The organism is Legionella quinlivanii (genome assembly GCF_003265995.1).
Lineage (GTDB): Bacteria > Pseudomonadota > Gammaproteobacteria > Legionellales > Legionellaceae > Legionella_C > Legionella_C quinlivanii_A.
Genome location: NZ_MVJN01000011.1, coordinates 57,672 through 102,161, shown reverse-complemented (window position 1 = coordinate 102,161; position 44,490 = coordinate 57,672). Strand labels below are relative to the sequence as shown.

The following is a 44,490-nucleotide window of genomic DNA, read 5'->3' as shown; positions in this document are numbered from 1 at the left end:
TTTTCCTGGCGACTATAGCGGTCTGGAACCACCTGATCCCATCTCGAACTCAGAAGTGAAACAGACTTGCGCCGATGATAGTGTGGAGTTTCTCCATGTGAAAGTAGGTCATCGCCAGGGCTTTATTAAATAGTCACGAAAGTGACGAAACACTTTCAAGTGAAAGTGAAAATTGATAATGCTGGCGTAGCTCAGTTGGTAGAGCAACTGACTTGTAATCAGTAGGTCCTGGGTTCGATTCCTAGTGCCAGCACCATCTTAAATGAAGTCAGGTACAGTAATGTACTTGACTTTAATAAATTCCTGAAAGAAAATGGCATTCTTTTTGGAGGGGTTCCCGAGCGGTCAAAGGGATCAGACTGTAAATCTGACGGCTCAGCCTTCGAAGGTTCGAATCCTTCCCCCTCCACCATTTTTAAAAAAAGAAAAAAGCGGGTGTAGTTCAATGGTAGAACTTCAGCCTTCCAAGCTGATAGCGTGGGTTCGATTCCCATCACCCGCTCCAAATGAGCTAATAGATTAGAGGATCAAATCAGTCTGTAGCTTAAAGCCCACATAGCTCAGGCGGTAGAGCACTTCCTTGGTAAGGAAGAGGTCGTTGGTTCGAGTCCAGTTGTGGGCACCATACAATTATCAACTTTCTATAGGGGAGATTTTCCGATGGCAAAGGAAAAGTTTGAGCGAAAAAAGCCGCACGTAAACGTAGGCACGATTGGTCACGTTGACCACGGTAAAACCACACTGACTGCAGCTATAACAACGATTATGGCGAAAAAATTTGGTGGTACAGCGAAAGCGTATGATCAGATTGACGCAGCCCCTGAAGAACGTGAGCGTGGAATTACAATTTCTACAGCGCATGTTGAGTACGAATCAGCAAACCGCCACTATGCACACGTAGATTGCCCAGGACACGCGGACTATGTGAAGAACATGATTACCGGTGCTGCGCAGATGGACGGAGCGATTCTGGTAGTATCAGCAGCTGATGGTCCAATGCCTCAAACTCGCGAACATATTCTGTTATCCCGCCAGGTTGGTGTACCATACATTGTAGTATTCCTGAATAAAGCGGATATGGTTGATGATGCGGAGTTGTTAGAACTGGTCGAGATGGAAGTTCGTGACCTGCTGAGCAGCTATGAATTTCCTGGTGATGACATTCCAATTGTTGTTGGTTCAGCGCTGAAAGCTCTGGAAGGCGACACAAGTGATATCGGAGTGGCAGCGATTGAGAAACTGGTTGAGACAATGGACTCCTATATTCCAGAACCAGTTCGTAACATTGATAAAGCATTCTTATTACCGATTGAAGACGTATTCTCAATTTCTGGCCGTGGAACAGTAGTAACAGGCCGTGTTGAAAGCGGAATTGTTAAAGTAGGTGAGGAAGTTGAGATTGTTGGTATTCGCGATACTCAAAAGACCACATGTACTGGTGTTGAAATGTTCCGTAAACTGCTTGACGAAGGTCGTGCAGGAGATAACGTAGGGGTGTTGTTACGAGGAACGAAACGAGACGACGTAGAAAGAGGACAAGTACTGGCAAAACCTGGTACAATCAAGCCTCACACCAAATTTGAAGCCGAAGTATACGTGCTTTCAAAAGATGAAGGTGGCCGTCACACTCCATTTTTCAATGGTTACCGTCCTCAGTTTTACTTCAGAACGACAGACGTAACAGGTTCTTGTGAACTGCCACAAGGAATTGAAATGGTAATGCCAGGCGACAACGTTCAAATGACTGTCAGTCTGCATTCACCGATTGCAATGGATGAAGGTCTGCGCTTTGCTATTCGCGAAGGCGGTCGTACTGTTGGTGCCGGTGTCGTAGCAAAAATTATCGAGTAAAGAGTAAAATGGTGTGAGAACAATAGTTCTCACGCCAAGAAGTAAGGAGTTAGGCCAGTAGCTCAATTGGCAGAGCGGCGGTCTCCAAAACCGCAGGTTGGGGGTTCGATTCCCTCCTGGCCTGCCAACTACCAAAAGCGTGATTGTGATGAAAACAAACCTAAGCGTTAAAGAAATTGTTTTATGGACAGGAATGCTGTTAGTAACTATAGCAGCCTTTTTTTGTACTTATTACTATACTGTTTCATCTCCAATCAAAGTTATGATTTGGATTGGTTGGCTAGTTAGCATATTCGTAATAGGTTTTTTTACCAATAAAGGACAGCAAGTTTTTGCATTCGCACAGGAAGCAAAAATTGAACTTCAAAAAGTAGTTTGGCCTACACGTCAAGAAACTGTGCAAACTACCTCAATAGTTATGATCATGGTTGCAGCAACTGGATTTATTCTCTGGGGAATTGATTCAATAATGATGTGGGCAATCGCAAAAATAACACATTTGGGCTGACAATAGTGGAAGAACAGAAATCAAAACAGTGGTATGTAGTTCATGCCTATTCAGGCTATGAAAATTTCGTTATGCGTGAGATAAAAGCACGCGCACTTCATCAAAATCTTGAAGAAAAAATTGGCGAAGTAGTTGTTCCTTCCGAAGAAGTCGTAGAAATGCGCGCCGGACAGAAGCGTAAGAGCACAAGAAAGTTTTTTCCAGGTTATGTTTTAGTTAACATGGTTATGGATGATTCCACGTGGCATATGATTCGAGCAATACCTCGAGTCCTTGGTTTCCTTGGTGGCACTGCAAAAGGGGATGCCAACCAAAAGCCGACACCAATTTCAGATAAAGAAGCAAGAGCTATCTTGCAAAGGGTTGAAGATGGCGTGACCAAGCCGAAACCCAAAATCCTGTTCGAACCAGGTGAAGTAGTTCGCGTCAAAGAAGGTCCGTTTGTTGATTTCAATGGTGTGGTTGAAGAAGTTAACTATGAGAAAAACAAATTGAGAGTGGCCGTTCTGATCTTTGGACGTTCTACACCTGTCGAGCTTGAGTTTAGCCAGGTCGAAAAAACCTGATAACACCAACCGGGGAGCTAATGCCGAATTAGTGTTAGCGTTGACCCACATAGGAGTAAATAATGGCAAAAAAAGTCGAAGCTTATGTAAAGCTACAAATACCCGCTGGTAAAGCAAATCCAAGTCCACCAGTCGGCCCTGCATTAGGTCAGCGCGGTGTGAACATCATGGAATTCTGTAAGGCATTTAATGCGGCTACACAGAATATGGAACCAGGCTTGCCAACTCCAGTTGTCATTACTGTATATAGTGATCGCAGTTTTACGTTTATTACCAAAACGCCTCCTGCTTCTGTACTAATCAAGAAGAAAGCTGGTATTGCCAGTGGTAGCGGAAAACCAAACACCAATAAAGTTGGCCGCCTGAATCGTGAACAACTTGAAGAAATTGCCAAAACTAAAGAACCTGATCTGACTGCTGCCAGTTTGGATGCTGCTGTTCGTACTATCGCAGGTACAGCAAGAAGCATGGGCGTAGAAGTTGAAGGCGTGGAATAAGGGGACAGATCATGGCAAAGTTAAGCAAAAAAATACAACAAATTCGTGAAAATGTTAAACCTAACCACTACTATAACGCTCACGAAGCAATTGAACTCTTAAAGAAATTTGCAAGTAAAAATTTCAGAGAAAGCATTGATATCAGTGTTAACCTGGGTGTAGATCCCAGAAAATCAGACCAGGTAGTCAGAACCTCAACCAACCTGCCCAAGGGAACTGGCAAAACAGTTCGAGTAGCTGTATTTGCGCAGGGCGACAATGCAACTAAAGCTAAGAATGCTGGTGCGGATATTGTTGGTTTTGAAGATCTGGCTGAAAAAGTTAAAGCTGGAGAGATGGATTTTGATGTCGTAATTGCAACTCCAGATGCAATGCGAATCGTTGGTCAGTTAGGCCAAATCCTCGGTCCGCGTGGACTTATGCCAAATCCAAAAGTTGGCACAGTAACCACTAACGTAGAAGCGGCTGTTTCCGATGCGAAGTCAGGTCAGGTTCGTTACCGTACTGATAAAAATGGAATTATTCATTGTACAGTTGGTAAGTTAGATTTCAGCGCTGACGATATAATCGAAAACATAAGCGCGCTGATTGTTGATCTTAAGAAAGCGAAACCCGCTTCTTCAAAAGGCGTATATCTGAAAAAGATTACACTGTCATCTACAATGGGACCTGGATTGCCTATTGATATTGCATCATTACCCGTGTAATATAAACGCCCTTTTAAAAGCTTTCACGGCATAGACTTGGTTCAATGCCGTCGAAGACCGCAGGTGCGAAAGCTTAATACCCTGCGCAGACGGTGAACCGGCTCCGGGATCTCTCTGAGACGGCCACCATAACTGTCAAATCGATTTATTGATTTGATCAACTTAGGAGGTCATTAACGTGACGATAACATTAGCTGCAAAAAAAGCGGTAGTCGACGAAGTGAGTGAAGTTGCTTCCAAGGCTATATCTGCTGTTGTTGCGGATTATCGTGGTTTGACTGTTAATCAAATGACCCAATTGCGTTCTGAAGCACGCAAATCCAATGTTTACTTACGAGTAGTAAGAAACACATTAACTCGACGTGCTTTCGAGAAAACGGAGTTTGCCTGTCTGAACGACAAATTGGTTGGTCCTTTATTTATTGCTTTATCACTTGAAGCACCAAGTGATGCAGCTAGATTGCTAAAGGAATTTGCCAAAACATTTGATAAGCTTGAAATCAAAGCATTATCTGTAGGTGGAAAAGTATACGGTGCAGAACATCTGGAAGCCGTAGCAAGTCTGCCGACACGTGATGAAGCATTAGCTAAGCTGATGTATGTGATGAAAGCGCCAGTCGAAAAATTTGTACGTACACTTGCAGAACCTCATGCCAAATTGGTTAGGACTATTGCTGCAATTAAAGATACAAAATAACCACATTTATTAATTTTAAACTTAGGAGCTAGTAATGGCTGTTTCAAAAAATGAGATCTTAGAAACTATCTCTAACATGACCGTGATGGAAATTGTAGATTTAATCGAAGAAATGGAGAAAAAATTCAACGTTTCTGCTGCCGCTGCTGCTGTCGCTGTGGCTGCTCCAGCTGCCGCTGCTGCCGCTGTTGAAGAAAAAACTGAATTCGATGTTGTTATGACAAGCTTCGGTTCTAACAAAGTAGGCGTTATTAAAGTTATCCGTGGTATCACTGGTCTGGGTCTGAAAGAAGCAAAAGACCTCGTTGAAGGCGCTCCTTCTACTGTTAAAGAAGGTGTTTCTAAAGACGAAGCTGCTACTATCAAGAAAGAGCTTGAAGAAGCTGGTGCTTCAATCGAAGTTAAGTAATACCATTGATTTGGTTTTAGATAACCCGGCCATGTTTACATGGCTGGGTTTGTGCGTTTGATTATCTCAATAATTTTACAGAGGAACTACCATGGCAATTGCAGAAGCTCAACACTATTCACATGCTGAGAAAAAAAGATTTCGCAAAAGCTTTGGGAGGCAGTCTGACAAGATGGAAATCCCCAACCTTCTTGATATTCAGCTAAAGTCATACACCGATTTTCTTGATGCCAATTCAAAGGCCAATATACAACAGAAAACTGGCCTGCATGCTGCATTTGCATCTGTATTCCCCATCGTTAGTTTTTCAGGAAATGCGCGTCTTGAGTATGTAAGTTATAAGTTGGGTGAGCCGGCATTTGATGTTAAAGAATGTAAAATGCGAGGATTAACTTATTCTGCTCCTCTACGAGTAAAGATTCGACTTGTAGTACTCGACAAAGATGCAGCTGGCGAACCAAAACCAATTAAAGACATTCGCGAACAAGACGTATTCATGGGTGAAATTCCCTTAATGACCGATGTCGGTACATTTGTGGTAAACGGAACCGAACGGGTTGTCGTTTCCCAGTTACATCGTTCACCTGGCGTTATATTTGAGCACGATCGTGGCAAAACGCACTCATCAGGTAAACTTTTATACTCTGCGCGAATTATACCATACCGTGGTTCCTGGCTTGATTTTGAATTTGATCCTAAGGACTGTGTATTTGTCCGTATTGATCGCCGCCGCAAGCTGCCAGTTACAATTCTATTGCGTGCGCTAGGTTTTGAAATAGAAGAAATATTATCTGAATTTTTTGAATCCACCATCTGCCAATTACGAAACGGAGAGTTTCATATCAATCTGGTACCGTCCAGATTAAGAGGTGAAATCGCTTCCTTTGATATTAAACTGCCTGATAGTGGTGAAATAATTGTTGAACAAGGTCGCCGCATAACAGCTCGTCACATCAAGTTGATGGAAAAGAGCAACATGCAGGACCTGGTTGTTCCAAGAGATTATCTGATTGGCAAAACCCTGGCAAAAAATGTCATTGATACGAGTACAGGTGAAATGCTTGCTCAGGCAAACGATGAAGTCACTGATCAACTGCTTGATCAATTAGCAGATCAGGGCATTTTAAGCTTTGAATTAATTTATACAAATGACCTCGATCATGGCTCGTATATATCAGATACACTAAAAGTTGATCCAACTACGAGTCAACTGGAAGCGCTGGTTGAAATTTATCGCATGATGCGCCCAGGCGAGCCGCCAACTAAAGAAGCCGCCGAAGCATTATTTAAGAACTTATTCTTCGCAGAGGACCGTTATGATCTGTCTGCTGTTGGTCGAATGAAGTTTAACCGTCGAGTTGGAAGAAAAGAAGATACTGGATTAGGTATTCTGACTAAAGAAGATATTCTGGCGGTAATCAAAACACTGATTGACATACGTAATGGCATTGGCATGGTTGACGATATCGACCATTTGGGCAATCGTCGCGTACGAAGTGTAGGTGAAATGGCAGAGAATCAATTCCGTGTGGGTCTGGTTCGTGTCGAGCGCGCTGTCAAGGAGCGCTTAAGTCTTGTTGAGTCTGAAAATCTTATGCCTCAGGACTTAATCAATGCCAAGCCTGTATCTGCTGCTATTAAAGAATTTTTCGGATCCAGTCAGTTATCGCAATTTATGGATCAGGTTAACCCCTTATCGGGAGTGACCCATAAACGCCGTGTTTCAGCACTTGGCCCAGGTGGACTTACCCGTGAGCGAGCAGGCTTTGAAGTCCGTGACGTTCACACTACTCATTATGGCCGCGTCTGTCCGATTGAAACACCTGAAGGTCCAAACATTGGTTTGATTAACTCATTGTCAGTTTACGCAAGAACAAATGATTATGGGTTTATTGAGACACCTTGCAGAAAAGTTATTGACGGTCGAGTTACCGATGATATTGAATATCTTTCTGCAATCGAAGAAGTGGATCAGTACATTGCACAGTCCAGTGTACCAGTAGATGAAAACGGAACCATTCTGGCTGATCTCGTTCCATGCAGACATCAGAATGAGTTTTCACTGACTACACCTGATAAAATTAATTATATGGATGTGTCACCAAAGCAAATCGTTTCTGTTGCGGCCTCATTGATTCCTTTCCTTGAACATGACGATGCGAACCGTGCATTGATGGGTTCCAACATGCAACGTCAGGCGGTTCCTACTCTTCGTTCCGAAAAGCCGCTGGTAGGTACCGGAATGGAAAGAACGGTAGCTTCTGACTCTGGAGTGTCTGTAGTTGCCAAACGAGGCGGTATAATTGATTTGGTTGATGCCTCACGTATTGTGGTGAGAGTTAACGATGATGAAACAACGGCTGGTGAAGCGGGTGTAGACATTTATAACCTGACTAAATATTTCCGTTCTAATCAGGATACCTGTATCAATCAGAGGCCAATCGTTTCTAAAGGCGATCTGATTCAGCGAGGAGATATACTTGCTGATGGTCCATGTACCGATATGGGAGAGCTGGCCCTGGGACAAAATCTGCTTGTCGCATTTATGCCCTGGAACGGCTACAACTTTGAAGACTCTATTCTGATTTCAGAAAGAATTGTACAGGAAGATCGATTCACAACCATTCATATCGAGGAATTAACTTGTATCGCTCGTGACACCAAGCTTGGCACAGAAGAGATAACGGCTGATATTCCTAACGTAGGTGAATCTGCTTTAGCAAATCTGGATCAATCTGGAATTGTGTATATCGGAGCTGAAGTAGGAGCGGGTGATATTCTTGTTGGTAAAGTGACACCAAAAGGCGAAACACAATTAACACCAGAAGAAAAACTGCTTAGAGCGATATTTGGTGAAAAGGCCTCAGATGTAAAAGACTCTTCCTTACGAGTTCCCTCAGGAATGAACGGTACTGTTATTGACGTTCAGGTGTTCACCCGTGATGGTCTGGAAAAAGATGACAGAGCTAAAAGCATTGAAGATGAGCATTTGGCAAGGGTTCGTAAAGACCTTATCGATGAAAGACGGATTCGTGAAGAAGATATTTATCATCGTATGTATAATCTGCTCATTGATAAAAATGCAACTGGCGGCCCAGGAAGTGTTAAGCCGGGTAGCGCGATTACCGCTGACTATTTAAATTCTATTCCAAGAGAAAAATGGTTTGATATCCGTATCGATGAAGATGTTGCGTCGCAGCAACTTGAGCAGTTATCCAAGCAGCTTGAGATGCTCGGTAAAGAGATGGAAAAGCGTTTTAATGATAACCGTAAGAAAATTATTCAGGGCGATGATTTAGCACCTGGAGTATTAAAGATTGTTAAGGTCTATCTTGCTGTCAAACGCCGTATTCAACCTGGTGACAAGATGGCAGGACGTCACGGGAATAAAGGGGTAATCTCGATTGTGGTGCCCGTTGAAGACATGCCTTACATGGCCGATGGTACTGCGGTTGATATCGTATTGAACCCATTGGGTGTTCCTTCACGTATGAACATTGGACAGGTACTGGAAACGCATCTTGGCCTGGCCGCTAAGGGTTTAGGCGACCGAATCGCCAATATGCTGGAAGCCAATCAGCAAGTTGCCGAGTTACGCACATTCCTGAACAAAATTTACAATCATGACAGCATGGAGAGAGTCAATCTCGATGCTTTGAATGATGATGAGATTCGTATTCTGGCTGATAATCTGCGCGCAGGAGTACCTATGGCTACTCCGGTATTTGATGGAGCAACAGAAAAAGAAATCAAGTCTATGCTGGAGCTGGCTGGTTTGCGGCCCGATGGCAAAACCATCCTGATTGATGGACGAACTGGTAAGGAATTCGACAATCCAGTAACTGTAGGCTATATGTATATGTTGAAGTTGAACCATCTTGTTGACGACAAGATGCATGCGCGTTCTACAGGTTCCTACAGTCTGGTTACACAACAACCATTAGGTGGTAAAGCTCAATTCGGTGGTCAGCGTTTTGGAGAGATGGAGGTATGGGCGCTTGAGGCTTATGGTGCCGCGTACACACTTCAGGAAATGTTGACTGTTAAATCGGATGATGTTGGCGGACGAACCAAGATTTATAAGAATATTGTTGATGGGGATCATCGCATGGATCCTGGAATGCCTGAATCATTCAATGTTTTACTAAAAGAAATTCGTGCATTAGGTATAGATATAGAATTGAACCACGATTAATAATTAATCGTATAAATTCTCACTAATAATTTTTTTGGAGACATAGACTTGGCTGATCTAAGCAACAACCCGATAAGAAAACCACCAGTAATGAGTGATCTGCTTGGTATTCTCAAACAACAGGGTCAAAGTGAAGAATTTGATGCAATTAAAATCGCATTAGCATCGCCTGACCTGATTCGTTCATGGTCCTACGGAGAGGTGAAAAAGCCGGAGACAATTAACTACCGGACTTTCAAGCCTGAGCGTGATGGATTATTTTGTGCCAAAACGTTTGGCCCAGTAAAAGATTACGAATGTCTCTGTGGCAAATATAAACGTTTGAAACACCGTGGTGTTATTTGCGAAAAATGCGGTGTCGAGTTAGCGCTTGCAAAAGTACGTCGTGAGCGAATGGGTCATATTGAACTGGCTAGTCCGGTTGCCCATATCTGGTTTCTTAAATCCTTACCTTCCCGTATTGGATTACTGCTTGATATGACGCTGCGTGATATTGAAAGAGTTCTTTATTTTGAAGCGTTTGTTGTAGTCGAGCCAGGCATGACCGAGCTTGAGCGTGGTCAACTGCTGAATGATGAAACCTATCTTGAGGCGATGGAAGAGTATGGTGATGAGTTTGACGCTCGAATGGGTGCTGAAGCGATTCGTGACCTGCTTCGTCAAATCGACCTTGAAGAAGAGATCAGAAACCTTCGAGAAGAATTGCCGACAACCAATTCCGAAACCAAGATCAAGAAAATTACCAAACGGTTGAAATTACTTGAAGCATTTTATGAGTCAGGAAATAAACCCGAATGGATGATCATGGATGTACTTCCTGTATTACCTCCAGACCTGCGCCCCTTGGTTCCTCTCGATGGCGGCCGTTTTGCTACTTCAGACTTAAACGATCTGTACCGACGCGTTATTAACAGAAACAATCGCCTGAAGCGCCTTCTCGATCTTAATGCTCCTGACATCATTGTGCGCAATGAAAAGCGTATGCTTCAGGAGTCTGTAGATGCATTGCTTGATAATGGCAGACGCGGACGTGCAATTACAGGAACTAACAAACGACCATTAAAATCACTTGCCGATATGATTAAAGGCAAGCAAGGCCGTTTCCGTCAGAATCTGCTTGGTAAGCGTGTTGACTACTCTGGTCGTTCAGTAATTGTTGTGGGTCCTACACTCAGACTCCATCAATGCGGATTGCCAAAGAAAATGGCCTTGGAGTTATTCAAGCCGTTTATCTTCAGTAAATTAGAATTCCGTGGCCTGGCAACCACGATTAAAGCCGCTAAGAAGATGGTAGAGCGGGAAGAGCCGATTGTATGGGATATTCTGGATGATGTCATTCGCGAGCATCCTATTCTTCTTAATCGCGCACCGACCTTACACCGTTTAGGTATCCAGGCCTTTGAACCTGTATTAATCGAAGGTAAGGCAATTCAGCTTCACCCATTAGTCTGTACAGCATACAACGCTGACTTTGACGGTGACCAGATGGCGGTTCACGTACCTCTTACTCTTGAGGCACAGCTGGAAGCTCGTTCGTTGATGATGTCTACGAATAATATTCTTTCTCCTGCGAGTGGTGAGCCAATCATTGTTCCCAGTCAGGACGTGGTACTTGGGCTTTACTATTTAACACGTGAGCGGCTCAATGCCAAAGGCGAAGGCAAAGTGTTCGCCAGCCCGCAAGATGCACAAAACTTTTATGAAGCTGGATATGTTGATATTCATGCCAAAGTTAAAATTCGTATGCCTTCGGAAGATAAAGAAGGGCAATATCAATTGGTCGATACAACGGTTGGTCGCGCCATTCTTTCAGATATATTGCCGAAAGGAATGTCGTTCACTGTCATTAACAGACCGATGACAAAAAAGGCTATTTCAAGAGTAGTGGATACCTGCTACCGAAAATTCGGTTTAAAAGAAACCGTCATTTTTGCTGACCAGTTGATGTATACCGGCTTTAAATATGCAACACGTGCAGGTGCGTCCATTGGTATTGAAGATATGGAAATCCCTGAAGATAAGGCAGATATTATCGCACAGGCAGACAATGAGGTTCGTGAAATTGAATCACAGTTCCGTTCCGGTCTGGTAACCAATGGTGAGCGTTATAATAAGGTTATCGATATTTGGTCAAGAACCAATGAAATGGTAGCCAAGTCGATGATGGCGAGAATCGCAACAGAAGAAGTAACCGATAGAACCGGTAAGAAAGTGAGACAAGAGTCATTTAATCCAATCTTTATGATGGCTGACTCTGGTGCACGGGGTTCTGCGGCACAGATAAGACAGCTTGCTGGTATGCGGGGTCTGATGGCGGCGCCAGATGGCTCAATTATTGAAACGCCTATTACTGCAAATTTCCGGGAAGGCTTAAACGTATTCCAGTACTTTATTTCGACTCACGGAGCTCGTAAAGGTCTTGCTGATACCGCGTTAAAAACAGCAAACTCTGGTTATTTAACACGTCGATTAGTGGATGTTGCGCAGGACGTTGTTATTACTGAAATTGATTGCGGAACTGAAAACGGCATTTTGATGCAGCCTTTAATTGAAGGTGGTGACATTGTAGAGCCATTGCACGAACGTGTATTAGGTCGTGTTGTTGCTAAAGATGTATTTATTCCCAATCAGAATGATGCAATTGTTACAGCGGGAACTTTACTTGATGAAGATTGGGTTGAGAAGCTGGAACGTTATGGTATTGACCAGGTTCTGGTACGTTCACCGATTACCTGTGAAACTCGCTTTGGTTTATGTGCCAAATGTTATGGCCGTGATTTAGCCAGAGGACATCTTGTTAACACCGGAGAAGCTGTTGGTATCATTGCAGCTCAATCAATTGGTGAGCCGGGTACGCAGTTGACGATGAGAACCTTCCATATCGGGGGAGCTGCATCCAGAGCAACCGCTGCCAATAATATTCAAATTAAGAATAAAGGGGTTATTCGACTCCATAATATCAAAACGGTAACGCACGAAAATAAAAATCTGGTTGCTGTTTCACGTTCAGGTGAAGTGTCAATTGTTGATGATTTCGGACGGGAACGTGAGCGTTATAAGCTGCCTTACGGTGCGGTACTGACTGTTCATGATAATATGGCAGCAGAGGCTGGCGAAATTATTGCTACCTGGGACCCGCATACCCATCCAGTAATTTCCGAAGTTAGCGGCCGTTTGAAGTTCATCGATCTTATTGAAGGTTTGACTATGAACCGTCAGACTGACGAGTTAACTGGCTTAAGTAACATTGTGGTCATTGACGCTAAACAAAGAAGCGCTGCAGGCCGCGATTTAAGGCCGATGGTCAAATTGGTTTCTGATGACGGTGATGAGATTTATCTGGCTGGTACTAATGTGCCTGCTCAATACTACTTACCGGTTGATGCCATTATTAATTTTGAAGATGGCAGTCTGGTAGGTGTAGGGGATGTTATCGCTCGTATACCACAGGAACGATCTAAAACCCGCGACATCACCGGGGGTTTACCGCGTGTTGCTGACTTGTTTGAAGCCAGAAAACCAAAAGACGCAGCTGTCATGGCAGAAACGTCCGGATTGGTCAATTTTGGTAAGGAAACTAAAGGTAAGCGTCGCTTGATCATCACAGCTTCTGAAAGTAATTTCCATGAAGAATTGATACCTAAATGGCGTCATATCTCCGTGTTTGAAGGGGAGCATGTCGAGCGAGGTGAAGTAATTGCAGAGGGACCATTGAATCCGCATGACATACTTCGTTTACTGGGTGTTGGCGCCCTTGCAAATTATATCGTTAATGAAGTACAGGATGTATACCGTTTACAGGGTGTGAAAATTAACGATAAACATATCGAGACAATTGTTAGACAAATGCTTCGTAAGCGAGTGATAACATTTTCTGGTGATTCCAAATTCCTGGTGGGTGAACAGGTAGAAGAAAGCATCATGTTGCAGGAAAATGACAAATTGCAAGCAGACGGGAAACAAGTTGCTATGGGAATACCTATTTTATTAGGTATCACCAAAGCCTCTCTTGCAACTGAATCATTTATTTCAGCTGCGTCCTTCCAAGAGACAACGCGTGTGTTGACGGAAGCGGCTGTTAGCGGAAAAGTAGATGATTTAAGAGGCTTGAAAGAAAACGTGATGGTTGGTCGACTGATTCCTGCGGGAACAGGTTATGCCTATCATCAAGGCCGCAAGGCAAAACGTGCAAAGACAGCTGGTTCTGAGCACATCTCGCATACGGTAACTGCCAGTGACGTGGAGCATGCATTGAGTGAAGCACTTAATGCAGATAACCATGATCATTGATCCGGGCTTGGAGTTTCAGTGGATAAGTCTTGACAAATCCGCTGAAACTATAATAGAATCCGGCCTCCTTATGCATACGAAATCACTATAAAAGAGATAGTTCGGAGTTAATAATAAATGGCTACTATTAATCAGTTAGTAAGAAAGCCTCGAGTGGACGCTAAAAAGAAAAGTAACGTCCCTGCTTTGGAATCATGTCCACAGCGCCGAGGTGTTTGTACACGTGTATACACAACCACACCTAAAAAGCCTAACTCAGCTATGCGTAAGGTGGCTCGTGTTCGATTGACTAACGGCTTTGAAGTGACCTCCTACATTGGTGGGGAAGGGCACAACTTACAGGAACACTCCGTGGTTCTGATTCGTGGCGGCCGGGTTAAAGACTTACCTGGTGTTCGTTATCACACAGTGCGTGGCAGCCTTGATACATCAGGTGTTAATGATCGTAAACAAGGTCGTTCTAAATACGGAACTAAAAAGCCGAAAGATAAAAAATAATCTGATTGTAGGAATTTGACATGCCAAGAAGAAGAGAAGTCCCCAAACGTGAAATTCTGCCTGATCCTAAGCATCATAGTGAGCTGTTGGCAAAATTCATCAACGTATTAATGATCAGTGGAAAAAAATCCATTGCTGAGAAAATTGTTTATGATGCCCTGGACGTACTCCATGAGCGCGTCAAGAAAAATCGTAAGAGCGAAGACGAGTCTGGTGAGGCCGGAAGCGTAGGCGGCTCAACGACTGTACTGCAATACTTTGAGCAAGCGCTTGATAATGTTCGTCCAAGTGTTGAAGTACGATCAAGACGTGTCGGTGGCGCTACTTATCAGGTTCCGGTTGAAGTGCGTACTGATAGAAGCATTGCATTAGGAATGCGCTGGATTGTCCAGGCTGCCAGATCTCGTGGCGAAAAGGGAATGATGCTGCGTTTGGCAGGCGAGTTGTTAGATGCTTTTGAAAGTAAAGGCTCTGCAGTTAAAAAACGTGAAGATACTCATAGGATGGCTAAAGCTAACCAGGCCTTTGCGCATTTTCGCTGGAATTAACAGAGAGAGAAAACTCCGTGTCTACTCCATTAGAACTTTACAGAAATATCGGCATTGCTGCCCATGTCGATGCAGGGAAAACGACCACGACCGAACGTGTTCTTTTCTACACTGGAATGTCGCATAAAATGGGTGAAGTACATGATGGCGCTGCTACAATGGACTGGATGGTTCAGGAGCAGGAGCGCGGTATTACAATTACCTCTGCTGCTACGACTTGCTACTGGGAAGGAATGGATAAGCAATTTCCACGACACCGTATCAATATTATTGATACCCCAGGGCACGTTGACTTCATGATCGAAGTAGAGCGTTCATTGCGAGTTCTTGATGGTGCTATCGTTGTGTTCGATGCGGTTTCAGGAGTTGAGCCTCAATCCGAGACAGTGTGGAGGCAGTCTGATAAGTACGGTGTTCCACGCATTGTTTTTGTAAACAAAATGGACAGGATGGGAGCAAATTTTCTCCGGGTTGTAGCTCAGATTAAACAACGTCTTGGGTCCAATCCTGTAGTAGTCCAAATGCCTATTGGCGCGGAAGATGCTTTCATTGGGGTTGTTGACCTTGTCAAAATGAAAGCAATTCACTGGGATGAAGAAAGTAAAGGTATGTCTTTTGTTTATCAGAATATCCCAGCAGAGATGATGAAGCAATGTGAAGAGTATCGAGCTTTAATTATTGAAGCGGCAGCTGAAGCGTCTGAAGAGCTAATGGAAAAATATCTGGAAGGCGAAGAGCTTACAGAAGATGAAATTAAGCATGCCATTCGTAAACGAACGGTGAGTAATGAAGTTGTACCCGTGTTCTGCGGTTCAGCCTTTAAAAACAAGGGTGTTCAAGCAGTTCTGGATGGTGTGGTTGATTATTTACCTTCTCCTATTGATATCCCTGATATTAAAGGCGTTGATGAGTACGGAAATGAGCTGCATCGTAAAACATCTTATGATGAGCCATTTTCAGCTTTAGCATTTAAAATTGCCACCGATCCTTTTGTGGGCACACTGACCTATTTTCGTACCTACTCAGGGGTATTAAAAAGTGGCGATACCATTTATAATCCCGTGAAAGGGAAAAAAGAGCGGATAGGCCGCCTTTTGCAAATGCATGCCAACTCAAGAGAAGAGATAAAAGAAGTTAAAGCTGGCGATATTGCTGCTGCTGTTGGTTTAAAGACAGTTACAACTGGCGATACACTTTGCGACATAGATCATGTTGTTACGTTGGAAAGAATGGATTTCCCAGATCCCGTAATAGCTGTAGCAGTGGAGCCTAGAACCAAAGCTGACCAGGAAAAAATGTCAATAGCTTTAGGTAAACTAGCACAGGAAGATCCTTCCTTCCGTGTTCATACTGATGAAGAATCAGGTCAAACAATTATCGAGGGGATGGGTGAGTTACACCTCGAGATTATCGTGGACCGTATGAAGCGGGAGTTCAATGTCGAAGCCAATGTGGGTAAACCGCAGGTTGCTTATCGTGAAACGATCAAAGCAGTGGTGGAGCAGGAAGGTAAATTTGTTCGTCAGTCTGGTGGCCGTGGACAATATGGTCACGTATGGTTGAAGATCGAGCCGCAACAACCAGGTTCAGGCTATGAGTTCGTCAATGCTATTGTTGGGGGTGTTATTCCAAAAGAATACATTCCTGCTGTAGATAAGGGAATTCAGGAGCAGATGCAAAATGGTGTTATTGCTGGTTACCCTGTAGTAGATGTCAAAGTCACACTTTTCGATGGTTCATTCCACGAAGTGGATTCAAGTGAAATGGCGTTCAAAATTGCTGGCTCACTGGGCTTTAGACAAGGTGCTCAAAAAGCAAAACCCGTGCTTCTTGAGCCAATAATGAGTGTGGAAGTTGTAACCCCTGAAGAGTATATGGGGGATGTCATGGGAGACTTGAACCGCCGGAGAGGCATGGTTCAGGGTATGGAAGATTCTCCTGCAGGAAAGGTAATTCGTGCGGAAGTTCCATTAGCAGAAATGTTTGGGTATGCCACAGATGTGCGTTCCGCGACACAAGGTCGAGCTACCTATTCAATGGAGTTCGCTAAGTATGCGGAAGCACCAATGAATATTGCTGAAGCGATTATTAAGAAACAATAAAAGTTAATGAGGTTATTTGAAAATGGCGAAGGAAAAGTTTGAGCGAAAGAAGCCGCACGTAAATGTAGGCACGATTGGTCACGTTGACCACGGTAAAACCACACTGACTGCAGCTATAACAACGATTATGGCGAAAAAATTTGGTGGTACAGCGAAAGCGTATGATCAGATTGACGCAGCCCCTGAAGAACGTGAGCGTGGAATTACAATTTCTACAGCGCATGTTGAGTACGAATCAGCAAACCGCCACTATGCACACGTAGATTGCCCAGGACACGCGGACTATGTCAAGAACATGATTACCGGTGCTGCGCAGATGGACGGAGCGATTCTGGTAGTATCAGCAGCTGATGGTCCAATGCCTCAAACTCGCGAACATATTCTGTTATCCCGCCAGGTTGGTGTACCATACATTGTAGTATTCCTGAATAAAGCGGATATGGTTGATGATGCGGAGTTGTTAGAACTGGTCGAGATGGAAGTTCGTGACCTGCTGAGCAGCTATGAATTTCCTGGTGATGACATTCCAATTGTTGTTGGTTCAGCGCTGAAAGCTCTGGAAGGCGACACAAGTGATATCGGAGTGGCAGCGATTGAGAAACTGGTTGAGACAATGGACTCCTATATTCCAGAACCAGTTCGTAACATTGATAAAGCATTCTTATTACCAATTGAAGACGTATTCTCAATTTCTGGCCGTGGAACAGTAGTCACAGGCCGTGTTGAAAGCGGAATTGTTAAAGTAGGTGAAGAAGTCGAGATTGTTGGTATTCGCGATACTCAAAAGACCACATGTACTGGTGTTGAAATGTTCCGTAAGCTGCTTGACGAAGGTCGTGCAGGAGATAACGTAGGGGTGTTGTTACGAGGAACGAAACGAGACGACGTAGAAAGAGGACAAGTACTGGCAAAACCTGGTACAATCAAGCCTCACACCAAATTTGAAGCCGAAGTATACGTGCTTTCAAAAGATGAAGGTGGCCGTCACACTCCATTTTTCAATGGTTACCGTCCTCAGTTTTACTTCAGAACGACAGACGTAACAGGTTCTTGTGAACTGCCACAAGGAATTGAAATGGTAATGCCAGGCGACAACGTTCAAATGACTGTCAGTCTGCATTCACCGATTGCAATGGATGAAGGTCTGCGCTTTGCTATTCGCGAAGGCGGTCGTACTGTTGGTGCCGGTGTCGTGGCTAAAATCATCGAGTGAGTAAAATGAGTAATCAAAATATTAAAATTCGTTTAAAATCGTTTGACCATCGTTTGATTGATTCGTCAACACGTGAAATAGTTGAAACGGCAAAACGTACTGGCGCACAAATCCGTGGGCCAATACCACTGCCAATTAAAAAAGAGAAATTTACTGTACTGATTTCTCCTCATGTTAATAAAGATGCTAGAGATCAGTATGAGTTACGCACCCATAAACGCCTGGTTGTGATAGTGCACCCCACTGAAAAAACAGTAGATGCATTAATGAAGCTGGACTTGGCTGCTGGTGTCGATGTTCAGATAAGTCTGGATGACGAATAACGTTCCAGATAGGAATACTAACGAGGTATTACAATGATAGGGTTAATTGGCAGAAAAGTTGGTATGACACGTATCTTTACTGAAGAAGGGCAGTCAATTCCTGTTTCAGTAATAGAAATTGCGCCAAATCGTGTATCTCAACTTAAAACGCTTGAATCTGACGGCTATATGGCTGTACAAATAACAGGCGGTGAAAAAAAGGCAAGCCGTGTAAACAAAGCGCTTACTGGTCATTTTGCAAAAGCTCAGATAGAAGCTGGAGATATGATCGGAGAATTCCGAGTCACTTCTCTTGATGGCTTTTCTGCTGGGCAGAGTATTTCAGTAGCCGAAATTTTTACTCCCGGTCAATATGTCGATGTGACAGGTACATCAAAGGGTAAAGGCTTTGCTGGTACCGTAAAACGACATAATTTTAGAACGCAAGATGCAACACACGGTAACTCTGTTTCGCATCGTGTTCCTGGATCAATTGGTCAGAACCAAACGCCAGGACGAGTGTTCAAAGGTAAGAAAATGGCCGGCCATATGGGTAATGTCAGATGTACTACTCAAAACCTTGAGTTGGTTAGAGTTGATGCTGAACGAAATCTACTGTTGATAAAGGGTGCTATTCCTGGATTCCCTGGAGCCAGAGTCGAAGTACGACCCGCAGTTAAGATCAAAGCAGGGGATCAATAATGGAACTTATTACTAAAGATACCAACACTTCATTAAGTGTAAATGAGCAAGTGTTCGATTATAACTACAACGAAGGCTTAATTCATCAAGCTGTAGTCACTTTTATGAATAATGCTCGCAGTGGAAACAGTGCCCAGAAAACCCGTTCTGAAGTAAGTGGCGGCGGTAGAAAGCCCTGGAGACAAAAAGGTACTGGCCGTGCACGCGCTGGTACAATCCGCAGCCCAATTTGGCGTTCGGGTGGGGTTACGTTTGCATCAAAAAAACGTGATTATAGCCAAAAGCTAAACAAAAAAATGTATAAGCGCGCTATAAGAAGCATCTTATCTGAGCTTATCCGTAATGAGAATCTGATTGTCGTTAGTGACTTTCAATGCAGTTCTAACAAGACCAAAGACTTTATTGTCAAGATGAAAGAGTATGATTTGACAAATGCTTTAATCATTATGCATGAAGTTGGCGAAAACGAGTACCTGGGTTCACGCAATCTGATTGATTTCGACATTTGCGACGTTGCTTCAGTTGACCCCGTGAGTTTACTGCGCTTTGAAAAAGTACTAATCACAGGTGAAGCACTTAAAAGCATTGAGGAGTTGCTACAATGAACGCAGAACGTTTACTAATGGTATTAAGAGAGCCACACACATCTGAAAAAGCAACTGTGATGGCTGAAAAATACAAGCAATTTACTTTCAAAGTTCTCAAAACTGCCACCAAAAACGAGATTAAAAGAGCAGTAGAGGAATTGTTTAATGTTAAAGTCAAAAATGTTTCTGTAATGAATGTCAAAGGCAAGTCCAAGCGTTTTCGCCAGTTAGCTGGTAAAAGAAGCGACTGGAAAAAAGCGTTTGTTTCTTTACACGAAAACTATGATATCGACTTTAGCGTAAAAGAATAAGGTAGACGACGATGGCATTATTAAAATCAAAACCAACGTCACCCGGAAAGCGCGGTGAATTAAAGGTTGTACACCATCATATCCATAAAGGACAACCTCACGCTGCTCTGGTTGAAAAGTTAAACAAGACTGGTGGAAGAAACAACCAGGGACGTATTACTGTTCGACACATTGGTGGTGGTGTTCGCAGTAAATATCGTATAATTGACTTCAAACGCAATAAAGATGGTATCGAAGCTCGAGTTGAGCGCATCGAATATGATCCCAATCGATCTGCTTTAATTGCATTACTTGTTTACAAAGATGGCGAACGGCGGTACATTATTGCACCTGCTCAATTAGAAGCTGGAGCAACTGTTGTTAGTGGTGAAGATTCTCCTATCAGTGTGGGCAATGCTTTACCATTAAGAAATATTCCGGTTGGTACAACTATCCACTGTGTTGAATTAAAACCTGGAAAAGGTGCTCAGTTCTTACGTAGTGCTGGATGTGGCGGACAAATTGTTGCTAAAGAAGGCGCTTATGCTACTTTAAAACTGCGCTCTGGTGAAATGCGAAAAGTATTGGCCACTTGCAGAGCAGTTATTGGTGAAGTTAGCAATAGCGAACATAGTCTTCGTGCTTTAGGTAAGGCAGGAGCCAAGCGTTGGCGAGGAATCCGACCCACTGTACGTGGTGTTGCGATGAACCCTGTTGATCACCCACATGGTGGTGGTGAAGGCCGTACTTCTGGCGGAAGACATCCAGTGACTCCTTGGGGCGTGCCGACAAAAGGTTATAAGACACGCAGTAATAAACGAACTGACAGATTCATTGTCAGATCTCGTAAAAAGAAATAATTAGCTAAGAGGATATTAACGTGCCACGCTCGATAAGAAAGGGTCCACACATTGATCCACATCTGCTTGTCAAAGTTAAAGCAGCAATTGATGCAAAGTCTAAAAAACCAATTAAAACCTGGTCACGACGCTCAACCATTACCCCTGACATGATAGATTTAACTATCGCTGTCCATAACGGGAAAGATCATGTTCCAGTGTTTATCACTGATAACATGGTTGGCCATAAATTGGGCGAATTCGCTATGACCCGCACATTCAAAGGCCATTCTGGTGACAGAAAGGCTAAAGGTAAGTAGAGGCAATGATGGAAGTTACTGCAAAATTAAAAAATGCGCCCCTTTCTGCACAGAAAGCCCGGTTAGTCGCAGACATGATTCGTAAAGTGAGCGTATCAAAAGCGCTCGATATTTTACGTTTTACACCAAAAAAAGGAGCATTTCTGATGCTCAAAGTTTTGGAATCAGCCATTGCAAACGCAGAAAATAATAATGGTGCAGATATCGATGAGCTGCATGTAGGCGTTGTCTGTGTTGATGAAGCATCTACACTGAAGCGTATCAGAGCTCGTGCCAAAGGACGTGCGAATCGTATATCCAAACGTACTTGCCACATTACAATTAAAGTATCTGACGAGGTATAATAGAATGGGACAAAAAGTAAATCCTATTGGTATCCGTTTGGGCATAGTAAAAAGCTGGAATTCAAAATGGTATGCCAGCAAAAATTACGCACAACTCCTGAATGAAGATATTAATTTAAGAAAAGATCTGAAAAAGAAGTTGTATGCCGCAGCGATTAGCCGTATCCAGATCGAAAGACCTGCAAATAATGCAGTAGTCACGATTCATACAGCTAGACCAGGTATCCTTATCGGAAAGAAAGGTGGCGGTATAGAAGGTCTGCGAAGCGAGATTTCTTCCAAGTTAGGCGTGCCAGTACACCTTAATATCGAAGAAGTTAAAAAACCGGAACTTGATTCTACTCTGGTGGCTGAAGGTATTGCACAGCAGCTCGAGCAACGTGTTATGTTCAGAAGAGCAATGAAGCGTGCAGTTACTTCTGCAATGAAATCAGGCGCTAAAGGGATCAAAATTTGTGTCAGCGGTCGACTAGGTGGCGCTGAAATTGCTCGAAGTGAATGGTACCGTGAAGGACGTGTTCCTCTACATACATTCCGTGCTGACATTGATTATGGTACTGCTGAAGCCAAAACAACTTACGGTATCATCGGTGTTAAGGTTTGGATCTTTAAGGGAGAAGTTCTTCCGCAAAAGAATCGTAACGCTGACAGCAGTAAATGAGTGAGGATTTATAATCATGCTACAGCCAAAACGTACTAAATATCGTAAACAAATGAAAGGCCGTAACCGTGGTCTTGCCCAACGCGGCTCCAATGTTAGCTTCGGAGAGTTTGGTCTAAAAGCGGTTGAACGTGGTCGCTTGACTGCCCGACAAATTGAAGCGGCTCGTCGTGCCATGACACGCCACATTAAACGGGGCGGAAAAATTTGGATTCGTGTATTCCCAGATAAACCAATCACACAAAAACCTCTTGAAGTTCGTCAAGGTAAAGGTAAAGGTAGTGTTGAATATTGGGTGGCTCAAATCCAACCAGGTAAGATCCTGTTTGAGATGGAAGGGGTATCCAGAGAGCTGGCATTAGAAGCTTTCAATTTGGCAAAAGCCAAATTACCTTTTAAGGTAATGTTTGAAGAACGTAAGGTGATGTAATGAAAACTTTAAATGAATTGAGAAACTTGTCTATCAAGGAATTAAGTGAGGAATTACTCCAGTTACGAAAAGAGCAATTCAATTTGCGTATGAAAAGAGCAAGTGGTTCTCTTGAAAAAACACACCTGGTTAGTCTGGTTAGAAAGACTATTGCTAGAGTAAAAACAGTTATGACTGAAAAGGTTGGAAAGAGTCATGTCGAATAGTGAATCAAATGCAAGAATAATGGTTGGACGAGTTGTTAGTGACAAAATGCAAAAAACCATTGTTGTATTAGTAGAGAGAACAGTTAAGCATCCTAAATATGGTAAAATCATGAAGCGCAGAACTAAGCTCCATGCTCATGATGAACAGCAGGTTTGCAAAATTGGCGATACAGTCAGAATTAGAGAGACGAGACCTCTTTCTAAGACAAAATGCTGGGAATTGGTTGAAGTTATTTCCTGATTCGTTTGCAATGACTTTTAAAATTCCAATTAGGCTGGTATAATCAGCAGCCTTTTTCTGGTCGAAATTAGAGCTGGAGAGTAGAATGATACAAATGCAGACAGTGCTCGATGTAGCTGATAATAGCGGAGCGCGCAAGGTAATGTGTATCAAGGTGCTAGGTGGATCTCATCGTCGCTATGCGAGGGTAGGAGATGTCATCAAAGTGAGCATTAAAGATGCAATACCTCGAAGTAAAGTTAAGAAAGGTGCGGTGATGAAGGCTGTTGTCGTTAGAACCAGCCAAGGTGTCCGCCGTGATGATGGTTCGTTGATTCGTTTTGATGGCAATGCTGCAGTGCTATTAAATAATCAAAACGAGCCTATTGGGACTCGTATCTTTGGTCCAGTAACACGCGAATTGAGAGAGCGATTCATGAAAATCATCTCTCTTGCAGCAGAAGTATTGTAAGAGGGATTAATTATGAAGCGCATCCGATCAGGCGATACAGTAATTGTTATCACTGGTAAGAGTAAAGGCCATATTGGCAAAGTAAAAAAGGTTTTAGGTGTGGCCGTTGTGGTTGAAGGGGCAAACATGATTAAAAAGCATGTAAAGCCGAACCCGCAGATTAATCAGCCAGGCGGCATAGTATCAACAGAGGCACCCTTTAATATCTCTAATGTAGCTATGTACAATCCTCAAACCAAAAAGGCTGACAAAGTTGGTTTCAAGCTCATTGATAAGAATGGCAAGAATCAGAAAGTCAGATATTTTAAATCAAACAATGAATTAGTTGATATTGTTTAGTCAGGGTGATTGAAATGGCAAGACTTAAAGAGCACTACAAATCGAATGTAGTCGAATCATTGATGAAGAAATTCGGCTATAAAAGCGTAATGGAAGTTCCCAGGATCCTTAAAATAACAGTAAATATGGGTGTTGGCGAAGCGGTTGGCGATAAGAAAATTATGAATCATGCAGTCGATGACATGACTCTGATTACAGGCCAGAAGCCAGTTATCACTAAAGCAAAAAAATCTATTGCAGGCTTCAAGATCCGCGAAGGATGGCCTATTGGATGCAAAGTGACGTTAAGAAAACAAAAAATGTATGAGTTTCTTGATCGTTTAATCACCATTACCTTGCCACGTGTAAGAGACTTCCGCGGTCTTAACCCCAAATCTTTCGATGGAACAGGCAATTATAGCTTGGGAATTCATGAACAGATCGTTTTCCCCGAGATTGATTTTGATAAAACTGATGGGATCCGTGGCTTAGATATTTGTATTACTACAAGTGCTAAAACGAATGAGGAAGCAAGGGCTTTGCTAGAAGCATTCAACTTGCCATTAAAAGACAGAGACAAACATTAAGAAGGGTATTTACTGTGGCCAAAACATCAATGCTCGAACGAGAAAGAAAGCGTTCAAAGCTTGTAAATAAATATAGAGAAAAGCGTAGTGAGCTTAAAGTTCTGATCAAATCATCTAATGATTTTGATGTTATTATGGACGCTCAGGCTCAACTTGCTAAATTACCTGTTAATTCAAATCCAGTTAGACAGAACAAGCGTTGCCAGCAGTGTGGGCGCCCTCATGCAGTCTATCGGAAATTTGGCTTGTGCAGAATTTGTCTGCGTCAACAATTAGTTGCTGGAAACGTCACCGGTGGTAGAAAGTCCAGCTGGTAAACAAAGGTTCTATGGAGAATAAGTGTGAGTATGCATGATCCTATTGCTGACATGTTGACGAGAATTAGAAATGGTCAACTGGCTAAGCATCAGAGCGTAACCCTCAACTCATCAAAGTTGAAGGAAGAAATCGCTCGCGTATTGAAAGAGGAAGGTTACATTCTCGATTACTCAGTACAAGCTGAAGAGAATAATCACAAGACTCTTACAGTCAAATTAAAATATTATCACGGCCGTCCTGTTATCGAGCGTATTTTACGCATTAGCAGACCTGGCTTACGTGTTTACAAACCTTTTAATGAGTTGTCATCAATTCCTGGTTTTGGTATTGCCATTTTATCAACTTCAAAAGGTGTAATGACTCACATCGCTGCCAAAAATAATCGTGTTGGCGGTGAAGTGCTTTGTGAAGTAGCTTAATTTTTGCGAGGAATAATATGTCAAGAGTAGCAAAAGCTCCGATACAGTTACCTGCAAATGTGGAGCTAACTTTATCAAAAAATGAAATGACTGTTAAAGGTCCAAAAGGTGAATTGACACAACATGTCAATAAGCTTGTATCTATTACAAGAGATGATGCTAAAATCACTTTTAGCCCAGCCTCTAATGACCCTAATGCCTGGGCGCAGGCAGGTACAGTCCGTGCGCTTCTAAACAATATGGTTAAAGGTGTAACTGATGGTTTTTCCGTTACCCTGGAACTCGTTGGTGTTGGTTACAGAGCGCAAGCTAGCGGAAAGTCTGTCAGCTTATCATTGGGATATTCACATCCCATAGAATATGAATTGCCTACTGGTGTGACTGTTGAATGTCCAAACAACACTACGATCATCATTAAGGGCATTGATAGACAATTATTAGGTCAGGTTGCTTCTGAAATTCGTGCATTCAGACCACCAGAGCCCTACAAAGGAAAAGGTGTGAAATATGCTGGTGAACAAATTGCGCGTAAAGAAGCCAAGAAAAAATAGGGTTTAAATTATGAGTAAGATTAATGCACGTGTAAGACGCGGAGCCAAAACAAAAGCAAGACAAAAGTATTGCGGTCGTCCACGCCTTGTGGTTTATCGTAGTACTACACATATCTATGCTCAGATTATAGTACCCGGTGAAAATGGTGACCGTGTAGTGGCTTCCTGTTCCACAGTTGATAAAGAAGCAAGAGGTTCTATTAAAGGTACTAAAGTTGAGCAGGCGACAATGGTAGGAAAACTACTTGGCGAACGAGCTAAGGCACATCAAATTACCGATGTTGCATTTGACCGCTCTGGGTACAAATATCATGGCCGCGTTAAGGCACTTGCTGATGGTGCCCGTGAAGCTGGTTTGAATTTTTAAGGAACAGTGATGGCATTTGAAGAATCCAAAATGACTGAAGGGTATCAAGAGAAACTAGTCTCTGTGACCCGAACAGCGAAAGTAGTAAAAGGTGGACGAGTATTCGGTTTTGCTGTACTTGTCGTCATTGGCGACGGTAAGGGCAAAGTTGGTTACGGACGCGGTAAAGCCCGTGAAGTGCCGATTGCTATTCAGAAAGCGATGGAACAAGCACGTAAGAATATGACTTATATTCCATTGGCTGGAAATACAATTCATCACGAAATTACCTGGAGCTATGGTGCATCCAAGGTATTCATGAAACCTGCCAGTGAAGGTACCGGAATTATTGCTGGTGGTGCAATGAGAGCTGTTCTCGAAGTACTGGGTGTCCAAAACATTCTTGCTAAAAGTATTGGTTCAACTAACCCAAGCAACATCGTCAGAGCAACTATCGGTGCTTTGTCAAATATTGGAACTCCAGATTATGTCGCTGCTAAACGCGGTAAAACTGTTGAAGAAGTGATGGCAGGCTAATCATGAGCAAAAAAATTAAAATTACTTTGGTAAAAAGTACAATAGGTAGAAAGCCCAAGCATATTCTGATTGTAAAACAATTAGGTCTGGGTAAATTAAATAGTTCTGTTATTCATCAGGATATTCCAGCGATCCGCGGTCTTGTGAATACTGTTCACTACTTGTTACGTGTAGAGGAGTGTGCCTAATGAAATTAAATACACTTTCGCCTGATCCAGGTTCAAAACGTCCAAAGCAACGCTTAGGTCGTGGTATTGGTTCTGGTCTGGGTAAGACAAGCGGAAAAGGCCATAAAGGGCAGAAGGCCCGTGCTGGTGGTTATCACAAGATCAACTTTGAAGGCGGTCAGATGCCTATTCAAAGACGTTTGCCAAAAATGGGCTTCAAATCTCGTATAGGCAAGTACAATGATCAAATCACACTTAGTGAACTTGCTTCCATTGAAGAAGAAATCATTGATATGGATACTTTGCGTCGGCACCGACTGATTAATACAGCGGTTAAAAACGTTAAAGTAATTCTTTCTGGTGAGATCAGTGTTGCTGTCAAACTGAAAGGGATTCCTGTGACCAAAGGAGCCCGTGCAATGATTGAACAGGCTGGTGGAAGTATAGAAGACTAATTATGAAAAACCGGAAGCAAATAGCAGGTCAACCCAAAAGTGGGTTGACTGAATTAAAGACCAGAATATTTTTTGTCATTCTTGGGATCCTTGTTTACCGTTTAGGTGCGCATATACCTGTACCTGGACTTGATCCACAGAAACTGGCCAATTTTTTCGGCGAACAACAAAATACTATTTTTGGCCTTTTTAATATGTTTTCTGGTGGGGCATTATCCCGAGTTACTGTATTTGCTATTGGTATAATGCCTTATATTTCCGCATCGATTATTATTCAGCTTTTTTCAGTCGTTTCTCCCAAGTTGGAGCAGTTGAAGAAAGAAGGTGAACAAGGGCGTCGTAAAATTAACCAATACACGCGCTACCTGACATTGTTATTATCAGTTTTTCAATCATTAGGTATGGCTCGATGGTTAGCTGGACAGCACATTGCTTTGCATGCTGATTTTACATTTTATTTTACGGCTGTTGTCACATTGGTTACTGGTACAATGTTTTTGATGTGGCTAGGTGAACAAATAACTGAAAAGGGCGTCGGGAATGGTATATCTCTTATCATTTTCTCTGGAATAGTCTCCAGTATGCCCAATGCAATTGCATCTGTGTTCCAGCAGGTCAAAGAGGGACAAATGCAGGCCTTGAGTCTGATTTTGATTGCATTAATCGTAGTTTGTGTAACCGGGTTTGTTGTATTCATGGAGCGAGCTCAAAGGCGTATCAGAGTTAACTATGCTCAACGTACTCAGGGTCGCAAAGTATATGCCGCACAGACCAGTCATTTGCCGTTAAAAATAAATATGTCTGGAGTCATTCCGCCTATTTTTGCTTCCAGCATTATTCTGCTGCCTGCGACACTTGCACAGTTTTTTGCTAAAGGAAAAGGAATGGACTGGTTAGCTGATATTGGAATGGCTTTATCGCCCGGTCAGCCTTTATATCTGATTGTCTATGCGGTAGCGATTCTGTTTTTTGCCTTTTTCTATGCTGCTTTGGTGTTCAATCCTAAAGATACAGCTGATAATTTGAAAAAGTCAGGTGCTTATATTCCAGGCATTAGACCTGGTGAGCAAACGACAAAATATATTGATTCGGTAATGACCCGGCTAACATTAATTGGCGCTATTTACCTGGTACTGGTATGCTTGCTGCCACAGATATTAATGTACACCTGGCATGTACCCTTCTATTTTGGCGGAACTTCACTTTTAATCATCGTTGTTGTGATTATGGACTTTGTCGCACAGGTTCAGGCGCACTTAATGACTCAACAATATGATTCACTGATGAAAAAGGCCAATTTTAAAGGTACTAAATTACCTGGTCTTTTATGATTATTACTCGGAGTTATGAATGAAAGTTAGAGCATCAGTTAAGCGTATTTGCCGTAACTGCAAAATTATTAAGCGTCATGGAAATGTCAAAGTTATATGTAAAGATGCTAGACATAAACAAAAGCAAGGTTAATCTTGCTTGATTTTAATCCAATAAAATAGTATTCTTCTGTCCCTTTCCGGCAGAGCAAAGTAAACATACGGAGAAATTAATGGCTCGTATTGCAGGTGTAAATATACCAGATAACAAACATATAGTGATTGCACTGACATCAATCTTTGGTATAGGTAAAACAACTTCTAAACATTTGTGTAAAACAGTGGGTATTGAAGAGTCCACTAAAGTATTTCAGGTTCCTGAAGAGAAGCTTGAAGCTTTGCGTACCGAAATTGCTAAAATGACTGTGGAAGGTGACCTGCGTCGAGTTGTTTCCATGAATATCAAGCGATTGATGGATCTCGGATGTTATCGAGGACTCAGACATCGACGTGGACTCCCTCTGCGTGGACAACGAACTAAAACCAATGCTAGAACCCGTAAAGGTCGACGCAAAGGCACAAGTAATTAATAATTCAGGATAGTAAGATGGCTACAAATAAAGCTAAGCAGCAAAAGACAAGAAAAAAAGTAAAACGTGTGGTTTCCGATGGCATTGTGCACGTTCATGCTTCTTTTAATAACACAATTGTTACTTTTACTGACAGACAGGGTAACGCTCTATGCTGGGCAACGTCAGGCGGTTCTGGTTTCCGTGGATCGCGTAAAAGCACTCCTTATGCTGCACAGGTTGCTACTGAACGTGCCTCTGCTGTTGCAAAAGAATATGGTATGAAATCTGTTGCAGTATTCGTTCATGGCCCTGGCCCAGGACGTGAGTCAACGATTCGAGAGCTGATCTCTCAGGATTTCAAGATTGTTGAAATTACTGATGTTACAGGGATACCCCATAATGGGTGTAAACCTCCCAAGAAACGTCGCGTATAAGATTCAGGAGTAACTAATGGCAAGAAAATTAGGCCCAAAGTGCAAATTGTCAAGACGAAGAGGCACTGATCTATTATTAAAAAGTGGCGTTCGTGATTTTAAATCCAAATGCCGTTCTGAAAAGAAACCTGGCCAGCATGGTGACAAAAAAGGTCGCTTGAGTGACTATGGTCTGCAGTTAGACGAAAAACAAAAAATCAGAACTTATTATGGTATTCTCGAACGTCAGTTTAGAAACTACTATAAAAAAGCCGCTCGCATGAAAGGCTCTACCGGTGAAAATCTGATGGTTCTTCTTGAGAGCCGATTGGATAATGTTGTTTACAGATTAGGTTTTGCCAGCACTAGAGCTGAAGCCAGACAACTTGTTACTCATAAAGCTATTCTGGTGAATGGCCAGCTGGTAAATATTCCATCATTCATTTTGAGTGCTGGTGATAAAGTTGAAGTTAGACAAAAAGCAAGGGAACAAGGTCGTATCAAAGCAGCTATCGCTTTATCCGAACAACGTGCTCCTTGTGATTGGTTAACTGCTGACTCTGGTTCAATGAAAGGTACATTTACATCTGCACCTACGTTAAATGATATATCATCTGATTTTAACGTTAATCTGGTTGTTGAACTTTACTCTAAGTAAGCTCGGAGACATAGCTGAATGTATACTGAAATAAACGAAATGCTGACGCCAACAGTGCTTAAGGTGCAAACTGATTCAATCAATCGTTCACGAATCGTACTTGAGCCTCTCGAGCGCGGTTATGGCCATACACTGGGTAATGCGTTAAGAAGAATTCTTTTGTCTTCTATGCCAGGATGGGCAATCACTGAAGTATCGATTGCTGGTGTTCTGCATGAATACAGTACTATTGAAGGTGTACAGGAAGATGTTGTTGACATACTGCTTAATTTGAAGCAAGTGGCTATTAAAGTTGCCTCTGGTAATGAAGCCACTTTAAGCCTTGTAAAAGAAGGTCCTTGTGTAGTTACTGCAGGTGACATTCAACTGAATCAAGGGCAGGAAATTGTTAATCCGGATTTGGTCATTGCCACTTTGAACGAGAATGGCAAACTCGATATGACGCTTAAAGTAGAGCGTGGTGTTGGTTTTCATTCCACTGACTCATTTGTCCGTGACTATGAGAATGATCTGGAGCGTAAATCTGTAGGTAAATTGAAGATTGACAATTCCTTTTCTCCTGTAGTGAAAGTCGCTTATTTTGTGGATAGTGCTCGTGTTGAAAACCGTACTGACCTTGATAAGCTAACCATTGATTTACAAACCAATGGAACATTGGATCCTGAAGATGCTATTCGTATTTCAGCTTCTATCCTGCAGCGTCAATTACATGCTTTTGTCGATATGAAGTTCGAGGAATCAAGAGCTGATAACAAAGAAAGAAATGATTTTGATCCTATTCTATTAAGACCAGTTGATGATCTGGAGTTGACTGTCAGATCGGCAAATTGTTTGAAAGCAGAGAATATATATTATATTGGGGATTTGGTTCAAAAAACTGAAAATGAACTCTTGAAAACCCCTAATTTAGGAAAGAAATCCTTAACTGAAATAAAGGATGTTTTAGCATCACGTTCTTTATCTTTGGGAATGAAATTAGAAAATTGGCCGCCAGCTAATCTAGGCGATTAATAGGAGTCTTATCAAATGCGTCACCGTAATTCAGGCCGAAGTTTCAGCCGTACAAGTAGCCATAGAAAGGCAATGTTTTCTAACATGTGCAATTCTCTGATTGAGCATGAGGTTATTAAAACTACCTTACCTAAGGCAAAAGAACTCCGTAAGTATATTGAGCCTCTTATTACTGTTAGTAAAAAAGATTCAGTTGCTTCACGACGACATGTCTTCAATCGCTTAAGATCAAAAGAGGCAGTAGGTAAATTATTTACTATCCTGGGGCCAAGATTTAACAAACGCCCAGGCGGCTATGTGCGCGTTCTTAAATGTGGTTTCCGTGCAGGCGATAATGCACCAATGGCCATTGTTGAGTTTGTCGATAGACCTGCTCAAAACGAAGAATAGGTTCATTGTATAAAAAAGCCCACAGATGTGGGCTTTTTTATTTGTACCAACTAGCGATATTCAGATTGAAGCATTTGCCCAATTATTTTCTTCTGCTAAAGCGGACTCTTCCTCATGATATTTCAATGAATGCCTGATTGAGAAGTCATAAACATTCGTTACTGCGATTTCTTCGTTTTCCGTCGTTATCCCGGGAATTGCCATGAGTTTACTTCTCAGTTCCTCGTGATCATACCTTTCCGTTCCATTAACTAGTGTGCCAGTCCAAATGGCAATATTGCGACTGCGGTAAAAGTACCATAAATACGGATTTCCATTCATGGAAATTGAAGGGAAATAAATCTCTTCAGAGCTTCGTCTGCGCTCAACCTGAGTAGATTCTTTTTCTGCGGGGGCGTTACGATGTGCAGTGCCTGTTTTTCCATATATTGAAATTGCTGGATATTTAACTCGGAGTAGCCTTACATCATTAATGATTGCCCGTGTCTCTGTTACGGTTATATCTGCCTTATGATGACTTAAATAACGATACAGATCCTCTTTATCATATTCCTCGGTACCCAGGAGTTTAAAGTCCGTGGTAGCTGTATTGTTATGTCGATTATATTTCCAGATAAAAGGATGACCCTTATAAGCAACATCCGGAAAGTAAATATGATCAGCTAATGGAGAACGAACCGGTTCAGATGATTCTCCTCTATTGGATCTGCTATTCGCTATACAAAAAAAACTGAGAAAACTCTTTGGCATATGGCCTCCTGCTCGGATTAATTAAGTAATTCTATTGCAGTAGAACCACAGGAAATACAGGGGCTGGCTCATCCTATGTTCTAAGTGTATCTCTCCTGATTAAAGTCTATCAGTGGTAGAACTTCTGGCTTGACTCTGGTTCCATGTCATAACCTGTTTTTACCGAGAATGCAAGCTCTGTTCTTAGTGTAGGCTCCTGCTTTGCGAGTAACCATGCCTGGTAAATTAGGACAATTAATTATGTTTGCCAAATCCTGAGTTACCCATGAAGGAATCCTTTCACGCTGTCAATCGTGTCGACTGTGATTTTCCTGAATTTTTCAGCAGTTAATCCACTTCCTTTTGCTGTCTTCTTGTTGTTTATGAGTATTTCTTCGTAAGCGTTTTTGCCTAATAAAGTAAATAAATTATTTAATTCCGGGATTGAAAGCCTGGATACTGCCGGATTTTCTTCTGGCATCGCTGGCGAAATTCTGGAGGTCTGACTTTCATAAGCATACGCCATTTCTATCAGAGTCCCTTCCTGAAATTGCCTGCTAATTAGTTCAACTCCAACAGGCATATGTAAATCATCGCTATATCCAACATTAATACTAATTGAGGGTAAGCCGGCATTGGATGGGATCGGCGCACGCCAGGTATTCACTGTCATGGCGTCGTAGGTGGCGGTTCCTTGACTAGTAATGGGCATTAGTAGAGCATCCAAATGGTTTTGATCCATTACGTTTTGTATATAGGCTCTGTTCCGGGCAAAAATAGCTAAAGCACGTTGATGTGAACTACTTGAGTTGTCGGCCATGTTTGCCATAAAGTGTAGACAATCTTTGATTGAGCCGAAATTTCTTGTGCGATTGGATTGGCAGATGTCACGAAAACTTTCTCTGGTTGATGGAAAAGAGGCTAGATAGGCGTCTATATCCTGAATCTCTCCCGCCTGATTATTCTGACGATCATTATTGAAAGCTGGCAGATTAATATCAACGATGGTTGCGCCCATTTGCTGCATATTTACAGTAGCATTCTTTATTATCCTGTTAATACTCGCTGGCATTTTATTGAATGGATCAAGGCCATTAACATTACGTACAACAGCAATTCGCTTATTAGCCAAGCCCTTCTTATTGAGAAACGCGGTATAGGTTTTTACTCTGGGAATATTCATTGTTTTGGGATCCCTGGAGTCGGGTTGAGCGATAACATCCAGTAAAATTGCCAGGTCCTGTACGGTACGTGCAATAGGACCAGCTGTTCCATCCAGATTGCCCATAGGGAAAATACCGTGTTGGCTAATTAATCCGGTGCTTGGACGAAGCCCTGCTAAACCATGGAAAGCAGCTGGAATTCTGACCGAGCCGCTATTATCAGTGCCAATAGCAAGCAAGGCAAAGCTCGCACTGACAGCAGCTGCTGGCCCGCCACTAGAGCCCCCGGGATTCTTACTGGTATCAAAAACATTCCCGATTCTTCCACTGCGGCTGCTGATTCCAAACATGCCCCAGGCAAACTCATCCATCCCTCCTTTGCCAAGGATAATGGCTCCCGCCCCTCGCAATTTCTCTACCAGAAAGGCATCATGTACGGGTTGACTACCTAATAGAGCGTAAGAGCCAGAGGTGGTAGTCGTATCGAATGAATCGATATTATCTTTTAAAATTATGGGGATACAGTGAAGTGTTCCTGACATTTGGCCAGTTTTTTCGAAAATCAAATCCAACTGCTGTGCCTGCGTTAGAACGGAAGGATTAATTTCAGTCCAGGCATTAATAGGTGCATGACCATTGACACTTAAATCATATTTCTTAATACGCTCAATATAGGCGCTTACTAGCTGCAGGCAAGAAAATTGCTTATTTTGAATGCTCTCATGGATGGAGGCTATGGTCTGCGATTCCAGATGAAGTGGAGAGTTGTTTTGAGAGGAGAAGGATGCACCGGCAAAGAATAAAATAATAAACAGGACCCTGATTGGAATAGATTTCATAATTGATTCAATCTTTTGATAATTAATCTGGCATTTTCTATATCAAAGATACTTGTTCTTCTCATGAAAAAAAAGCCCATTGATATGGGCTTTTTTTAACAGTTTACAGGTACACTTCAGTGCTCTCTAAAACGGGATATCGTCATCCAGTTCGTCAAAGGCATTATGAGCAGCAGGGCTCATCTGCGGCTTTCCCATTCCTTGTTGAGCAGGTGCCTGCTGTGGCATATCACCGTAGTTAGAGGGGGCACTGCCTTTGCCGTCAAGCATTTGAATGTCATTGGCTACTATTTCGGTAGTATAGCGATCCTGGCCTTGTTGATCCTGCCATTTTCTGGTGCGCAGGCTGCCTTCCACATAGACTTTTGAGCCTTTACGAAGGTATTCACCAGCGATTTCGCCCAGTTTATTAAAACAGACCACGCGATGCCATTCGGTGCGTTCCTGTTTATCACCAGTTTGTTTATCTTTCCATGCTTCACTGGTAGCCACTGATAAGGTAGTTACCGCGTTTCCATTGGGCATATATCGAACATCGGGATCACCGCCAATATTGCCTATTAATATAACTTTATTAATTCCACGTGCCATTTCTACATTTCTCCTGAGGTTCTTGCGAGTTAGGAAAGGATTATAACGAATTTAAGCCAACAATTCATAGAGCTTCAGTGCGTTGATCTTCTGCTTATCGAGATCAGGGCAATTCCTTACTGCCATTAAAGAGTTTTGATCTTTGCCCTTGAAATCAGCTTTTTTATGATCCATGTACGGCTTTGAATTTCACTATTTTGCACTAGTGTCATTCATGGGCCAGCTAATAAGAAGCCAAATCAGGCTGTATATAGTATTCATAATGAATAAACCTGTAATCCCGACATACTGATAGCTAAGACCGGACAGCAAGCCACCGGCAAAAATTCCTAGAAACTGGCTGGTTGAATAAACACCCATCGCAGTGCCTTTATTGCTTTTACTGGCCTGACGGGAAATGATCGATGGTAATGACGCTTCAAGAATATTAAAGGCGACAAAGTAAATAAAAATCAGAACAAACAATGCGAGAAGCGTTGATGGAACAACTGCCAGCAAGAGCTGTGCCAGGGCTGTGAGGCTTATTGCTGCCAGAAAGATTAAACGCATTTTTTTCATGCGCTCTGCAATATAAATGAAGGGAAGCATAACAATAAAGGACAAAAGTAATACCGGTAAATAAAAATGCCATTGCTGGCTTAGATTACCCAGCTGTATTTGTGCTTTTAAAAGCATGGGGACCACATAGAACGTGGAGGTTAAAACCAGATGTTGAAAAAAAATACCGGCGTTTAAGCGCTGTAATCGGGTATCTCTCAATACAGTACGCAGCAATTGGGGATTGGTTTCGCTTTCTGCATGAAAGCGTTCCTGTTCAGGGGAAGGGACAATAGTATAAAGAAATATCAAGCCAAGCAGCGATAAAACAAAGGTTAGATAGAAAATACTCGAAAGCCCATAGTGATGGGTAAGTACGGGACTTATTATCATTGCTGCAATAAAGGAGGTGCCAATGGTTAATCCTAAAATGGCCATGGCTTTGGTACGATCCTTATCTTCAGTCAGGTCAGCCAGCAAGGCAATCAGCACGCTGCCGATAGCGCCCATACCCTGTACAATGCGTGCTCCAATCATTCCAAAAATAGAGTGGGTCAATGCGCCCCAGAGGCTGCCTGCGGCAAATAAAATCAGGCCAATGGTAATCATACGCTTTCTGCCATAGCGATCTGAAAGAAGGCCGAAGGGAATTTGCAAAATACCCTGACTTAATCCGTAGCTGCCCAAAGCAATTCCAATCAGGCTCGCTGTGGCTCCGGACAATTGAACTGCGAGAACAGAAAATACAGGAATGAGCATGAAAAGACCAAGCATGCGAAAAGAAAACAGCATGGCAATGGGAACAACAGTTTTAGGCAGAGAATAGTTCATTCGGACAAAGCCAATGATTACAAAGCACAGATGGTACAAATTTGATGCCCTTGACACAAGCCCTTTGAACGATTGACAGTATTCATTAATCAGGGTAGCTTGCGTCTTTTTATATTTGGGGAATTGATATGTCCTTAGTGTTTCGCGATCGAGTTGCTTTGATTACTGGCGGCGCCAGAGGTATTGGCAAAGCCTGTGCCCTGAAATTGGCAAGAGCGGGTAGTGATGTAGCAATTGTATATTATAACAGTTCGGATGAAGCCCTGGAGCTCGTTGAAGAGATTAAGTCATTAGGAAGAAAAGCCTGTGCCATTCAGGCGAACGTCGCTGATCACGCCTCGGTAAAGGACATGTTTGCAATTTTTCGTGAGCATTTTGACAAGCTTGATTTTCTGATCAGTAATGCGGCCAGCGGTGTATTGAAACCCGCCTTAAAAATGTCTACAAAACACTGGCGCTGGTGTATGGAAACCAATGCTCTGGCCCTCAATCATTTAGTGTCTGAAGGACGTGAGCTGATGCAGCGCGGCGGTCGGGTAATTGCATTGTCAAGCCTTGGTGCTCATCGTGCGATACCTAATTATGCCTTTATTGGTGCTTCAAAGGCTGCCCTGGAGGCCTTAGTCCGCTCCCTGAGTCTGGAAATGGCTGAGTATGAGGTAACGGTTAACACCGTATCAGCTGGGGTAGTGGACACTGATGCACTGAAACATTTTCCAAACCGTGAGCAACTTCTTGATGAATATCAGGCTCATTCCCTGGCTTCCAGACCTCTGACGACAGAGGATGTGGCGAATGCGGTTTATCTTCTCTGTCTGCCTGAAGCACAAATGATCAATGCGCATACATTATTTGTTGATGCGGGCTACAGCAAGGTCGGTTGATTAGAGGAGCCTGGGCTTTGAAAGGTAAAATTTATCTGATAGCTCGAGCTTCGTCAATTTCGTAGCTGATTGCGAAAATTTTATGTTATAATCCTGAAATTTGTAAGCTAGAAGACTGCTGAGGAATAAGTATGAATGTAGAAAGCGTTTACCCCAAGGTTCGGGAAATTATCGCTGATGTATTGGTTATTGATGAAGAAGATGTTGCGCTTGACAGCCGTTTAATTGCCGATTTGGGTGCAGAATCAATTGACTTCCTCGATTTGGTATTTCAGTTGGAAAAGGAATTCGGTATTAAGATTCCGCGTGGCCAACTGGAAAAAAATGCACGGGGAGACTTGCCTGAAGACGAGTTTGAGAAAGGCGGTGTCTTAAGTGTCAAGGGAATGCAGGCATTGAAAAATTATTTAAGTGAAGTTCCTGCCCAGCACTTCAAGGCGAACATGAAAGTAAATGAAATCCCAATGTTATTTACTGTCGAAACGTTCTGCAAATTGGTTGTCAGTGCAGTACAGGAACAAAAAACCAGCGAATCTGTAGCCTGATGCGTTTTCTATTTGTCGACAGGATCTTGCACTTATCGCCGGGTGAATTCATTCGCGGTATCAAACATATCACTGCTGATGATGGCTACCTACAGCAAGATGAAACAGGACGCTTTGTGTTTCCTGCTTCATTTATAGGCGAAACCCTGGGGCAGCTTGCTGCCTGGAATGTCATGCATACCCAGGGCTTTGCCAATCGGCCGGTTGCCGGGGTAGTTGCCAATGCCAGCCTGCATCGTCCAGCCTATCTTGGAGAAACCCTGTATCTCGAGTCCTTTATCGACTCGCTGGACGATACTGCAGTTCAATATCACAGCATTGCACGTGTGGATGATGACCTGGTGTTTACAGTGGATGGCGCTTTGGGCCCATTGCTGCCTATGAGTGAGTTTATTGCCGAACAAGAGGTAAGAGAACAGTTTGCTGAAATTAATCGCCCCGGTGACTGGAATGCTGGCAGTAAGGCTATTGAAGAGAATGTCTTTCATGCGACTCGGCAACCGATTGCCTATCCGATGACTTTTGACCGCGTGTTGAAGGAAGAGCCTGGTCTGGCGTTGACTGCTGAGAAGCGCATTACCCGGGCAGCTCCCTGGTTCCCTGATCATTTTCCCCGCAATCCAGTACTGCCGATGACCGTCTTGCTGGAGTGTAAAATCCATTTGGCAAGGTATTTCATTGAGAGAATGGGATTATTGAATCAATTCAAAATTAAAGAACTCCGTAAAATCAAGATGAATGATTTTGTGCATCCTGGCGATACTGTGTTATGCCAGCTTCAGTTAAAAAAACAGGATGAAGAGCAGCTCGTACTTGTTTTCCGCAGTGAAGTTGAGGGGAAAAGAGTCTGTGTTCTTGAAATGGTTTGGCAGCGAAAGGTAAATTAATATGTCTAAAAAACGAGTAGCGATTACCGGATTGGGCATTGTTTCCCCATTGGGAAACGATGTGAGTTCCACATGGCAAAATCTAATGGCGGGTCAGTCGGGAATTAGTACAATTCAACAATTTGACGCCTCCGGATTTCCAGCACATATCGCTGCCGAAGTAAAATCCTTTGAGCTTTGCGAATCGCTGCGCAGCAAAGATACCCGGTTTGCGATGTCATTTACCCGCTTTGCACTGGAGGCGGCGCGACAGGCGTTTGCTGATGCTGGAATTCAACCGCAGGCTGATACTGCAGCGCGCTGGGGAGTAGTCACTGGCAGCGGTATGATGACTGCTGAATTTGAATACTTGCAACGCTTCCAGAAAGCCTGTGCTGCTGATGGAAATATCAACTGGACAGAGCTAAACAAAAACACGCAGGATTTCTATAAGCTGACAGATTTTGGAAAAACCACCTCCAACTCAGGGCTTTCTCTTTTGATTCAGCAATTTGGAATCAAAGGCTATGCGAATTCAGTTCATACTGCCTGTGCTTCTGGAGGACAGGCGCTTGGCCTGGCATTACAGATACTGCGTCGAGGTGAGGCCGATTATATGCTGGCCGGTGGTTTTGATTCGATGATTAATCCTTTGGGCTTATCCAGTTTCTGTCTTCTGGGCGCTTTGTCTACCTATAATGAGCATCCTGCAACTGCCAGCAGGCCTTTTGATGGCACTCGCAATGGCTTTGTACTTGGTGAAGGTGCCGCGTTTCTTATCCTTGAGGATTGGAACAGAGCGAAGGCCAGAGGTGCCAGGATTTACGCGGAACTCGCCGGAGAAGGCAATTCGCTCAGCTCTTACCGGATTACAGACTCTCACCCAAATGGTGATGGAGCCCGCCAGGCAATTGAACGCGCATTAGCTGATGCTGGCGTAACAGCCCGCGATGTGGATTATATTAATGCACACGGTACGTCTACCAAGATGAACGATCTTAGTGAAACCAATGCGATTAAAGCTGTTTTCAAAGAAAGAGCTTATAGCCTGCCTGTCAGTTCAACCAAAAGCCAGACCGGACACCTGATTGCTGCGGCAGGGGCACTCGAAGCTGCATTATCCGTACTTGCCATACAGCATGGACAAGTTCCCATGACGGCCAATTTAACCACTCAGGATCCGGATTGTGATCTGGATTATGTAAGTGATGGCCCTCGCGAGAAGTCTCTTGGCGTTGTGCTGTCCAATTCTTTTGGATTTGGTGGTTCTAATAGTTGTCTTTTATTTAAACATCCTGAGTTTGGCGGATCTGTTCATGAATAACGAAAAAAAACGGGTTTTTATAACTGGTCTGAGTGCATTGACCGCCTGCGGTGAAACCCTTGATAAAACCTGGAATGCTATTTTAGCTGGCGAAACAGGAATTGAAGAAATTCGCCAGTGGGACTTGTCTTCGTGGTCCGCTCGTTTAGGCGGCGAGCTGAAAGATTTCCAACCCGGCCGAGCCTTACCTGATCGCAAATTAATGAAGGTGATATCCAGACATGATGCAATGGGCATTCATGCTGCTGTGGAGGCGATTAAGCATAGCGGCATGATTGACTATCGGGATAGTCTCGAATCTGCTGAGCACTTCAATGAGCAAACTGCTGTTTTTGTGGGCTCACCGGGAAACAAATATTTCCAGCAGTATGATTTTCTGCCCTTGCTTGCCAAGTCAGAAGGCAATATGCAGGAATTCGCCGCACAATTGTTTAATGAAGTCCATCCGATGTGGCTCTTACGCATACTGCCAAACAATGTGCTCGCTTATTCAGGAATTACCTACGGCTTTAAAGGCCCGAACCATAATATAACCAACCATGCGGCAGGCGGAATCCAGGCTTTGATTGAGGCCTATCATACAATACAGCAAGGTCAGGCTGACAGAGCGGTCGTGGTTGCCTATGACGCCGGGGTTGAGCCGCAGGCCTTGTTCTATTATAACCAGCTGGGTGTTTTAAGTGAGCGTCATCTGAAGCCCTTTGATAAAGACCATGACGGCACCGTATTAGCGGAAGGCGCTACCGCGTTAATTCTTGAAAGTGAAGAAAGTGCGAGGGCGCGTGGTGCGGTATGCCTGGCCGAAGTCGCAGGCGGGCTGGCCTCCACTGAGGCTGCTGGACTGTTTTCCCTCGAAGCAGAGGGGGCGTCACTTGCCATCTTACTGCAGCAAGCGCTGGCATCCTGTAATCTGAATGCTGCTGATATCGATTTAATTGTGGCTCATGGAAATGGCAATGCCAAATCTGATCTGAGTGAAGCCTTTGCCATTCAGGAACTGGTTCAGGGAGCGCCTGTTCCGGTAACTGCCTATAAATGGGCGATGGGACATACCCTGACCGCCGCCGGGTTGCTGGATACGGTTTTAACGACCAGGGCGATTACTGAAAAATGCATTCCTGGTATTGCCAATTTGACCGAGCCAGCCGCTCAGTGTGCCGAGTTAAACTTAAGCGCAAGCACTCGAGAGTTTGCGAATCAGCGCACTGCGCTGATCATCAACCGTGGCTTTGCCAGTATGAATGCTTGCGTGGTGATTAAATCCTGTGACTGAATCAGCGCATACAATCAAAAGCTTGCCGACGACTCGTTTAGGCCGTTTAATGTTCAGATACTTTCCCTATCGGAAAGCGGTAGTAATGGCCAATATTGATCAGGTTTATGGTGAGCAATTAAGCATTTCTGAAAAACAGCACCTGGCAAAGGCATTCTACTCGCATCTGCTGCTTTCAATTAAGGAAGGCCTGCAATTACGCTTCATGAGTCAGAAAAGACTCAAAGAATGTGTGGAAGTCAGAGGACATGAGCGTATGTTAGCCGTTGCCGGCGAGGGAAAGGGGGTGTTGGTTTTAACGGGTCATTTTGGCAATTGGGAATTTGCGCCGCTTGGTGGGATCCTTAATTTCCAGGAATTTCAGGGACAATTTCATTTTATTCGACGCACCCTGGGTAATAAAACCATTGAGCGAATTCTGTTTGGCAGATATTACCGTGCCGGATTGAACGTTATTCCTAAAAAGAATTCATTACAGCAGGTCTGTGATGCCCTGGATAATAACCATGCGGTCATTTTTGTATTAGATCAGCATGCGTCGCTGGTGAATCGGGATGGGATTGCTGCCGAATTTTTTGGAAAAAAGGCAGGAACCTATCGCAGCCTGGCCAGTTTTGCCCGCCATACAGGCGTTCCGGTAGTCCCGGCTGCTGGTTATCGTTTGCCGAATGGCAAGCATGTTCTGGAGTTCTATGAGCCTATCGTCTGGCAGGATCATGGCAATACCCAGGAATCACTTTATCAAAATACTTTGGCATACAATCAGGCTTTGGAAAAGATAATTCTCGCCAATCCGGCACAATGGTTGTGGCTGCATAAGCGTTGGAAATTGAAGGAGCAGGTTTAGGACTCATTTTGTAACTCCCCTGATACGTCATCCTGAGCGTAGCGAAGGATCTCAAACTGCTTAGAGCTGAGCCAGCTTCAGGAGATTCTTCACTGCGTTCAGGATGACGTTGAGACGATTTGATTGAATTAAAGTCCACAATCTGGTGAGTTACCTTGTTTTCAACATGGGGCCATATGTAATAAATTTGAAAAAAAAATATACTTACTGGCACAAACTAAAGTATTTGAGCTAGAATGATTCTTTAAATGCCTTTGAACAGCCAAAAATGCCTGCATTACATTTGTTATTTACGCTTGTAGTTGTCGTAGTTTGGGGAGTCAACTTTCTTTTTGTCAAACTGGGGTTGCAGGAAATTTCCCCGCTCATGCTCTGTGCGCTTCGCTTTGGGCTGGCCAGTATACCGGCAATTTTATTCATCAGGCCGCCTGCCATTCCACTGCGCTCTATTATTTCTTATGGGCTGATTACCTTCGCTTTGCAGTTCTCCTTTTTCTTTGTAGGCATGTATATGGGAATGACGCCTGGAATGGCCTCCTTAATCATCCAGACTCAGGTTTTCTTTAGCATGTTGTTTGCCTTCCTGATTATTAAAGAAAAACCGGGACTTTGGCAAATAATTGGAGCACTGGTATCGTTTATTGGAATTGGCATGGTTGCCTTGCACTTTGACAGTCAAGTCTCCCTGGCGGGATTTCTATGTTTACTCGGTGCTGCCGCGTCCTGGGGACTGGGTAATTTAATTATCAAAAAAGGTCCTAAAGTGAATATGATGGCGGTTGTGGTATGGGGCAGTTTTGTTGCCTTTATTCCCATGCTCATCCTGGCCCTGGCTTTTGATGGCATTCATTCGTTGGGCGATACCCTCAATCATCTCAGCTGGAAAGGATTGGGTTCATTACTTTATATTGTCTATATATCGACCTGGGTGGGCTATGGGCTTTGGAATTGGCTATTAAGCCGTTATCCCATTGCGGTAATTGTTCCCTACACTTTACTGGTCCCTGTTGTAGGGATGATTAGCTCTTCCTTGTTCCTGGATGAGCCTTTTCAGGATTGGAAAATAAAGGCCGCTTTATTCGTGCTCTCCGGCCTTGTGATTAATATTCTTAGCATTAAACTTCGCTCTCAGCTTAAGGCGAAATCTGCGGTGGCTGGGAGATTATCACCCATAGCCGGCAAAGAAGAACCCGAGCCAAACAAATGATTGCCAGAACGTGACTGACTGGCACTCCTTACCGGCGCCGGTTGATTGCCTGAGCTTGTTTTATGGTTGACATCCTGCACAAGGTTTAACTGGCTGATCACAGGGCCGAATGAGGAAAGCTCATTTTCCTGTTCCAGTATTGATTGCATAGCGTCCAATTGATTATTTTGTATATACAAGCAAAGTAATTGATGACGATTGCCAATGAATAATTCCTTATGATTAGTTAGCCAGCGCTCTATTTTTGGATTGTCAGGCATTAGACCGCCCAGTTTCTGGTAAGTTTTTTCAATCTGCTCACGCAGGTCCAGTTCATTGGATGGCAAAGACTGCCATTCAAACAGGCGCAATGCTTCGTATAAGGCGTTCAGGCTCCTCGGTGAGACGTCCTGACGGCTATGCTTCAGCAATTGCTCCAGATCCTTGGGCAAGACTGAACCTTCAGCAAGGACATCCATTTTTTGATAACTAAAGCGGGATGAATCCACTGGAGTTTCAAATGGGAGCACATAACGGGGTGCCCTCGGTTTGAACCAGCCTTCCCAACCGTAGAAAAATGACCGCCTGCACCATAATCGGAACGATAAGAGCCATCCTGATTTAGTCATTAATTTGCGTTCAAACTTTGCTTCCTGTTTTGCGCGTTGAAGATGAGCCTCGACCTCGGGATTGGCTTTAGCGAAAGGTTTCATTTCTTTACAAAATTGAACCAGCTCATCATATTTTTTCTGCATTCCTTGAATTTGTAAGTATTTTTCCGCATTAAAACAGAGCAAATGAAATTTAATTCGGTTATTTAACAACTGCGGGTAATTAGTCAGACAGTTGAACAACACATTGCCTGTCTCTTTATTTAAGTCAGGCTGTGTTAACAGCCAGCTGACTTTTTCGAGCAGCGCTTGCTGATCTGATGGGATCCTGCTTTGAGGATGAGAGTCCAGATAATCTTCCAGAAATAATTGCAGCATTTCTGGCTTGCCATGGAAGTGAATCAGAAAATAACTTAAAAAACTGATGGTTTCTTCAGTCTGACTAATTGCGCTTAATAAGGTCTTATTTTCCCAAGGCGATTGGAATTCGCTTTCTGTAGTTTCTGTTGCAGGGAGATTACTGGTTTGCCAAAGTCTTTGGGATGGGCTGGATGCTGTTGTGCCCTGGCTTTTTGCTTTAAGCCAAACAGGCTCAAGCATTCTTTTGGTATTAATGCGCCCATCATCATAGAAAATTGAGCAGTCTGAAAAAACGGTATTGCTATAGCGATAGGTTCTTGTAATCTCAATAATTGATTCTTTTAGAGAGTCAAAATGATTATCTTCATAGAGGCTGAGTAATAGTTGCATACTCTGAT

54 protein-coding genes, 5 tRNA genes and 1 rRNA gene (1 of these 60 cut by a window edge) are annotated in these 44,490 nt (G+C 43.2%); 54 read left to right on the top strand and 6 right to left on the bottom strand.

Annotated features, from left to right (window positions below; translation table 11 throughout):
* Positions 1–4: 4 nt before the first annotated feature.
* The 47 genes from rrf to rplQ all read left to right on the top strand — a co-directional run bounded on the left by rrf (position 5) and on the right by rplQ (position 31,506).
* Positions 5–120, top strand: a 5S ribosomal RNA gene (gene rrf / locus B1207_RS13885).
* A 60-nt stretch (positions 121–180) separates the two neighbouring features.
* Positions 181–256 (top strand) — tRNA-Thr (locus B1207_RS13880).
* 71 nt (positions 257–327) lie between these two features.
* Positions 328–412, top strand: a tRNA-Tyr gene (locus B1207_RS13875).
* Between the two features lie 19 nt (positions 413–431).
* Positions 432–505, top strand: a tRNA-Gly gene (locus B1207_RS13870).
* A gap of 44 nt (positions 506–549) precedes the next feature.
* A tRNA-Thr gene (locus B1207_RS13865) sits at positions 550–625 on the top strand.
* A gap of 35 nt (positions 626–660) precedes the next feature.
* Positions 661–1,851 (top strand): elongation factor Tu, encoded by a 1,191-nt coding sequence (gene tuf, locus B1207_RS13860; RefSeq protein WP_112220499.1) that lies wholly within the window; start codon positions 661–663, stop codon positions 1,849–1,851.
* A gap of 51 nt (positions 1,852–1,902) precedes the next feature.
* Positions 1,903–1,978 (top strand) — tRNA-Trp (locus tag B1207_RS13855).
* A gap of 21 nt (positions 1,979–1,999) precedes the next feature.
* Positions 2,000–2,359: a preprotein translocase subunit SecE gene (gene secE, locus B1207_RS13850; protein ID WP_058508188.1), complete on the top strand. Its 360-nt coding sequence runs from the start codon at positions 2,000–2,002 to the stop codon at positions 2,357–2,359.
* A gap of 2 nt (positions 2,360–2,361) precedes the next feature.
* On the top strand, positions 2,362–2,925 hold the full coding sequence (gene nusG / locus B1207_RS13845; protein ID WP_172458309.1) for a transcription termination/antitermination protein NusG: 564 nt from the start codon (positions 2,362–2,364) through the stop codon (positions 2,923–2,925).
* A 62-nt stretch (positions 2,926–2,987) separates the two neighbouring features.
* Complete coding sequence (gene rplK / locus B1207_RS13840) at positions 2,988–3,422, top strand: 50S ribosomal protein L11 (protein ID WP_058508189.1); 435 nt, start codon at positions 2,988–2,990, stop codon at positions 3,420–3,422.
* Positions 3,423–3,433: 11 nt separating this feature from the next.
* Positions 3,434–4,129 (top strand): 50S ribosomal protein L1, encoded by a 696-nt coding sequence (gene rplA, locus B1207_RS13835; protein WP_112220504.1) that lies wholly within the window; start codon positions 3,434–3,436, stop codon positions 4,127–4,129.
* Between the two features lie 178 nt (positions 4,130–4,307).
* Positions 4,308–4,826 (top strand): 50S ribosomal protein L10, encoded by a 519-nt coding sequence (rplJ, locus tag B1207_RS13830; protein ID WP_112220503.1) that lies wholly within the window; start codon positions 4,308–4,310, stop codon positions 4,824–4,826.
* A gap of 34 nt (positions 4,827–4,860) precedes the next feature.
* Positions 4,861–5,235 carry a 50S ribosomal protein L7/L12 gene (rplL, locus tag B1207_RS13825; protein ID WP_058508192.1) on the top strand — a complete coding sequence of 125 codons (375 nt, stop codon included), beginning with the start codon at positions 4,861–4,863 and terminating at the stop codon, positions 5,233–5,235.
* A 91-nt stretch (positions 5,236–5,326) separates the two neighbouring features.
* A complete protein-coding gene (gene rpoB, locus B1207_RS13820; protein WP_112220502.1) occupies positions 5,327–9,430 on the top strand; it encodes a DNA-directed RNA polymerase subunit beta in 4,104 nt (1,367 codons plus the stop codon).
* 90 nt (positions 9,431–9,520) lie between these two features.
* Complete coding sequence (rpoC, locus tag B1207_RS13815; protein ID WP_058508194.1) at positions 9,521–13,720, top strand: DNA-directed RNA polymerase subunit beta'; 4,200 nt, start codon at positions 9,521–9,523, stop codon at positions 13,718–13,720.
* A gap of 117 nt (positions 13,721–13,837) precedes the next feature.
* On the top strand, positions 13,838–14,218 hold the full coding sequence (gene rpsL / locus B1207_RS13810) for a 30S ribosomal protein S12 (RefSeq protein WP_045098305.1): 381 nt from the start codon (positions 13,838–13,840) through the stop codon (positions 14,216–14,218).
* 20 nt (positions 14,219–14,238) lie between these two features.
* Positions 14,239–14,766, top strand: a complete 528-nt coding sequence (gene rpsG, locus B1207_RS13805; RefSeq protein ID WP_112220501.1) for a 30S ribosomal protein S7 — start codon at positions 14,239–14,241, stop codon at positions 14,764–14,766.
* 17 nt (positions 14,767–14,783) lie between these two features.
* Entirely contained in the window at positions 14,784–16,868 is a 2,085-nt protein-coding gene (fusA, locus tag B1207_RS13800) for an elongation factor G (protein ID WP_112220500.1), read from the top strand.
* A 22-nt stretch (positions 16,869–16,890) separates the two neighbouring features.
* Complete coding sequence (gene tuf, locus B1207_RS13795) at positions 16,891–18,081, top strand: elongation factor Tu (protein ID WP_112220499.1); 1,191 nt, start codon at positions 16,891–16,893, stop codon at positions 18,079–18,081.
* Positions 18,082–18,086: 5 nt separating this feature from the next.
* Positions 18,087–18,404 carry a 30S ribosomal protein S10 gene (gene rpsJ / locus B1207_RS13790; protein ID WP_058507932.1) on the top strand — a complete coding sequence of 106 codons (318 nt, stop codon included), beginning with the start codon at positions 18,087–18,089 and terminating at the stop codon, positions 18,402–18,404.
* A gap of 33 nt (positions 18,405–18,437) precedes the next feature.
* Positions 18,438–19,085 (top strand): 50S ribosomal protein L3, encoded by a 648-nt coding sequence (gene rplC / locus B1207_RS13785; protein ID WP_112220498.1) that lies wholly within the window; start codon positions 18,438–18,440, stop codon positions 19,083–19,085.
* Positions 19,085–19,690 (top strand): 50S ribosomal protein L4, encoded by a 606-nt coding sequence (gene rplD, locus B1207_RS13780; RefSeq protein WP_112220497.1) that lies wholly within the window; start codon positions 19,085–19,087, stop codon positions 19,688–19,690. The genes rplC and rplD overlap by 1 nt, the downstream gene beginning before the upstream one ends.
* A complete protein-coding gene (gene rplW / locus B1207_RS13775) occupies positions 19,687–19,983 on the top strand; it encodes a 50S ribosomal protein L23 (protein ID WP_112220496.1) in 297 nt (98 codons plus the stop codon). The genes rplD and rplW overlap by 4 nt, the downstream gene beginning before the upstream one ends.
* 11 nt (positions 19,984–19,994) lie before the next feature.
* Positions 19,995–20,822, top strand: coding sequence for a 50S ribosomal protein L2 (rplB, locus tag B1207_RS13770; RefSeq protein WP_112220495.1), 828 nt, complete (start codon positions 19,995–19,997; stop codon positions 20,820–20,822).
* Positions 20,823–20,842: 20 nt separating this feature from the next.
* Positions 20,843–21,121 (top strand): 30S ribosomal protein S19, encoded by a 279-nt coding sequence (rpsS, locus tag B1207_RS13765; protein ID WP_058507937.1) that lies wholly within the window; start codon positions 20,843–20,845, stop codon positions 21,119–21,121.
* An 8-nt stretch (positions 21,122–21,129) separates the two neighbouring features.
* A complete protein-coding gene (gene rplV / locus B1207_RS13760) occupies positions 21,130–21,465 on the top strand; it encodes a 50S ribosomal protein L22 (RefSeq protein ID WP_112220506.1) in 336 nt (111 codons plus the stop codon).
* A 4-nt stretch (positions 21,466–21,469) separates the two neighbouring features.
* Positions 21,470–22,126 (top strand): 30S ribosomal protein S3, encoded by a 657-nt coding sequence (gene rpsC, locus B1207_RS13755; protein WP_058507939.1) that lies wholly within the window; start codon positions 21,470–21,472, stop codon positions 22,124–22,126.
* Between the two features lie 16 nt (positions 22,127–22,142).
* Positions 22,143–22,556, top strand: coding sequence for a 50S ribosomal protein L16 (rplP, locus tag B1207_RS13750; protein ID WP_058507940.1), 414 nt, complete (start codon positions 22,143–22,145; stop codon positions 22,554–22,556).
* Positions 22,556–22,762, top strand: coding sequence for a 50S ribosomal protein L29 (gene rpmC, locus B1207_RS13745; RefSeq protein ID WP_112220494.1), 207 nt, complete (start codon positions 22,556–22,558; stop codon positions 22,760–22,762). Before rplP ends, rpmC begins: the two co-directional genes overlap by 1 nt.
* Positions 22,752–23,003 carry a 30S ribosomal protein S17 gene (gene rpsQ / locus B1207_RS13740; protein WP_058507942.1) on the top strand — a complete coding sequence of 84 codons (252 nt, stop codon included), beginning with the start codon at positions 22,752–22,754 and terminating at the stop codon, positions 23,001–23,003. The genes rpmC and rpsQ overlap by 11 nt, the downstream gene beginning before the upstream one ends.
* An 85-nt stretch (positions 23,004–23,088) precedes the next feature.
* Entirely contained in the window at positions 23,089–23,454 is a 366-nt protein-coding gene (gene rplN, locus B1207_RS13735; RefSeq protein WP_028388517.1) for a 50S ribosomal protein L14, read from the top strand.
* Positions 23,455–23,466: 12 nt separating this feature from the next.
* Positions 23,467–23,793, top strand: a complete 327-nt coding sequence (rplX, locus tag B1207_RS13730; RefSeq protein ID WP_058507943.1) for a 50S ribosomal protein L24 — start codon at positions 23,467–23,469, stop codon at positions 23,791–23,793.
* 14 nt (positions 23,794–23,807) lie between these two features.
* Positions 23,808–24,359 (top strand): 50S ribosomal protein L5, encoded by a 552-nt coding sequence (gene rplE / locus B1207_RS13725; protein WP_112220493.1) that lies wholly within the window; start codon positions 23,808–23,810, stop codon positions 24,357–24,359.
* A 14-nt stretch (positions 24,360–24,373) separates the two neighbouring features.
* Positions 24,374–24,676, top strand: coding sequence for a 30S ribosomal protein S14 (gene rpsN / locus B1207_RS13720; RefSeq protein WP_058507945.1), 303 nt, complete (start codon positions 24,374–24,376; stop codon positions 24,674–24,676).
* Positions 24,677–24,706: 30 nt separating this feature from the next.
* The gene (rpsH, locus tag B1207_RS13715; RefSeq protein ID WP_216362472.1) at positions 24,707–25,096 is read left to right on the top strand and encodes a 30S ribosomal protein S8; all 390 of its coding nucleotides are present in this window, start codon (positions 24,707–24,709) and stop codon (positions 25,094–25,096) included.
* Between the two features lie 17 nt (positions 25,097–25,113).
* Complete coding sequence (rplF, locus tag B1207_RS13710) at positions 25,114–25,647, top strand: 50S ribosomal protein L6 (RefSeq protein ID WP_058507947.1); 534 nt, start codon at positions 25,114–25,116, stop codon at positions 25,645–25,647.
* A 10-nt stretch (positions 25,648–25,657) separates the two neighbouring features.
* Positions 25,658–26,014: a 50S ribosomal protein L18 gene (gene rplR, locus B1207_RS13705; RefSeq protein ID WP_058507948.1), complete on the top strand. Its 357-nt coding sequence runs from the start codon at positions 25,658–25,660 to the stop codon at positions 26,012–26,014.
* A gap of 9 nt (positions 26,015–26,023) precedes the next feature.
* Positions 26,024–26,530, top strand: coding sequence for a 30S ribosomal protein S5 (rpsE, locus tag B1207_RS13700; RefSeq protein WP_058507949.1), 507 nt, complete (start codon positions 26,024–26,026; stop codon positions 26,528–26,530).
* Positions 26,531–26,532: 2 nt separating this feature from the next.
* Complete coding sequence (gene rpmD, locus B1207_RS13695) at positions 26,533–26,718, top strand: 50S ribosomal protein L30 (protein ID WP_058507950.1); 186 nt, start codon at positions 26,533–26,535, stop codon at positions 26,716–26,718.
* Positions 26,718–27,152, top strand: coding sequence for a 50S ribosomal protein L15 (gene rplO / locus B1207_RS13690; protein WP_112220491.1), 435 nt, complete (start codon positions 26,718–26,720; stop codon positions 27,150–27,152). The genes rpmD and rplO overlap by 1 nt, the downstream gene beginning before the upstream one ends.
* A 2-nt stretch (positions 27,153–27,154) precedes the next feature.
* A complete protein-coding gene (secY, locus tag B1207_RS13685; RefSeq protein WP_112220490.1) occupies positions 27,155–28,483 on the top strand; it encodes a preprotein translocase subunit SecY in 1,329 nt (442 codons plus the stop codon).
* 19 nt (positions 28,484–28,502) lie between these two features.
* On the top strand, positions 28,503–28,616 hold the full coding sequence (rpmJ, locus tag B1207_RS13680; RefSeq protein ID WP_083499241.1) for a 50S ribosomal protein L36: 114 nt from the start codon (positions 28,503–28,505) through the stop codon (positions 28,614–28,616).
* Positions 28,617–28,695: 79 nt separating this feature from the next.
* Positions 28,696–29,052, top strand: a complete 357-nt coding sequence (gene rpsM, locus B1207_RS13675) for a 30S ribosomal protein S13 (protein WP_058507953.1) — start codon at positions 28,696–28,698, stop codon at positions 29,050–29,052.
* A gap of 17 nt (positions 29,053–29,069) precedes the next feature.
* Entirely contained in the window at positions 29,070–29,468 is a 399-nt protein-coding gene (rpsK, locus tag B1207_RS13670; protein WP_058507954.1) for a 30S ribosomal protein S11, read from the top strand.
* Positions 29,469–29,484: 16 nt separating this feature from the next.
* Positions 29,485–30,105: a 30S ribosomal protein S4 gene (rpsD, locus tag B1207_RS13665; RefSeq protein WP_058507955.1), complete on the top strand. Its 621-nt coding sequence runs from the start codon at positions 29,485–29,487 to the stop codon at positions 30,103–30,105.
* A gap of 18 nt (positions 30,106–30,123) precedes the next feature.
* Positions 30,124–31,116: a DNA-directed RNA polymerase subunit alpha gene (locus B1207_RS13660; protein ID WP_058507956.1), complete on the top strand. Its 993-nt coding sequence runs from the start codon at positions 30,124–30,126 to the stop codon at positions 31,114–31,116.
* 15 nt (positions 31,117–31,131) lie between these two features.
* Positions 31,132–31,506: a 50S ribosomal protein L17 gene (gene rplQ, locus B1207_RS13655; RefSeq protein WP_058507957.1), complete on the top strand. Its 375-nt coding sequence runs from the start codon at positions 31,132–31,134 to the stop codon at positions 31,504–31,506.
* A 60-nt stretch (positions 31,507–31,566) separates the two neighbouring features.
* Here the strand turns inward: rplQ and B1207_RS13650 are convergent, their stop codons facing one another.
* The 5 genes from B1207_RS13650 to B1207_RS13635 all read right to left on the bottom strand — a co-directional run bounded on the left by B1207_RS13650 (position 31,567) and on the right by B1207_RS13635 (position 36,196).
* The gene (locus B1207_RS13650) at positions 31,567–32,256 is read right to left on the bottom strand and encodes a hypothetical protein (protein WP_112220489.1); all 690 of its coding nucleotides are present in this window, start codon (positions 32,254–32,256) and stop codon (positions 31,567–31,569) included.
* 259 nt (positions 32,257–32,515) lie between these two features.
* Complete coding sequence (locus tag B1207_RS13645; protein WP_112220488.1) at positions 32,516–34,237, bottom strand: amidase; 1,722 nt, start codon at positions 34,235–34,237, stop codon at positions 32,516–32,518.
* A 126-nt stretch (positions 34,238–34,363) separates the two neighbouring features.
* Entirely contained in the window at positions 34,364–34,828 is a 465-nt protein-coding gene (gene ssb / locus B1207_RS13640; RefSeq protein WP_112220487.1) for a single-stranded DNA-binding protein, read from the bottom strand.
* A 51-nt stretch (positions 34,829–34,879) separates the two neighbouring features.
* Positions 34,880–35,002, bottom strand: coding sequence for a hypothetical protein (locus B1207_RS16160; protein WP_301182695.1), 123 nt, complete (start codon positions 35,000–35,002; stop codon positions 34,880–34,882).
* Between the two features lie 18 nt (positions 35,003–35,020).
* Positions 35,021–36,196 carry an MFS transporter gene (locus B1207_RS13635; RefSeq protein ID WP_112220486.1) on the bottom strand — a complete coding sequence of 392 codons (1,176 nt, stop codon included), beginning with the start codon at positions 36,194–36,196 and terminating at the stop codon, positions 35,021–35,023.
* A 128-nt stretch (positions 36,197–36,324) separates the two neighbouring features.
* On the opposite strand from B1207_RS13635, the gene fabL reads away from it, so the two are divergent.
* The 7 genes from fabL (at position 36,325) to B1207_RS13600 (ending at position 43,142) form a co-directional block, all read left to right on the top strand.
* Positions 36,325–37,080, top strand: coding sequence for an enoyl-[acyl-carrier-protein] reductase FabL (gene fabL, locus B1207_RS13630; RefSeq protein WP_112220485.1), 756 nt, complete (start codon positions 36,325–36,327; stop codon positions 37,078–37,080).
* Positions 37,081–37,211: 131 nt separating this feature from the next.
* Positions 37,212–37,625 carry an acyl carrier protein gene (locus B1207_RS13625; protein WP_058507962.1) on the top strand — a complete coding sequence of 138 codons (414 nt, stop codon included), beginning with the start codon at positions 37,212–37,214 and terminating at the stop codon, positions 37,623–37,625.
* On the top strand, positions 37,625–38,512 hold the full coding sequence (locus B1207_RS13620) for a 3-hydroxyacyl-ACP dehydratase FabZ family protein (protein WP_112220484.1): 888 nt from the start codon (positions 37,625–37,627) through the stop codon (positions 38,510–38,512). The genes B1207_RS13625 and B1207_RS13620 overlap by 1 nt, the downstream gene beginning before the upstream one ends.
* Position 38,513: 1 nt before the next feature.
* The gene (locus tag B1207_RS13615) at positions 38,514–39,815 is read left to right on the top strand and encodes a beta-ketoacyl-[acyl-carrier-protein] synthase family protein (protein ID WP_112220483.1); all 1,302 of its coding nucleotides are present in this window, start codon (positions 38,514–38,516) and stop codon (positions 39,813–39,815) included.
* The gene (locus B1207_RS13610; RefSeq protein ID WP_112220482.1) at positions 39,808–41,088 is read left to right on the top strand and encodes a beta-ketoacyl-[acyl-carrier-protein] synthase family protein; all 1,281 of its coding nucleotides are present in this window, start codon (positions 39,808–39,810) and stop codon (positions 41,086–41,088) included. The genes B1207_RS13615 and B1207_RS13610 overlap by 8 nt, the downstream gene beginning before the upstream one ends.
* Entirely contained in the window at positions 41,081–41,935 is an 855-nt protein-coding gene (locus B1207_RS13605) for a lysophospholipid acyltransferase family protein (RefSeq protein WP_112220481.1), read from the top strand. Before B1207_RS13610 ends, B1207_RS13605 begins: the two co-directional genes overlap by 8 nt.
* A gap of 268 nt (positions 41,936–42,203) precedes the next feature.
* Positions 42,204–43,142 (top strand): EamA family transporter, encoded by a 939-nt coding sequence (locus B1207_RS13600; protein ID WP_112220480.1) that lies wholly within the window; start codon positions 42,204–42,206, stop codon positions 43,140–43,142.
* Here B1207_RS13600 and B1207_RS13595 read toward each other — a convergent pair.
* Positions 43,064–44,490, bottom strand: the 3' end of a protein-coding gene (locus B1207_RS13595; RefSeq protein WP_112220479.1) for a hypothetical protein. 7,045 nt of this gene lie beyond the right edge of the window; 1,427 of the gene's 8,472 nt are visible here — the last part of the coding sequence; its start codon lies off the right edge, out of view; it ends in the stop codon at positions 43,064–43,066. The two genes, B1207_RS13600 and B1207_RS13595, sit on opposite strands and share 79 nt — an antisense overlap.

Excerpts from the sequence above, each read along its gene's own strand:
- tuf (WP_112220499.1), top strand. The coding sequence starts at position 661 with ATGGCAAAGGAAAAGTTTGAGCGAAAAAAGCCGCACGTAAACGTAGGC.
- secE (WP_058508188.1), top strand. The coding sequence starts at position 2,000 with ATGAAAACAAACCTAAGCGTTAAAGAAATTGTTTTATGGACAGGAATG.
- rplK (WP_058508189.1), top strand. The coding sequence starts at position 2,988 with ATGGCAAAAAAAGTCGAAGCTTATGTAAAGCTACAAATACCCGCTGGT.
- rplA (WP_112220504.1), top strand. The coding sequence starts at position 3,434 with ATGGCAAAGTTAAGCAAAAAAATACAACAAATTCGTGAAAATGTTAAA.
- rplL (WP_058508192.1), top strand. The coding sequence starts at position 4,861 with ATGGCTGTTTCAAAAAATGAGATCTTAGAAACTATCTCTAACATGACC.
- rpoB (WP_112220502.1), top strand. The coding sequence starts at position 5,327 with ATGGCAATTGCAGAAGCTCAACACTATTCACATGCTGAGAAAAAAAGA.
- rpoC (WP_058508194.1), top strand. The coding sequence starts at position 9,521 with ATGAGTGATCTGCTTGGTATTCTCAAACAACAGGGTCAAAGTGAAGAA.
- rpsL (WP_045098305.1), top strand. The coding sequence starts at position 13,838 with ATGGCTACTATTAATCAGTTAGTAAGAAAGCCTCGAGTGGACGCTAAA.
- rpsG (WP_112220501.1), top strand. The coding sequence starts at position 14,239 with ATGCCAAGAAGAAGAGAAGTCCCCAAACGTGAAATTCTGCCTGATCCT.
- tuf (WP_112220499.1), top strand. The coding sequence starts at position 16,891 with ATGGCGAAGGAAAAGTTTGAGCGAAAGAAGCCGCACGTAAATGTAGGC.
- rpsJ (WP_058507932.1), top strand. The coding sequence starts at position 18,087 with ATGAGTAATCAAAATATTAAAATTCGTTTAAAATCGTTTGACCATCGT.
- rplC (WP_112220498.1), top strand. The coding sequence starts at position 18,438 with ATGATAGGGTTAATTGGCAGAAAAGTTGGTATGACACGTATCTTTACT.
- rplD (WP_112220497.1), top strand. The coding sequence starts at position 19,085 with ATGGAACTTATTACTAAAGATACCAACACTTCATTAAGTGTAAATGAG.
- rplW (WP_112220496.1), top strand. The coding sequence starts at position 19,687 with ATGAACGCAGAACGTTTACTAATGGTATTAAGAGAGCCACACACATCT.
- rplB (WP_112220495.1), top strand. The coding sequence starts at position 19,995 with ATGGCATTATTAAAATCAAAACCAACGTCACCCGGAAAGCGCGGTGAA.
- rplV (WP_112220506.1), top strand. The coding sequence starts at position 21,130 with ATGGAAGTTACTGCAAAATTAAAAAATGCGCCCCTTTCTGCACAGAAA.
- rpsC (WP_058507939.1), top strand. The coding sequence starts at position 21,470 with ATGGGACAAAAAGTAAATCCTATTGGTATCCGTTTGGGCATAGTAAAA.
- rplP (WP_058507940.1), top strand. The coding sequence starts at position 22,143 with ATGCTACAGCCAAAACGTACTAAATATCGTAAACAAATGAAAGGCCGT.
- rpmC (WP_112220494.1), top strand. The coding sequence starts at position 22,556 with ATGAAAACTTTAAATGAATTGAGAAACTTGTCTATCAAGGAATTAAGT.
- rpsQ (WP_058507942.1), top strand. The coding sequence starts at position 22,752 with ATGTCGAATAGTGAATCAAATGCAAGAATAATGGTTGGACGAGTTGTT.
- rplN (WP_028388517.1), top strand. The coding sequence starts at position 23,089 with ATGATACAAATGCAGACAGTGCTCGATGTAGCTGATAATAGCGGAGCG.
- rplX (WP_058507943.1), top strand. The coding sequence starts at position 23,467 with ATGAAGCGCATCCGATCAGGCGATACAGTAATTGTTATCACTGGTAAG.
- rplE (WP_112220493.1), top strand. The coding sequence starts at position 23,808 with ATGGCAAGACTTAAAGAGCACTACAAATCGAATGTAGTCGAATCATTG.
- rpsH (WP_216362472.1), top strand. The coding sequence starts at position 24,707 with ATGCATGATCCTATTGCTGACATGTTGACGAGAATTAGAAATGGTCAA.
- rplF (WP_058507947.1), top strand. The coding sequence starts at position 25,114 with ATGTCAAGAGTAGCAAAAGCTCCGATACAGTTACCTGCAAATGTGGAG.
- rplR (WP_058507948.1), top strand. The coding sequence starts at position 25,658 with ATGAGTAAGATTAATGCACGTGTAAGACGCGGAGCCAAAACAAAAGCA.
- rpsE (WP_058507949.1), top strand. The coding sequence starts at position 26,024 with ATGGCATTTGAAGAATCCAAAATGACTGAAGGGTATCAAGAGAAACTA.
- rpmD (WP_058507950.1), top strand. The coding sequence starts at position 26,533 with ATGAGCAAAAAAATTAAAATTACTTTGGTAAAAAGTACAATAGGTAGA.
- rplO (WP_112220491.1), top strand. The coding sequence starts at position 26,718 with ATGAAATTAAATACACTTTCGCCTGATCCAGGTTCAAAACGTCCAAAG.
- secY (WP_112220490.1), top strand. The coding sequence starts at position 27,155 with ATGAAAAACCGGAAGCAAATAGCAGGTCAACCCAAAAGTGGGTTGACT.
- rpmJ (WP_083499241.1), top strand. The coding sequence starts at position 28,503 with ATGAAAGTTAGAGCATCAGTTAAGCGTATTTGCCGTAACTGCAAAATT.
- rpsM (WP_058507953.1), top strand. The coding sequence starts at position 28,696 with ATGGCTCGTATTGCAGGTGTAAATATACCAGATAACAAACATATAGTG.
- rpsK (WP_058507954.1), top strand. The coding sequence starts at position 29,070 with ATGGCTACAAATAAAGCTAAGCAGCAAAAGACAAGAAAAAAAGTAAAA.
- rpsD (WP_058507955.1), top strand. The coding sequence starts at position 29,485 with ATGGCAAGAAAATTAGGCCCAAAGTGCAAATTGTCAAGACGAAGAGGC.
- B1207_RS13660 (WP_058507956.1), top strand. The coding sequence starts at position 30,124 with ATGTATACTGAAATAAACGAAATGCTGACGCCAACAGTGCTTAAGGTG.
- rplQ (WP_058507957.1), top strand. The coding sequence starts at position 31,132 with ATGCGTCACCGTAATTCAGGCCGAAGTTTCAGCCGTACAAGTAGCCAT.
- B1207_RS13650 (WP_112220489.1), bottom strand. The coding sequence starts at position 32,256 with ATGCCAAAGAGTTTTCTCAGTTTTTTTTGTATAGCGAATAGCAGATCC.
- B1207_RS13645 (WP_112220488.1), bottom strand. The coding sequence starts at position 34,237 with ATGAAATCTATTCCAATCAGGGTCCTGTTTATTATTTTATTCTTTGCC.
- ssb (WP_112220487.1), bottom strand. The coding sequence starts at position 34,828 with ATGGCACGTGGAATTAATAAAGTTATATTAATAGGCAATATTGGCGGT.
- B1207_RS16160 (WP_301182695.1), bottom strand. The coding sequence starts at position 35,002 with ATGGATCATAAAAAAGCTGATTTCAAGGGCAAAGATCAAAACTCTTTA.
- B1207_RS13635 (WP_112220486.1), bottom strand. The coding sequence starts at position 36,196 with ATGAACTATTCTCTGCCTAAAACTGTTGTTCCCATTGCCATGCTGTTT.
- fabL (WP_112220485.1), top strand. The coding sequence starts at position 36,325 with ATGTCCTTAGTGTTTCGCGATCGAGTTGCTTTGATTACTGGCGGCGCC.
- B1207_RS13625 (WP_058507962.1), top strand. The coding sequence starts at position 37,212 with ATGAATGTAGAAAGCGTTTACCCCAAGGTTCGGGAAATTATCGCTGAT.
- B1207_RS13620 (WP_112220484.1), top strand. The coding sequence starts at position 37,625 with ATGCGTTTTCTATTTGTCGACAGGATCTTGCACTTATCGCCGGGTGAA.
- B1207_RS13615 (WP_112220483.1), top strand. The coding sequence starts at position 38,514 with ATGTCTAAAAAACGAGTAGCGATTACCGGATTGGGCATTGTTTCCCCA.
- B1207_RS13610 (WP_112220482.1), top strand. The coding sequence starts at position 39,808 with ATGAATAACGAAAAAAAACGGGTTTTTATAACTGGTCTGAGTGCATTG.
- B1207_RS13600 (WP_112220480.1), top strand. The coding sequence starts at position 42,204 with ATGCCTGCATTACATTTGTTATTTACGCTTGTAGTTGTCGTAGTTTGG.